This window comes from Magnetococcus marinus MC-1, from assembly GCF_000014865.1.
In the GTDB taxonomy this organism is placed as follows: domain Bacteria; phylum Pseudomonadota; class Magnetococcia; order Magnetococcales; family Magnetococcaceae; genus Magnetococcus; species Magnetococcus marinus.
The window spans coordinates 4,490,073-4,547,743 of sequence record NC_008576.1 but is presented as its reverse complement, the minus strand read 5'-3'; the positions used below and the strand labels follow the sequence as shown (position 1 = coordinate 4,547,743).

The window sequence follows — 57,671 nt, the reverse complement described above, 5'->3', positions numbered from 1 at the left end:
GCATGGCGAGTGGTCATGCGACGGGGGTTGATTTTGCTGATGAGATGCGTCCTGGGGTTGATGCGCGGCATCCTGAGTTTGTGCGCAATCATGCGGGTGGTATTTTGGGTGGTATATCTACGGGGCAGCCGATTGTGATACGTTTTGCGGTTAAGCCGACCAGTTCTATTTTGGTACCGCGTCAGTCGGTGGATGTGCATGGGCAGGCGTGTGAGGTGGTGACCAAGGGGCGGCATGATCCGTGTGTGGGGATACGGGCGGTACCTATTGCGGAGGCGATGGTGGCGATGACGTTAGCGGATCATTGGTTGCGTTGGCGGGCGAGCAAGCCGTTGTGAGGCGATGCCTCTATGCCCAGGGCGTGCCATTATTAAAAGGGATTGGGGGGTCTGGGGGGAAGCTCTGCTTGCCCGCCCAGCGGGTGCAGGGCGGCGCCCTGCCGGGTCTGGGCGGCGCCCAGTGGGGTTCGGGGCGAAGCCCTGAGATCTTTTGACTTTTTTAATCTTTTGTAAAGCCCCGTACCGATGGAGCAAGGGTGCAGGGATTTTTATAAGAGAGCAGGGGTTTTGTAGGGGAGCGGTACGGGGCGTAGGGTAGCGATGTCACGCGCCAGCGTGGCGGGCGGTTGGGCACACGGGCGCTGGGGGGGAAGCCGCTCATGGGCCAATGTGGTAGAGGGCATATTCGAGTGATCTTGGATGCCTTTATGCCCAGGGCGTGCCATTATTAAAAGGGATTGGGGGGTCTGGGGGGAAGCTCTGCTTGCCCGCCCAGCGGGTGCAGGGCGGCGGCCCTGCCGGGTCTGGGCGGCGCCCAGTGGGGTTCGGGGCGAAGCCCTGAGATCTTTTGACTTTTTTAATCTTTTGTAAAGCCCCGTACCGATGGAGCAAGGGTGCAGGGATTTTTATAAGAGAGCAGGGGTTTTGTAGGGGAGCGGTACGGGGCATAGGGTAGCGAAGTCACGTGCCAGCGTGGCGGGGCGGTTGGGCACAGAGTGGCTGGGGTGTAAACCAGGGCACACAGCCGCTGGGGGAGTAAAACCGATACATTCCCCAACCACAGCCCAGACCTAACCCCCGCTGGGGCATTGGGCATCCCCTCTGGGCGATCCCTTGAAAAAAGCCTCAAGGGACCCCCCAGAGGGGATTAAAAGGCTGGCTCGCTGGTCGCTTACAGGCCAAAAAAACGGCCTGTAAGCTCCCCTAGCGAAGGGCGAGCCTAAAAGCAAAAAAGTCAAAAGATCAAAAGCAAAACCCTGGGGAGAGACAGAGAACTTCTCCCCCCAGACCCCCCTCTAACCTTTTTTTGATAATAGAAGCCTTACCATTAGGTGCAAGACCCGAAGTATAAAAATCAAAAGATTACAAAAAAAAACGCCCAGGAAAGGAGAGTCTGTTTCTCTCCCCTCTGGTCTTTTTTTAAGAATAAAAAGCACGCCAGTTAAGTTCAGCAACGGGGATAATAGCCAAAACCCCACGCTCAACCCACCACCCAACCCACAACAAGATCGGCTAAACCACCATGCAAATAACCATTGATAAACTCGCCTCTGGTGGATCCGGCCTCGGCTTCCATGACGGTATGGCCATCTTCGTGCCCAATACCGCCCCCGGTGATCTGGTGGAAATCGAAATAAAAACCAAACGCAAACGACACGCCCACGCCGAGCTGATAAAAATTATTCAAGCCAGCCCCAACCGCTGCGAACCCATCTGCCCCGTCTACCACCAATGCGGCGGCTGCCAACTGCAACATGTTAACCAAACCACCCGCAACACCTTCAAAGCCGCCGTGGTCAAAGAAGCCCTACAACACATCGGCAAATTTGAAAACCCACCCATGCAACCCCTGCAATCCGCCCAACCCGAAACAGGCTACCGCCGCCGCTGCGGCCTGAAAATATACTGGGTCAGAGACCATGCCGTGGTCGGCTTTTACCAAACCGCAAGCAAACGCATCGTCGACCTGCCCAACTGCCCCATCCTCCACCCTAAATTGGATGCCCTCATCCATCCCATCCGTACCCTGGTGTCCGAATTGAGCGTACGCGAGCGGCTCCCCCAAGTGGATCTAAGCTGCGGGGATGAAGGGGTGGGTATGATCCTGCACCTGCTGCGCAAACTCTCCGCAAAAGATAAAGAGATTCTAACCACTTTTGCCCATACCCATAAAATTGATCAATTGTGGATCCAATCTGGCCGTAAAGAGGACCTTACCCCCTTTATCTCACAAGAGCCCCTCCGCTACAGCCCCGACGGCAAAAGCCAGCTAAAATTTATGCCCGGCGACTTTACCCAAGCCCACTTTGAACAAAACCGCCAACTGGTCGAGCAAGTGCTCGCCTGGATTGGCCAAGGGCAACGGGTGCTGGACCTGTTTTCTGGCCTCGGTAATTTTACCCTGCCCCTGGCTCGTCAATTTACCCGTGTAACCGGCTATGAGAGCTACGAACCCGCCGTCAAACGAGGGCGTAGTAATACCACCCTACACCCCTCCGTCACCTTTAAAACCATGGATCTGTTTAGCGAAACCGCGCTAAAAACACTCCCCCTAAACCAAGTGGATGCCATGGTGGTGGATCCACCACGTGATGGGGCCGTCAACCTAGCCAAACAGATCAAAGACGCAGGGGGGCCAGCCACCATCGTCTGGGTCTCCTGCGACCCCGCCACCTTTGCCCGCGATGCCGCCATTCTCTGCGCAGGCGGCTATACCATGGAACAGGTTAAACCCCTGGATATGTTCCCCATGACCAGCCATGTGGAAGTGGTGGCCCTGTTTAAACGGCCATCATAAGGGGTGTGCCATACGGGTCAATACCCTAGTAATCATGCCGATCAAGCTTGTTCTCAAACCAAGCTCGGCTGTCGGTCTGCTGGTTAAAACGCTGCTCCTGCTGGGCCGCTAACGCGATGTGCCGCCAAAAGCGATAGCGCGTCGCCGCATGGGGTATGCGCGCCAACACGGTTTGACGCATAGCCCCAAACAGTTGCGCCAACTCTCCCCAGCCTGGCTCTAACCAAGCCTCAATGCGCTCTTTGAGCAGGCGCGATAACGAGGGACTCAACCCCCCTGTGCTCACCGCCACCGTCACATCCCCACGACGGACCACCGCCGGAACAATAAAACCACTCACCTCCGGTCCATCGGCAGAGTTGCAAAAATAACCCTTCTCGGCGCACAATAGTGCGATTTGTCGATTAAGCGCACCATCGCCAGTGGCGGCAAAGATCAGGCTCCAATGGGGCTCTAACTGCGTGGGGGTAAAAGGTTCAGCCCAATGTTCCAGTTGGCCGGTGGTAACAAGCTGGGCAATCTCATCACTCAAGTGGGGGGCCACAACGGTGATGCAAGCGCCGCTTGGCATAAGGCCGCGTAATTTGCGCTGCGCGACTTGACCTCCGCCAATCACTAAAACCGGGCGACCGGTTAAAATCAATTCAGCCATATAGTGGGCCATGATCTCTCCTGAATAGAGGATGGGTGTGGCGTTAAGGAATCGTTAAAACAATGTCGGAAGAAAAGAAGATCATTATCCGTGGTGCCCGGGAACACAACCTGAAAAATATTCATGTAGAGATCCCCCGCAACGCCCTAACCGTGATCACCGGCGTTTCCGGCTCGGGCAAATCCTCACTGGCCTTTGATACCCTCTCCGCTGAAGGCCAGCGGCGTTATGTCGAGTCCCTTTCTGCCTACGCCCGACAGTTCCTCAGCCTACAGAATAAACCCGATGTGGATGCCATCGAAGGGCTCGCCCCCAGTATCTCCATTGAGCAAAAATCCACCTCAAAAAATCCCCGCTCCACGGTGGGCACCGTCACCGAGATCTACGACTATCTACGCCTACTCTATGCCCGGGTTGGACGCCCCTACTGCTATGGCTGTGGTCGCCCCATCGAAAGCCAAACCATCAGCCAGATGGTGGATGCGGTGATGGAACTGCCAGAACGTACCCGCCTGCTGCTGCTCGCGCCCATCGTGCAAGGGCGCAAAGGTGAGTACAAAAAAGAGCTACTGGAGCTGCAAAAACAGGGGTTCACCCGAGTGGTCATTGACGGCGAAACCTATGACCTTGGCGAAACCCCCACCCTCAATAAAAAGGTTAAACACTCCATTGAGATCCTGGTGGATCGCTTGGTTGTTAAACCAGACATTCAAACCCGTATGGCCGACTCGCTGGAGACCGCCCTACGGTTAAGTGAGGGCATCGCGCGGGTGCAGACCGTGGAAGATACCCCGCAGGAGTGGCTCTTTTCCGAAAAAAATGCCTGCATTCACTGCAACATCTCCTATCCAGAGATTGAACCACGCCTCTTTTCGTTCAACAACCCCTTTGGGGCCTGTCCCAGCTGTGACGGGCTCGGTACCCAGGAGTTTTTTGATCCAGAGCTGATTGTGCCCAACCCCAGCCTCTCCCTGCGTGAAGGGGCCATTGCCCCCTGGGCTAAACCGACCCAACGCATGGCGCAAGAGTCCCTCTATACCTTGGCAGAGCACTTTGAGATCAATGTAAACCTGCCCTGGCAAGCGCTGCCCGAGCCCTTTCGAGAGATTGTGCTGTTCGGCTCAGGAGATGAGAAGGTCAAGTTTCGCTGGAAAGGATTTCGCCGCGCCCGCACCGTACACCGCCCCTGGGAAGGGGTGATCCATACCATGGAGCGGCGCTATCTGGAGACCCAATCCGAAGAGCAACGGGAACAATATCGCCAATACCGCAATGCCACACCCTGTACCGCCTGTCAGGGTAAGCGGCTGCGTAAAGAGGCCCTGCATGTCAAAGTGGGGTCCCGTAATCTGGCGGAGTTTACCGCACTGCCCCTGCGCGAAGCGCAACGCGCTATCGAAGATCTGCAATTAACCCCCCGGGAACACGCCATTGCAGAGCGCATCCTAAAAGAGGTAACCGACCGGCTCAATTTTCTGATCGCCGTGGGGCTCGACTACCTCACTCTGGACCGCACAGCGGGTACCCTCTCCGGGGGGGAGAGCCAACGCATTCGCTTAGCCAATCAGATTGGTTCCGGCTTGGTCGGGGTGCTCTATATCCTGGATGAACCCTCCATCGGCCTGCATCAGCGGGATAACCAACGGCTGCTCGATACCCTGGTGCGCTTGCGGGATCTGGGCAACACGGTGGTGGTGGTGGAGCATGATGAAGATGCCATTCGTACCGCCGACTATGTGGTGGATATGGGCCCCGGTGCCGGAGAACATGGGGGGCAGGTGGTGGCCGCAGGCACACCGGCAGAGATTATGGCCCATCCCGACTCCCTGACCGGGCACTATCTCAATGGTCAGCAAACCATTCCTGTGCCCCAACAACGGCGCCCGGTTGACCCTAAGCGGTTGATTACCCTCAAAGAGGTCTCGACCCACAATCTACAGTGTGTCACCACCCATATTCCGGTGGGGCTGCTTACTTGTATTACGGGGGTCTCCGGTTCGGGTAAATCCTCCTTGGTGTTGGATACCCTCTATCCCGCCCTGGCGCAGCGTCTGCACAATGCACGGGTGACCAGCGGTCAGTTTACCACCATTGAAGGGTTATCGCAGTTGGATAAGGTGATCCACATGGATCAAAGCCCCATTGGCCGCACCCCGCGCTCCAACCCCGCCACCTACACCGGGCTATTTACCCCCATCCGCGAACTGATGGCCGCTACCGAAGAGGCCCGTGCTAGGGGCTATAAATCGGGACGCTTCAGCTTTAATGTCAAAGGGGGACGCTGTGAGGCCTGCGCCGGGGATGGTCTGGTCAAGATTGAGATGCACTTTCTCCCCGATATTTTTGTTCAATGCGATGTCTGCCACGGTGCCCGCTATAACCGGGAGAGTTTAGAGGTCCACTATAAAGGCAAAAACATCGCCGAAATTTTGAACATGACCATTGAGGAGGCTTTAGCGTTTTTCCACGCCCACCACGCCCTGCGCGGTCGCTTGCAAACCTTAATGGATGTGGGGTTAAGCTATATGCGGTTGGGCCAGTCGGCCACCACCCTTTCGGGGGGAGAGGCGCAGCGGGTCAAGATTGCTCGGGAGCTTTCCAAGCGTTCAACCGGCAAAACCCTCTATATCTTGGATGAACCCACCACCGGCCTGCACTTTGATGATATTCGCAAGCTGGTCGAGGTGCTGCAACGTCTGGTGGAGGCGGGCAACACGGTGGTGGTTATTGAGCATAATTTGGACGTCATCAAGACGGCAGATTGGATCATTGATCTCGGTCCCGAAGGGGGCAGCCATGGAGGACAGATTTTAATCGAGGGCCAACCCGAACAGGTGGCGGCCTGCGAGGTCTCCTGGACCGGTCGTTATTTAAAGCCCTTTTTACAGCGTGAATGCGTTGCCTTAGGGGTATGAAACAGGGATGATGGGCCAAGACCACCGGCCTGCTTCCTCTATACCTGTGTGGCCTTTTACCGCTTGCTTTACCCGCAAGCTTGTTGTTGACCCAATCCAGGATGACCTCATGCCCCACACTACGCCCACTTACCATACCAACTTCACCTTCCATGATCGGGTGAGCCGGGCTGAGTATATCTGGCGTAAATATACCCCCCTCTTGCAGGAGTCGGTGTTGGATCTAGGGGCGTGGCAATGCCACCTGCGCCACCATGTGCCCGCTACGGCCCACTATGTTGGGGTGGATCTGGATACGGAACATGGTAATCCCGATGTGGTGGCCAATCTGGACCATGGGCAGGTGCCGTTTGCCGATAACAGCTTTGCCTGTGTGGTCTGCACCGATGTGTTGGAGCATCTGGAAAGCCCCCACGCCATGCTGGATGAGATGTGCCGGGTAAGCCGGGCATATGTGATTCTCTCTCTGCCCAACCCCGTGGGGGATTTTTATCACGCGCTCTGTAGTGGACGCCCGATCACCATGAAATATTACGCCCTTTCCAAAAATCAACACGACCGCCACAAATGGTTTTTCTCCCTGCACGATGCCCAGCAGTTACTCGAACAAAAGGCCCAGCAGCACGGTATGCAGATGGTGCAGATCGACTTTCCCCGCATGACCCCTGAAGAGGGTTATGGTTGGCGCGGTTGGTTGCGACGTCAGGCGCGGAATTATCTGTTTCGCCACAGTCCAGAGATACCCCATCTCTACCATAAAGAGATGTGGGTGGTGATGAAAAAAGAGAGCCCGGCAAGCGGGGCTTAAAATTCAAAGATCAAGCCAGAGCGTCTGGGATTCATGAACGATCGGGCTAGAGTTGATGGATCACCAATTGGCGGTAGGGGATCTGCCAACCGTGGGTGATGGCGCACTCCACCGCCAACCCCTGTAGATCCCGCGAGGTTTCGGTGTAGCGCGCGGCCACCGATCCGGTAAATTGAGCCAAGATGCGATAATCCAAAGAGGAGTCCGCCGCCCGCTCAAACTGCACCGTCAATGCCAGCAAGCCCTCACCATAGCGTTGCAGTAAGCCCGCCTTAATACCCTGCTCCAGTTGTTGAGGGATCTGGGTAAGGGCGTGGTTGAGGTGGTGATAATCGACACCAAAATGTGTCTCCACCGCAAAACCATGGGAGAGATTAACCGGCTGGGTGGCTAAAAAACTGGGCACGTCGTAGGTTTTGATGGCACCCCCCTCCAAACGAATGCGCACCTGCTCATCGGTGATCTGCATCACCTGGGCAGGCTGGCCATCGGGCAGCAAAATATACTCCTGCATGGCACAGGGAAACCACGCTTCATCCGCCGTAAATGGGCGAGAACGTAGCTCTAACAGCACCGACAGGGGTACATGCAGCAACTCACCTTGCACACAGGGGTTACGTAGGGTGGTGTGCAAGTTGAGGCTAACCACCGCCCAAGGCAGATTTTTATAGTGAATACGCTCACCCTCTCGCACCTCGCCGAGGTTGAGCAGCAGGCGCACCTCGCGCACATAACCGGGGACAGAGGTGCGCAGTAACCAAACCATCGCCGCGACAATCAGAATCGCCACCGCTTGCAGGGCACGATCGCCACGCATATTAAAGACATAAAAGAGCGCAATCAGGGCGAACAAGGCCGCAATACTTTGATAACTTAGTGCCATAACCCGTTGGATTTTACGGCGCTGGGCATTGCGTCCCCCCAGGGCGCGTTGCAGGGTAGCGCGCATGAGCCCCATAATAAGATAGACAGCCAGGGCGGCCCCCAGCGCTAAAATCAGGGTTAGGCCCCGACCAAATAGAAATTCATGCAGTTTTTCACGGACACTCTTCTCCTTTTTGGCGGCATCCTGTTCCAGATTTACCAACTGTAGACGATTAACCCCTAACAGATGTTGATGGGTGGCGCGTTGGTTCTGCCAGCCGCGCTGAATCTCTTTAAAACGGGCCAATGCGCCTTCGCTCAAACCCTGGGTGCTGGCCTTTTGCAGATGCTCTAATGCGCCATTGATGGTCGCCAATCGACTTTCATGAAACTCGATGCGTTTGTTTAGGTTATCTCGTTTGCGTTGCTGTTCGGTGAGCTTGCGCAGTTCACTCATGATGGGTTGTACAATCTCCAGCAGCTCATTTTGCCAATCAAACTTCTTTTTTTCGGCCTCATCCTCTGGCCGAATTAAGGTTTCGCCACCGGTCATAATCATTTCAAAGGCGCGTTCTTGCTCGACGAGCTGCTTTTGGCTCTCATCCAATTGGGCTTTTAAAAGCTCTTTGCGCTTGTCGGTTTTCGCCTGTTTAAGGGCCTCTTCAAGAGCAGCCAACATCTGTTGGCGCTGCATAAGGTCCTGGTGAATCTCATTGAGTTTTAACAAACTATCCTGGGCCAAGGTGGTGACAGGGGCATCCTGGGCCAAACAGGGTAAGGGGAGCAGCAACAACCAGCAGAGTAAGAGGAGAGGACGCAGCATCAGAAATTCCTTTTAGGCAAACCACGGGCCATTGGCCAATTTAAACCAGCGGCGCCGCGCGATCGTAAGGTGTGCAATATGGTTGGCATGTTCCATACTGCGCCCGGCATACCACAACTCCACCGTGTGTTCGTCGGGATGCATGCTAAAACTGGAACGATAGAGGGTTTGAGCCGCCCAACTCGGTGCATCCAGTGGTGAGAGCAGCGGACGCCGCCCACAGCGCCACACCAAAGGATCCTTGCTACTTAGTAGAAATAGGCGGTTGGGACCTCCCCCTAGGGGATCAGCCTGGATAAGCATAAAAAAAAGTGCACTAGGTGCATCATACAGCAGATCCAGATGAGAGGGGGTATAACCCGGCAGGGTAAGGGCCACCGGCTGTGGCTGGGACCACTGCACACCGTTGTGACTGCGGCGTAGCTCTAAGATGCGGCCACCGCTCATATTAACCGACAGCATAAGGATCTCGCCCCGATACCAAAGCAGGCCAGGGGAGCGAATGGTTTGATAGGGCAAGCTTAAAATGCGCACTGGGGGGCTCCAGTGTCGGCCATCGGCACTGCACATGCGCAGCAGGTCCTGCTGCTGGTGACGTTGGGTGTGTAAAAAATAGAGCCACAACTGCTGCTGTTGCGGGTTAAAAAACATATCTGGATCGGCGTGAAAACCACTCGTTGGACGCTCTACCAGCGGGTTTCGCAGACCCTCGGGGGGTTGCCAGTTCTCTCCATCATGGCTGACCAGGATAGAGGGATTTTCCACGCTCTCATCCAAAAAAGGGTAGGGGGTAGTCACCATCCAAAATCGGTAGCCCTGCCAGGGCTGGCCAAAATCTAGGACATCCGGATGGGTAACCTGCCCGGAGTGCTCATAGGTTGGGGTTATCATAGGCTGCTGGGCATGGGTCAAGGCCGATGGCCAATGCAGCTTGCGACGAATGCGCTTCCAAAGCTGTTGCAGACGCCAATGCATAAGTGTTAACCCTATCTTCAAATATAGTAGGTCAGGTGTAACCGTGCGGCCATGTGACACGCTGGTAGGCTTATAGGTGGCCGCTCCATACTAAGGTAAAAAACGGAGATTTTGCCATCTTCTTGGCATCAATAAACCAATTTCATGGCTCCCACCCCATTTCATTTGCTATGGTAGCGGGGGTGGTGTTCTCCCCCTTGAATAAGAACGGCTAAATCCAAAGGGTCGACACCTTCTGGTCGTGGTCCATGGGTTCAGGTGCAGCCTGCATACATTGTCAACAGAGTCTAGGCCCCTAGAGGTAAGGAAACGGTCGCGTGAAACTGGAGATCGAGGCACGACGGGACGAACAAAACGCGCTTTGGGTATCAACCTGTGCCCATTTTCCCAAATTGCGGATTACGGGCCGCTCCGACACGGAGCTAAGAAAAAAATGGCATCAGGCCATTATTCCACTTTTGATTAAAAAACAACAACAAAGTCAAGCAACGCCGCCACCCCCCCCCACCCCTGTGGTGGAGGAACCCAAAAAAATTCGCCCCCGTGCCAGCCGCAGTGATCAGCCTCGACCACCTGCGGGATCTGCTGCGGTGAATAAACCCAAATATGAGCTTATTATCCACTATAGCTAGCGTGTGGTTATAAGAGATATGCCCATGAAAAACGCCCACATCATCTATGTGGGCGTTTTTCATGGGACGCTATAGTTAAGCAACCGGATGGGATTCTATTTTTTGCGAGCCTTGTGCAGTTTATCCCCCAGTCCAGAATCAATGGCCAGCTTGCGACGCTTGGCCGAGTAGTCGGGGGAGACCACTGGGTAGCTGGTGGGTAGATCAAACATGGCACGGTACTCATCCAGCTCCAAGTGGTGGGAGCGGGTAAGGTGCCCTTTTAAGGTTTTGCAGGGTTTGCCGCAAATCAGACAGGTTACAAAGGCATCGGAAATACTATCGGCAATGGCCACCGCAGGGGTAGGTTTGCCGCTGGGTTGTCCCACTTCGTTAGCAACCAGCACAGGGGCTAATTCCACCTTAGGGGCCACCACAGAAGGGGCTGCCAAGGGGGGGTCGGCTGGCTGGCTGAGCCCCGTCAGAGATGCGTGAACTTCTTTGATAAATTGGGGTATTTCACGGGCTGTAATGGAATTGTTGCGCACAAAGGCTTCAACAATTTGAGCGGTTTTTTGAACCATATCCGATGACATGTTTAAACACTCCTACAATGGGCAAAATCTTAATTTAACGGTAAAAAGAAAACAGCCAATAGCAGGGCGTGTTAGGAACGTAGACCCAACCATTAACAGGCTTTTAGGGTTTAACCAAAGATTGACAGAGCAACAACTCATGCAACCGTCATAGGCGTACATACAGGTTTATTGAAGGTACGGCTATTAGGGTACAGCATGTGAAAAAAGTGAGCCTCCTTGTCCCAACCAAACGATGCATTGAATCGTATTGCGACAAGGAGAACGCATTAAATCCTATAACAAGCCTTTACGTTTTACCAATATAAAAACGATAAATAACCGAATTTGTACGAATGTTATAGGTATGCAGGGACGGACGAAGATGGCATAGGGAGATATAAATTTACAATAGACTGAATATTTTCAGTAGGATATATCATAACTCAAGTTTCGCAGTTCGTTGACCGATCAATTGGACTGATATTTGCCAACCAAGTCAAGGGCAAAGCTGCCTCGTGTATGCTATAATTCTGGTGTCGAATCAGTCAGATAGCTCAGGGACGAGGCCAGCTTCATGAATCAGCATAACAGGGAACAGGCTACTGTGCCTACCCCCATGATTGACGAGATCAAAACCCAATCCTTTGGAGTATTCGGCGTAGATAACGCTATCGTCGATTTTCTCCAGGAAATTGGCTTCCAGGCGATATTCAATCGGCGCGGATGGAGCAAACGAACGGGGAAGGATCTTCCGACGCTGATCATGTTACTGATCCTGCATCCTCTGTTGAAGGTGCCATCCATTCACCTTTTTTGCCGCGACCACTTTCTGTCGGTCTTCGCGGTAGGCAAGGATACCTTCTACCGGTTGCTCCAACGCCAATTTCCATGGCGGAATGCGCATTGGGCGCTAATCAAAAAGTTACTACCCCAGTGGCGAACGCTGGATCTCGGCCCCGGCTACCTTGTTGCCGATACCACCGTCAAAGAGAAGCGTGGTGATCGTATTGAAGGTGTTTGCTGGCATCATGACCACAATACCGGCCGCTCAGTTGCAGGTTTTGAAGCAGCCCACTTGGTCTGGGTTAACAAGCAGGGAACCTTGCCACTGGATGCCGCTTTGCGTTTTTCAAAGCGGCCTCTGATCAGCAATCTGCTCCACATCCTCAGTTACCGGTTCGATTGTCGCTCACATCTTGGACGGCGTTACCGTGAGGCGGCCAAGATGTCTAAGCTTGATCAGACTGTCGACATGGTTGCCAGAGCCATTCAAGCTGGGATTCCGGCCCAGTATTTTCTCGCCGATGCTTGGTACTCATCGGTTAAGTTCGTCAAGAAAATCCTGGATCTGGGCGTGGTCCCCCTGATCCGATGGAAGCGCAACAACACCAAGTTCCTATTCCAGGGCGAGAGACTGACCAGTGCCGAACTTTACACCCGGTTTGCCAAGGGCAAGATCAGGAAAGCTAAGGGGTCCAAGCGCTTCAAAGGAACCTTCCTAGATGCAGAGCACCCCGAAATCGGCCTTATACGTCTGTTCTTCGTCCGGCTGATCGATCCGAAAACCGGCTCGAAGGAGTGGGCCGTCTTTCTGACCACAGACCGGTCAATGGGGCTGTCAAATATGATCGAGCACTACGCCAACCGCTGGGGAATCGAAGTTTTCTACAAGGAATCCAAACAGCACCTTGGTTTCCTTAATGAATCCGTCCGATCCTTCGAAGCAGTCATCGCCTGCCTACACCTAGCTGCCATGCGCCATGCTGTTCTCTCCAGCATGGTGGCGATCAAAGGCAGCCAGCGGGATCAACTCGCCCACAATCTGGCCGCTTTGACCTATGCCCGAAAGCTCTGGCATACCTTCCGCGCCATCTTCAATGATGCCCTTGGCCGAACATCCATTCTTGAAAATCACCAAAAAAACGAGGTAATTGAACTCTTTGAACAGGAGGTCGAGGCTTGGCTCAGCAAGGCATTGATGCTCGATCCCCTTGGTTCACAACGTCAAATTCTGGCCGAAACGAACTGCGAAACTTGAGATCATAATAAGCACAATACTATAATGAAATACATAGTTGTGGAGATTTCATTAAAAAACCCCGCTTTAGCGGGGTTTTTTTAAAACAGGCTATCTCCAAGGCAGGGTTGTCAATACCACGCCTTTAACAGGTTTCTCAAGTTTCGCAGTTCGTTGACCGATCAATTGGACTGATATTTGCCAACCAAGTCAAGGGCAAAGCTGCCTCGTGTATGCTATAATTCTGGTGTCGAATCAGTCAGATAGCTCAGGGACGAGGCCAGCTTCATGAATCAGCATAACAGGGAACAGGCTACTGTGCCTACCCCCATGATTGACGAGATCAAAACCCAATCCTTTGGAGTATTCGGCGTAGATAACGCTATCGTCGATTTTCTCCAGGAAATTGGCTTCCAGGCGATATTCAATCGGCGCGGATGGAGCAAACGAACGGGGAAGGATCTTCCGACGCTGATCATGTTACTGATCCTGCATCCTCTGTTGAAGGTGCCATCCATTCACCTTTTTTGCCGCGACCACTTTCTGTCGGTCTTCGCGGTAGGCAAGGATACCTTCTACCGGTTGCTCCAACGCCAATTTCCATGGCGGAATGCGCATTGGGCGCTAATCAAAAAGTTACTACCCCAGTGGCGAACGCTGGATCTCGGCCCCGGCTACCTTGTTGCCGATACCACCGTCAAAGAGAAGCGTGGTGATCGTATTGAAGGTGTTTGCTGGCATCATGACCACAATACCGGCCGCTCAGTTGCAGGTTTTGAAGCAGCCCACTTGGTCTGGGTTAACAAGCAGGGAACCTTGCCACTGGATGCCGCTTTGCGTTTTTCAAAGCGGCCTCTGATCAGCAATCTGCTCCACATCCTCAGTTACCGGTTCGATTGTCGCTCACATCTTGGACGGCGTTACCGTGAGGCGGCCAAGATGTCTAAGCTTGATCAGACTGTCGACATGGTTGCCAGAGCCATTCAAGCTGGGATTCCGGCCCAGTATTTTCTCGCCGATGCTTGGTACTCATCGGTTAAGTTCGTCAAGAAAATCCTGGATCTGGGCGTGGTCCCCCTGATCCGATGGAAGCGCAACAACACCAAGTTCCTATTCCAGGGCGAGAGACTGACCAGTGCCGAACTTTACACCCGGTTTGCCAAGGGCAAGATCAGGAAAGCTAAGGGGTCCAAGCGCTTCAAAGGAACCTTCCTAGATGCAGAGCACCCCGAAATCGGCCTTATACGTCTGTTCTTCGTCCGGCTGATCGATCCGAAAACCGGCTCGAAGGAGTGGGCCGTCTTTCTGACCACAGACCGGTCAATGGGGCTGTCAAATATGATCGAGCACTACGCCAACCGCTGGGGAATCGAAGTTTTCTACAAGGAATCCAAACAGCACCTTGGTTTCCTTAATGAATCCGTCCGATCCTTCGAAGCAGTCATCGCCTGCCTACACCTAGCTGCCATGCGCCATGCTGTTCTCTCCAGCATGGTGGCGATCAAAGGCAGCCAGCGGGATCAACTCGCCCACAATCTGGCCGCTTTGACCTATGCCCGAAAGCTCTGGCATACCTTCCGCGCCATCTTCAATGATGCCCTTGGCCGAACATCCATTCTTGAAAATCACCAAAAAAACGAGGTAATTGAACTCTTTGAACAGGAGGTCGAGGCTTGGCTCAGCAAGGCATTGATGCTCGATCCCCTTGGTTCACAACGTCAAATTCTGGCCGAAACGAACTGCGAAACTTGAGCAGGTTTCAAGCCAAGCGGTATACGCTTGGGCGGTAAGCAATGCATCCATTTGTGCAGGATCTTCGGGTTTCAAGCGTAACATCCACCCTTTACCATAGGGATCTTCGTTAACCAACTCTGGGGCTTCTGCGAGGTCTGGATTGGTTGCGATCACCTGCCCGGTGATGGGTGAAAAGAGGTCCGATGCGGCTTTAACCGATTCAACCACACCGAAGGTACCCCCCATTTGCAGGGTATCTTCTACCTGGGGGAGCTCCACAAACACCACATCGCCCAATTGATCGGCGGCAAAGCGGGTAATGCCGATCACCACCTCATCCCCTTCTTTACGTAGCCACTCATGGTCTTTGGTATAGTATAGTTCCTGCGGAATGGACATGGGGATCTCCCTGACAGAAAAGTTGAAATTTTGCAGCCCATAGGGTGGTCAAAAATGGATCTTTTGTAAAGTGCCCACCGCAGCAAAACAGCATAAGTTAGCGTAACCTTTTGAAAGGTTTGGCGAACCTACATTTGTGCGCCACAAAGCTGTAGGGGGTTGTCGCAAGCCAGCGAAATCCCACCAGGAGGCCATTTCTAACGCTCGCTGAGGAAACGCATGGTCGATAGAATGGCTCCAATTAAACCCAACATAATACCAATGGCCAGAATCAAGGCCGATTGGGAAAGGGGGAGTGGAACCAAGATGAGGGTAAATCCAAAACTGCTGCCCAGATCGTGGATCGCATGTGCCGCGAGTTGATGAAACAAAACCAACAGCAGCAGCGCCCCAACAGCACCCAGAATACCCTGAATAATGCCCTCGTAGACAAAGGGTGCCTTAATAAAGCCGTCGGTTGCGCCGATAAAGCGCATTACCTCAATCTCATCTTTACGGGCCACAATGGTTAGTTTAAGGGTGTTGGAGATAATAAAGGCAACCGCCGTCAGAAGTAAAAACGACAATACATTGCCCCCCATGCGTACGGAACGCACAACCAGATCAAGCCGCTCTACCCACTGGCGGTTATAGGTAACGGCATCGACGCCATCCCACCCGGTAGCCTGTTGCGCCAGCTCTTTGGTTTTATGTTCATGACCGGGGGCCAGTTTAAACTCAAGGGAGTAGGGCAGGGGATTTTCATCCAGCCCGTTGAGCAGGCCCGCTTCGGTACCCAACAGCGCCTTCATACGGGTTAGGGCGGTGCTGGGGGAGACAGCGTTCAGTTCGATCACGCCAGGATATTGGGCCAACTGCTGATAGACGTTATCCATTTGATTTTGGTTGGCGTGTACACTTAAAAAGAGAGCGATCATGTTATCCCCACGCCACTGTTCCAGCACCATATTGGCATTGGTAACCAGCAGGGCAAAGGCACCATAAATGGTCAAAGAGAGGGCAATGACCACAATGGTGGTCCAGTGGGCCATAGAGCCACTGCGGAACTGACCAATGGCTTGACGTATGGCCCGATGATGGAACCCCCCACTGAGCTTAGGTGGCTTAGTGGGTTGGGGTATGGTGGGGGTCATAGGCGCGGTTTTGCGCATGCGACGTTGGGGGCGACTGCGGCTGACCGAGCGGGTAGGGCGGTTCATGGGCGTCCCTCCAGCGTGGTGAGGATTTGTCCATCTTCCATAATGATGATGGGGTGCCCCATCTGTTGGGCCATCTCCACATCATGGGTGACCACAATAATGGTGGTACCTTGCTGATGAAGGGATTGAAACAGCCCCATGATACGTTGGCCCATGGCTTTATCCAGGTTGCCGGTGGGTTCATCGGCAATGACCAGAGGGGGTCGGTTAACGATGGCCCGGGCGATGGCGACCCGTTGTTGTTCGCCACCCGAGAGGGCGATGGGGTTGTGGAACATGCGTTCTTTAAGTCCCACATACTCCAGGGTGCGTTCGACCTGAATTTCAATTTTGTCGGTGGGTTGCCCCGCGACCTCCATGGCCAAGGCCACGTTTTCATAAACGGTTCGGTCGTAGAGCAGTTTATAATCCTGAAAAATGACGCCAATGCCCCGCCGTAGCGCGGGCAATTGCTTATGGGGCAGGTGTTCGATATTGCGATTATTAAGTAGAATGGCCCCCTCTGAGGGGGTTTCTGCCTGATAGATCAGTTTCAGGATGGAGGTTTTTCCTGCACCGGAGTGACCGGTTAGAAAGATAAACTGACCGGGTTTGATATGAAAGCTGATGTTGTGCAGCGCTTCAAACCCGGTTGCGTAACGTAGGCTGACATTATGAAAACGTACCATGGTCCCATCCATGTAACCCTGGGGCGGAAAATCGGATGGCGCGGTTAAAACGCCATCACACCATTAACAGACGCTAGGAACAGTCAAAAAATTTACACAACATAATGAAATATATTGACATGCAAAATGATACAGCAGGGAGATAAGGCTCTTTTTTGCACACCCGGAACCATGGTAACGTTCCAAGGGTCAGGACTCAACGGGCGCTGATATAAAGCCATGGGTTGGAACGCGGCACCGCAACCCCTAGAGCACGGTTGCGTGGTTGGTAACAATGGAACAATAATTGCTTTTTATTTTGTTGCGGGTTCCCTGTGGGTAATGTGGCGGGTATCTCGCATAGGATATTGAATTGGTTGAGATATTGCTGCTTCGTAGGGCTGTTTCAGCGCCAGTTGAGGACGGAACCGGAGAACATCGTGATCGTAACCTGTGAAAATTGTGATGCACGTTTTGACGTTGATCCTCAGTTATTGGGGTCCAAAGGGCGCAAATTAAAGTGCTCTCAGTGCCATCATATTTTTTTCCAAGCACCTCCTGAGCCAAAGTCAGCGCAGCCCCCTGCGTCAGAGCAGCCTGGGCTTGAGGATGAAAGCACAGCGCAAGATAACGACACAGAGTCCCGTGACTATGCTGAGTTTGCCTTTGAGGAGTCACCCTTAGAAGAGGTGGATCTGGATGAGATCGAAAAACTGACGGCTCAAGCCACGCTGGACATGGCGCTGGAAGCCACCCGAGATAAGCGTCAGGAGCCCAGTTTTGACGAGGATACGCAGGTTGATGAGGATGCGGTCATTGAGCCCAGCTTGGAGGAGGTGGATGTTGACCAGATGATCCAAGCCGCGACCGCGTTGCCCACGGAGCCTGAAGCAGCTTCCGAAGCTGAGGAAGAGCTTGAGGCTGAGGAAGAGCTTGAGGCTGAGGAAGAGCCCGAAGCCGAGGAAGAGCCCGAAGCCGAGGAAGAGCCCGAAGCCGAGGAAGAGCCTGAGGCTGAGGAAGAGCTTGAGGCTGAGGAAGAGCCCGAAGCGGAGGAAGAGCCCGAAGCCGAGGAAGAGTCCGAAGCGGAGGAAGAGTCCGAAGCGGAGGAAGAGCCCGAAGCGGAGGAAGAGTCCGAAGTTGAGGAAGCGCCCGAAGTTGAGGAAGAACTTGAGCTAGAAGAAGAAGCTGAGGAAGAGCCCGAAGCCGAGGAAGAAGCTGCGCCCGAAGCCGAGGAAGAAGCTGCGCCCGAAGTTGAGGAAGAGCCTGAAGTCGAGGAAGAACTTGAGCTAGAAGAAGAAGCCGAGGAAGAGTCTGAAGCCGAGGAAGAGTCTGAAGCCGAGGAAGAAGCTGCGCCCGAAGCCGAGGAAGAAGCTGCGCCCGAAGCCGAGGAAGAAGCTGCGCCCGAAGCCGAGGAAGAAGCTGCGCCCGAAGCCGAGGAAGAAGCTGCGCCCGAAGTTGAGGAAGAGCCTGAAGTCGAGGAAGAACTTGAGCTAGAAGAAGAAGCTGAGGAAGCGCCTGAAGCCGAGGAAGCGCCCGAAATCGAGGAAGAGCTTGAGGCTGAGGAAGAGCTTGAGGCTGAGGAAGAGCTTGAGGCTGAGGAAGAGCTTGAGGCTGAGGAAGAGCTTGAGGCTGAGGAAGAGCTTGAGGCTGAGGAAGAGCTTGAGGCTGAGGAAGAGCTTGAGGCTGAGGAAGAGCTTGAGGCTGAGGAAGAGCTTGAGGCTGAGGAAGAGCTTGAGGCTGAGGAAGAGCTTGAGGCTGAGGAAGAGCTTGAGGCTGAGGAAGAGCTTGAGGCTGAGGAAGAGCTTGAGGCTGAGGAAGAGCCCGAAGCTGAGGAAGCGCCCGAAATCGAGGAAGAGCTTGAGGCTGAGGAAGAATCAGAAGCTGAGGAAGTGCCCGAAATCGAGGAAGAGCTTGAGGCTGAGGAAGAGCCCGAAGTTGAGGAAGAGCCCGAAGTTGAGGAAGAGCCTGAAGTCGAGGAAGAGCCTGAAGTCGAGGAAGAGCCTGAAGTCGAGGAAGAGCCTGAAGTCGAGGAAGAGCCTGAAGTCGAGGAAGAGCCTGAAGTCGAGGAAGAGCCTGAAGTCGAGGAAGAACTTGAGCTAGAAGAAGAAGCTGAGGAAGCGCCCGAAGTTGAGGAAGAACTTGAGCTAGAAGAAGAAGCCGAGGAAGAAGCTGCGCCCGAAGTTGAGGAAGAGCCTGAAGCTGAGGAAGAGTCCGAAGCCGAGGAAGAAGCTGCGCCCGAAGTTGAGGAAGAACTTGAGCTAGAAGAAGAAGCTGAGGAAGAGCCCGAAGCCGAGGAAGAGCTTGAGGCCGAAGAAGAGCCCGAAGCTGAGGAAGAGCCCGAAGCCGAAGAAGAGCCCGAAGCCGAAGAAGAGCCCGAAGCTGAGGAAGAGCCCGAAGCTGAGGAAGAGCCCGAAGCTGAGGAAGAGCCCGAAGCCGAAGAAGAGCCCGAAGCCGAAGAAGAGCCCGAAGCCGAAGATGCCTTTGCTCTTGATGTGGATGAGCAGGTTCCCGCCGCTGACTTTGCGGATGATGGTGATTTCTTGAGCGAATCGGCTCTACAAGAGGAGCAGGATAAGCTCTTGGATGTAGACGATTTTAATGCCGCCACCATGGTAGAGCCTGCGTCCCTGGTAGAAGAAGATGAATTGGATCTGGCCGAGGTGATGGAAAATGCCGAACGCACAGCGGATGAGGCGTTTAATCCTTCGGCCATGGCGGAGCCGGATCTGTTGGAGTCTGAATTACAGTTAGAAGATGTGGAAGCCGAGGTGGTTGAAGAGGGGGGTGCTGAGCTGACTCTGGAGGGTGAAGAGCAGGCCGCTTTTGCAGACCTGTTAACCGAAGAGGACGACCTCTCCGCGCTGGCCGATGATGCGTTGGATCTGGATGATGACGATGATGTGACGGTGTTGGCTGATCCCCCCGCCATGGATCTGGAGGGGCTGGTCGATGCGGTGGAGAGCGATCACGAAGTCGCCTTTGAAGATGAATCTGTCGAGGCTTTTGCGCCCCTGGGCGATGACCTGCCCAATGATCTGGATGACTTGACGGAACTGGTGAATGAGCCCGGTGGGGAGCTGATGCTGGATGATGATCTTGCCGCCCTAGCGCCATCCCCGGTAATGCAGGAGCGTTTGGTTCCGGCAGATGGTATGGATGAGCTCTCTGCGCTGGCCTCCGATGATCAGGATGAGATCAACCTAGATCTGCCAGAATCCAATGATCTAAGCCTAGGGGATCTGGGTGAGGCCGAATCGTGGTCGCCGGATGATGAGCTGCTCGAACCAGAAGATGAGACCATTTTGGCGGTGCCCGACTCCGATGAGACCATTGAGGAGCTGGATTTTCCTGAGCCGGATATTCCGCAGCCCAAGGAGGAGATCATTGAGCTGGATTATGGCCAACAAGAAGAGGAGCCCTTTGATCTAAGCAGCAGCCCCGATGATGAGGATGAGGATCTGGAGTGGGCCAACACGGCGACTCCAGCCAAGGAAAAGGGGGGGCTTGGAGGGTTGCTAGGTTGGGGGGTGGCGGCCATGATGCTGTTGGCGGTCATCGGTGCTTGGTTTGGCAAAGATTATCTCAGCCGTGGTGGGGCCACCAACCGTGTGGATGACTTCACCCTAGATGGTGTCGAGGTAAAATGGCGGGAATCTGACCATGGTGTGCTGCTGATTGTTGAAGGCAGCATGACCAACCAGATGAATCGCCGTTCAGCCCGTCGCCCTATGATGGCCCGCGTAACCTTGTTGGATGAAAACAACCGCAATCTCAACTCGGTAAGCGTGATCCCAGAGCGGATTATTCCCGAACGGGCGATGAATTTAAACCCAAACAATATGGCGCGGATTATTACCAAACAGGGGGACATTGAAACACGCTTCAATAAGATGAACCCCAAGCAACCGGTCAAGTTCCAAGCGATCTTTATGGATCCACCCATGGAGGCGGTGCGTTACCGGATTGATTTTGATGCCACCCCCGAGGCCGAGTGGGAAAAACAGAAAAAGGCTCGATCTCAAGCCATTAAAAATCGTGAGGGTACAACCACCTTTATGGGCAATTTTTAAAGCGACCACACCCCCGCAGTGAGGCTTGCAGCCACCCCTTAGGGTGGTTATCCGCCAAGGGAAGCGTGTGTGGGGGTTCAGGGGAAAAGGCTCTACCCATTGCTACCGTACAAGCAGGTTGATCGCTCAGGGGGCCGTGTTATCGAGCCAAGAGAGAAAATTTTTCTCCGTCCGTTCGGGTAGTGCCTCGATGCGCGGCACCGGTTGCAACGCCTTGTTTTCGTGCAGGCAAGAGAACCACGCAGGGGAGCGTTGCCCATAGAGTTGACTCATACTTAGGCCGGGGTTGTGTTGTTCCATGACCGGCAGCGGTAAGAGCGCCACAGAGGCGGGTCCCAACACATTGGCCCCATAGTGGGAGAAGGTGGACATGGGGGTGGTGATCACCACCGGGCTGCACGCCAGGGCAAACAGATCCAACACCGGATTGGTGGCCGAGAGATGGCCACCTCCTGGATTAAACCTGCCGCTGGCCAGGGAGGGCAGCAGATTAAACTGGGTGCGGAGTTGGTGTTCCTCGGTTGCGCTAAGGTTGTTGTGGCTCAGGTAGAAAACCACGTGGCCATAGCGTTTTTGTACTTGGTCCATGGCATATTGGTACCACCACAAAGGTACCTGTGGATGGCGCGCAGCATGAATGTCATAACGGCTGGGATCCCCCGCTTGAAAATCCCCCCGACGGATGTGTACACCAACCACCAAGGCCTCTTTGGCCTGCTCAAACAGGGCCCGTAGTTGCGCCCGTCCGGCAGCGGCCAGACCAATACGCCCCATGGTGGGCATAAACAGCCGGTCTAAAATCTCAGCATCGCCGCCAACCGTACCCCGTTGAATTAAGACACGCTGTTTACCCAACTGGTGAAACGCCGCGGGCGAGGGATCACGCAGCTTAACCCCCATCCATTTATCAATGGGGTTATAGTGCCACCGTTTGGCCCCTTTAATGTGGAGCAGATCCAACTCGGGCCAATCCACGCAGACGGTATGACCAAACTGCTCTTGATAGGCAAAACAGAGCACCAGACCTTCTAGCCGGTTGCACAATCCCGTGTAGTTGCTGCTCACAATCCGTTTAAACCACATCTGCTGTTTAGCCTCGTTTTAAATTTAACCCATGGTATCTGCAAAATTCCATAACCTGCGGACAAGCCCCATGTTTTATAGGTTGGCACTGGTTTACACGGCTCATCATGCCATGTATTGCACACAATAACCATGGTATGCTCCTGGGCAAGCCACGGGGCGGCGTTGTGTCATGTTGGTCGTATCCCAGACGGGTCCGTCCATTTTATCCGTCTACGTGCAGATGGTCTTGCCGCTCTTTGGTCTTAAAATATCGCCTTAAACCGAGGTGTCCTACGCCCCATTCGCGGTGCCTAGACGTGATACTCGGACGAGATGTTCATGGGCACCCATCAAGACCAAATTATCTCCCAGGTGTAACACGGTGTCCGCCGGCGGGTTGACCAGCGTTGCTCCGCTCTCCTGCCGGTCCGCCGCCGCACGCTGTACAGCTAGAACGCTGATACCCCATTTGCGCCGCAGATCCAGGGCACGCAGGTCTCGCCCGGCGAACTCCCCGGGGCAGGACCACTCCACCACCGCGATATTCTTGTCCAAGGGCAGCATCTCCACCAGGTTGCCGTGCAACAGCCGGTTGGCGGTACGGATGGCGATGTCGCGGTGGGGAATGATCACCTCTGTGGCTCCCACGGCCAAAATGGCATCGCCTTGTCGCTCCGAATCCACCTGCACCAGGATCTTTGGAATCCTCCGCATTTGCAAAGAATGGGTCGTCAGCACCGCGATATCAAAGGCACGTCGGATGGCGATGACCGCCACATCCACGTCGTAGGCCCCCACGGCCTCCATGGCATGTTCGTCGGTGGCATCGCAGCAGATGGCCCGGGCGACGTGGTCCTTCACCGCATCCACCGCGCGGTCATCGATGTCAACCGCTAGAACCACGCCGCCGCCGTTGGCCAACGCCAACGCCGCCTGCCGCCCGAAAGCACCCAACCCAGCGACTAGAAACCGCTCGTTCATGTGTTATCCTTTTCCTATCCACTATCCAACGTTGACGGACTCGTCAGGCAGTTTGTAGCGCTCCCGGGGCCGTCGTCCCATCAGCGTTAGCCCCAATACCAGAGGACCCAGGCGACCCACAAACATCAACACAATGATGATTACTTTGCCGATGGCAGAGAGCCCCGCTGTCACCCCGGTGGACAATCCCACGGTCGCCAAGGCGGAGACCGTCTCGAACAGCAACGCCAGACTTCGGTCGTGGGCGGGGTCGTAAGCCTGCAACCCCGTTTCGCTGATCAACAGGGCAAGAAATCCAGCCACCGCCAGTACCGCGAAAGCCGCGAAGGTCAGCATGGCGGTGAGTACCGCCTGAGCGGGGATTGTTCGGTCTAGAAATTCAACCCCCTCACGGTTGCGCAGCCGCGACATCAGCATGGCCGCCATAATTCCCACCGTGGTGGTTTTCATACCCCCCGCCGTGGAGCCCGGCGAGCCGCCCACCGCCATGAACAGGATCACCAGGTAGAGGGTAGGCGCGGTCAAGCGGGCGGTGTCGATGGTATTGAAACCAGCGGTGCGGGAGGTGATCGAGAGGAACAGCGCCGACAACGCCGACGAGACCCCGTTCTCCCCGGCCGCTGTGCCACCCTGCTCCAGCAGGAAGAACAGCACCGTGCCAAGCGGAACCAGAATACCGGTCATGATCAGGACCATCCGGCTGTGTAGGGAGAGCCGCCCCGGTTGTCCCCGCCGCCAGAGCACCAGACGATGAGAGAGGTCGGTGAAGACAACAAATCCCAATCCGCCGGTGACGATCAATCCCATAATGGTCAGGTTGACCAGCGGATCGTCCCGGTAGGGCATCAGGCTGTCCGAGAGCAGGCCAAAACCCGCGTTGCAGAAGGCGGAGATGGAGTAGAAAATTCCCATCCAGAGCGCCTCGGTAAAGGGCATCTCCAAGGCGAAACGCCCGGTCAGTAGCACCGCGCCAACGCCCTCCAGGGCAAAAGTGAAGAGCACGATGTGCCGCAGCAGGGCACCGGGATGGACCTCCCCAGGGAGTGTACCGTGGGTGGTGGCCAACATGGCCCTGCGCATGAAATCGAGCCGTCCCCCCTGAATGGCGATAAAAAAGTTGGTAAAGGTCAGGAAACCCAATCCACCGACCTGGATCAGCGCCAGAATGACAGCTTGACCCAGAAAGGAAAAATCCTGCCCGGTATCCAGAGTGACCAGCCCGGTCACGCAGACGGCAGAAGTGGAGGTAAACAGGGCATCCAGCCAGGAAACCGGATGGCCAGCGGGATCGGCTGCCGACCAGGGGGTAAACAGCAGCAGCGCACCGATGATGATGACCATCGCAAAGGATTGGACCACCAAGCGGACGCCGTCCACTTCGTTACGTATCAACACAGCCACGGTTCACCTCTTGTTCCGCGTCGAAGAGCACAGGACGACCACCCTCTACGCGTCCGGTGGTTGCAAAAGTCGATGGGCCAAGGTAGCCGTTCCCCCTGACGAGGGCTGCTCATGGGCAGGCTCCTAGCGTGGTGTCTGGCCGTGCTGGCGGACGCTCCACTGCGGGCAGGGTAAAGGTGAAGACGGCTCCGCCGCCTGGAGCGCCTGCTACGCCGACCTCGCCATTATGAGCACGGACAATCTCCCGCACGATGGTCAGGCCTAGGCCTACTCCGCTGTCGGGGCACTGGCCCGTGCCACGCCAGAAGGGTTCAAAGACCTGCGTCCGATCCTCCACGGCGACGCCGCAACCGCTGTCTGTCACCAAGAACCGGACCATGCCTACTTCGGAAATGGCGGAGACCGTCACCGCGCCTCTGGGTGGGGTATGGCGCAGCGCGTTGGCCAATAGGTTGTCGAAGACATGCGCCAGGCGCGGGGAATCCGCCAACACCTCTGGAAGATCGGCAGGAACCCGAACATTCAGCGCGATTCCGCGCCGGTTGGCGTCCTCTTGATGGATGCGCGTGGCCTCTTCCGCCAACCACTGGGGACGGACCGCCTCTCGGTTGAGCCTTCTGAATCCGGCCTCGGCTCGGTGAATGTCCAGCAGGTCATCGAGGATCTTCACCATGCGTTCACTTTCGTCCCGGGCTGTTTGCAGTAGATCCTCCTGACGCGCCGTCAGTGGTTCCGACGCCTCCTGTAGCAGCAGATGCAAGGACATACGCAAGGCCGTTAGCGGCGTCTTTAACTGATGGGAGACCGTGCCTACCACACTACGCTTCAGCTCCCGCTGTTCTCTGACTTGGGTGAAGTCCTTGAGGATGATGGCCACACCAACAGGTTCGGTGGCGGTGCCGGTCTGGTTCTCTGTCAGGGAGTGGATGGGAGTGGCCAGTGGACGAAAAAACCGTTCCTCGCCATCCACGAATCGCTGGATCAGGTCGTCTGGATTAGGGGGTTCTTGGGGCGTGGCCTCCAACAGCGCTTTTTCAGCCAATTCCTGGATCATCTCCAAGCCAGATTCACGCAGTGGCAATCCAGATTTCAATCCGAACCAATGCTCTGCTAAAGTGGAGGCCTCTTCTATGCGGCCCTCTGCATCCACGATTGCCACCGTCACCGGCAGTGCCTGGAACACCTCGCCCATAGCTTGCCGGTTGCGTGCCACGTCCCGTTGGTCGCGGCGGCGCAGTTCGCGGATCGTGGCAGCCATGGCATTAAACCCGCTGGCCAAACGGGCAAACTCATCGCGCCCGCCAACGGAGAGCACCAGATCGAAGTTGCCGCCCCGAATCTCCTCCACCGAACGGGTCAAATGGCGTATTGGGTGCAGAATCCAGAGCTGGATCAGATGACCAAAGAGTATGGTTGTCAAGCCGCAAGCGAGCAGTGACCACAGGATCACCCGAGCGGTCAGAGCTGCCTTGGCGCGGGCACGATCATTGGCCTCGGACATGTTACTCTGGTTCATCTCCAACAGCGCATTGGCCAGGGATTTGATCTCCTGAAAACGCGGCAACAGGCGGGCAAAATAGTCGGTCCGGCGGGACGCCTCCTCCCGAGCGGGATCAACCACGGTGGGAATGGTTTCAATAAACGCGTCGAACGCTCGGGAGAGCCGTTCGGCTGTCTCCTGTTCACCTGGCAGGGTGATGTTGCCCATCTCCACATCCAGGGCCTTGCGGAAGTCGGCAATGCCTGCGTCGAGGATAGCGGCACCTTCATGCCCACGTCCGGCAAAATGGAACAGCACGCCGCTGTCCATACGTTCCAGCGCCTCCTTCATCTCTTGGCTGGCGATGACACTGCGGTAGTTCTCCCGCAGAATGACATCCACCGCCTCGCCGAGTTCGGTGAGATGGGCCAGGATCACCAGCCCAGACCCCGCCACGGTGGCCAGCATGACCACCCACACGGCCAGAATTTTTGACCGGATTCCGTACATTTGGCTCTCCCGATACCATGATCAAGGACACGATTCTGCTGCCACTCCCTAAGCAAGACGAGGGCCATGGATATGATCTTTAAATATCAATATGTTATGCATATAATAAGGAGAAATCACCTTGCAAACCTCAAGGATTTCAGAGCATGGTCTTGCATTTTGCAAGGTTGTGGGAAAAGCAGTCGCGCAGGTGAGCGCCGCGCGGTCAGGGTCAGATGCTGTACTGACGTCGTTTGCGCCACAGGGTGGCTTGGTCCACCCCCAGGATCTCCGCCGCATCTTGAAAGGTACGGGTATTGCCGAGCACCAGCCGGATGTGGCGCTCCTCTACGGCCTCCAGGGAGACGGGATCGCCCAACATGACCGGGTTGTTTTGGGGGGTGAGGGAGGGTGGTAAGTCGGGCAGGTCAATGCGGTCGCTGGTGCAAAGGATGGCTGCCCGCTCCAGAGCGTTGCGCAATTCCCGGACGTTGCCAGGCCAAGCGTGTTCCCGCAGCGCACGCAGTGCGGCGTCAGTGAATCCCTGCAAGTTTTTGTGACACTGGGCGGCGAAGAAGGGCAGCAGAGCGGCCGCCAACGCCTCCACATCATCTGGACGCTCCGCCAGGGAAGGCATGCGGATTTCGAACACCGCTAGGCGGAAGTACAGATCTTCGCGGAACCGACCCTCCCGCACCGCCCGCTCTAGATCAGCGTTGGTGGCGGCGATGATGCGTACATCGGCATGGCGGGTGTGGGATTCCCCCACCCGTTCATATTCCCGGTCCTGGAGAAAGCGCAACAGTTTGGGCTGTACCGCAAGGGGCAGGTCGGCGATTTCGTCCAGAAATAGGGTACCTCCTTCGCAGGCGGCAATACGCCCTGGCGCGTCCCGCACGGCATGGGTGAAGGCCCCCCGAATATGGCCGAACAGTTCACTTTCCAACAGATCATGGGAGAGAGAGGGGCAGGAGACAACGCCGAAGGGTTTGTCCCAGCGGTCGCCCCAGTTGTGAATGGAACGGGCCAATACCCCCTTGCCGGTTCCGCTCGCCCCCAGCAACAGGACGGTGGAGGGGGTGGGTGCCACCTGCCGCGCTAAATGGATGGCCCGCACCATCTCTGGATGTCGGGAGTGCAGATGCGCTGCGGGTTCGGTACGGGCCAGATCGGCGCGTAATCCTTCTACCTGCCGTTGCAGTCGGCAGACCGTTTCCGCTCGTTGCACCATGAGTAGGATCTGTTCGGGGGTGAACGGCTTTGGCAGATAATCCACCGCACCCCGGCGCATGGCCTCTACGGCGGTGGAGATGGTGGCGTAGGCGGTGATGACCGCCACTTGGATACCTGGCGCGTTGTTCAGCAATTCGGGAATCAGATCCAGGCCATCGTCGGTGCCCAGGCGCAGATCCAGGAACGCCAAGTCGAACCCTTGCCGCTGAGTAACGTCCCGGGCATCTCGAGCGTTGCCGACGGCCGCCACCCGATGTCCGGCCCCTTCCAGGCAGTAGGCGATGGTCTTGCGGATGTTGAGTTCGTCGTCGATGACCAAAATGTTCATGGTAGGTGGTTGTGGAGCATGCGGATCGGAAGATAAGGTTTGCCTGTGGCTCGCATGATGATCTTTTCACGTTGAAGGGTGTTCCGCCACGCTACTGGAAGAGGGGAAGAACCAATCTCGAGAACCCGTCTGAACTTCATGGTGGCCTATGCAAAGGATCATAGCTTCGATTGCCACCCAAATCCAGGGAAGCCATAGGGTCAAGGTTCTCAAGGGCAAGCAGGTTCTTGTCAAACGTCGCTTCGAGGCGACCTTCGCTTTGTCAGGGCCTGTGCGCCCCTTACTGCCCGATTAAACGCCCCAGACGTTCCTCCACATGGAGCTGTCGCACATCGTCCCAATCTTCATGGTGAGCGACGACCAACCCCTTAAAGTTAAGGGCCTTGAGCAGTGGTTGAGCCGCACTATCCTGCGCCATGTTGAGCATGGCCTGTTGGAGTTTTTGCACCATGACGGAATCTAACCCCGGTCTGGCGGCAAAGGCATGGGGGGTATAACCTTCGGTGGTCCAGAGCACTTTAAGCTGGGCGCGTATTTGGGGATCCACATTACCCAGGGTGCGTTGTATCCCCCCGCCTGCGGTAAAGAGTCCTTTAGCCACCGAGCGATAAACCGAATCATGGGACGACACATAGTGGGCGTCGAAGCGGATACCCTGTTGAGCCAGCTGGCTACGGGGTAACACACTGGCGGCAAAAGCGGCGGGTGCGGGAAAGGCCAGTGCCTTGCCAGAGAGCTCTTGTAAAGCGGTGATGGGGCTATCCTTACGCACCACCATAAGCCCTTTAATCCGCTTATCCTGTTGTTTGGCAAAGGCTCGGTAACCGGGCGTTTGGCCAAATACGGTGTAGTGATAGGGGTTCATGTAGGCGATATCATAGCGCGCTTCGCCCACCCGTTTTTCAAACTCGGGTATGTTGGGGGCGGTGCGAAAGCGTAAGGTATAACCGGTTTTTTCGCTTAAATAGTGCAGCATCGGAATCCAATTTTGCGCCAATTTAAGGGCGGATTGCTGGGGGACAATGCCAAATTGCAAGGTGGTGTCAGGTTCGTGTTGGGCCCAAGCGCTGGTGGCTGTCACCATGGCCAAGGCAAATAGGCTCAGTGAGGTTTTGATTTGCATGACAAACTCCCTTGCGTTGTTTGGGGTCGGAGTCTGCACCATGCCCGGCTCCTTGCTTTATCTATCTCAAGGGCCATGCCATGCTATATATATATGAAAATGAAATGATTTTGTTTATTGATAAAGGTAGGGTCATGCGCTTTTCATTGCAAAATGCAAAGCCGCTCTTGAAATTTGCAAAGGGGGGGGATAAGCGTTTGGTCGTAGGGGCAGAGGCAAAAGCGTATTGCTTAATCGGTGGGATAGCATGAAGGCGCATCCATCACCCGGCGGGCACACCGCGAGGCGAGGGATGCCTTAATCTTGGTTGAGGGGTTGGTGAATAATCTCCACCGGTTGCAGCAGCACCAGACAGCCTTCGAGCAGGGGTTGTAGATCCAGGGCCAGTTGACGTAGCTGGCTTTCATCATGGATCGCTTCGAGCATGAGGGGTAGATGCTCGGAGAGACGCAGCAGGGAGGTGGCATGCATCTGCTGATGGCTGCCATAGCCCATGACCCCACGATAGAGGGTTGCTCCAGGCACACCAGCCTCTTTGAGGCGCTCCATCAGCACACCAGAGAGGGATGGACCACCTAGGCCGGTGTGGTCATCCTCGTTTAGGTAGATGCGCAGCAGTGCCAGATGTTGCGATGCGCCCATGGTGGGGTCTCCGTGGTGCATTAAAAGGCAATCAACAGGTAGAAGAACAGGATAACACTGATGGCGAGTTGCACGATCATGCCCAGTTCCCAGCCGTCGGTACTGCGGCGGCGGCGCTTGGTTTTGAGGGTCAGACCGGTCGCGGCGCTAAGGATGACAAAAGGAGCCAGCATGGTGGCATAACCCATCATGGTGGTATCATACTTGGGGGTGTTGGATATATTGTAAGCCTGGGTAAAAAAGGTGGCAAAATTGGGCAGCCCCAGGTGGATAAAGATCAACATAGCGACAAACAGCAGCCAGCCGATCACATACAGCGCGACAATGCTTTTTAGGATAACATCCATGCCCTTACGGCGGTTTTTATCCCCCACATAGAGGGTGCTGGTTTTTTTACGGCGCGCCTCATGGTAGGCATGGGCTTTGGCCAGAGCGGGATCTTTGGCCACCTGTTCCTGCACGGCGGTAAGGGGTGCTGTGGGTGCCCCTGCGGGTGGAACGGGTGCCCCGGTGGCGGCTGTGGCAGCGGGGACCGCCGGTTGAGGCGCCACAGGTTGGCTTGGGGCTGTGGGGCTTGGTGCAGGGGTTTCAGCCATGAAAAAGTCTCCAGCAGGGGTGTTTTTTTTAAACGGGCATGCCACCGGATTTAGATCCATGGCCACACAGTTATGATACGACTAAAAAGCCAAGGGCAACAAGCGGCTTTGGCGAATAGGGGTTGTGGTCAACCTCGCTAAAAGCGAGAATAGTAGGGCGTAGACCGGGTTGGTCACGGCGCGATCCCTTTAAATAACCCTTTTAACGGGAGCTGACCTATGTCAGGCCGTTTTGTTAAGTTACAGGCTCAACACGGTTTTACCATGATTGAGCTCTCGATGGTATTGGTGGTTGTGGGGCTGTTGATTGCAGCCAGCATCAGTCTGCTGCCCGGCACCCAGCAATCCCTGGAATTAAAAGAGACCAAGAGCATCCTCAAAGAGATGAAGGCCGCCTTAGTGGGCTACGCGGCAGCGAATGGTCATTTACCCTGCCCAGATATGAATGCCACACCAGATGGCACGGAAGATCGAACGGGTGCTGTGTGTGATGGTGCCGTGGGTTTTTTCCCCTATCGAACCTTGGGCTTAGGTAATGGGGTAGATGCCTGGGGTGGGCATGTGGTCTACGGCATTCACGATGCCAATGCACAAGGGGATTTAACGGACAACAGTGTGAATATGTGCTTGGATACTTCAGAGCTGGTGAAGCTTTCAAAATTAGATCTGATTAACGATCTCAATAGTGGTGTGCGCATCAGTAAAATGATTACCCAGGATCTTGGTGCCAACCCCAGCATCAATTTTAGCTGTGTGGATGCTGACAGTATGGCCGTGGCGTTGATCTTGATCAGCAAGGGTCCAACGGATGCCAACGCCAACGGGGATGGGGCCACCACCTACACCAAACGCTTTGACGGCAACAATGAAGATGTGTTGGCAGATAGCTGTTTCGACACTCCAGAGCGTGTGTGGTTTTTGCCGAATGTGGATACCACCACGGCGGTTCCCGCCACCAGTTATGATGACGTGGTGGAGGTGATGGGTTTTACCTCGCTCTACGCCAAAGCCTGTTTGACACCGTAGGGGAGGGCGAATCATGGCTTGCCATTCCCGCAGCGGGATAAGCCGGTGGCGCAGTGAAGAGGGGGGTTTTATCTTCTATTTTGCCATTATCTTGCTCTTCACCAGCCTGACCACCAGCGTGATTATCCGCTGGGTGAGCCGCACCCAGATGGAGGGGCGCACCAACACGGTGCGTGAGCACGGCCAATATCTGCTACTGGCCCGCGACACGGTCGAAGGCTTTGCCGCCATCAACTACCGCTTGCCCTGTCCGGCCTCAGACCTGCTGGGTGTGGAAGATTGCAAGGATGACGCTGCGAATACGGTCATGACGGGTTATCTGCCGTGGCGAACTTTAGGTTTGTTGTCAAGTTCTGGGTTCTACGGGAAAAATGTACCGAAATATGCGGTTCATTCAAATGGAGCCACCGTTGATTCAGCGACCAGTCCAGACCAGACCGATTTAACATCGGGGGATGGTGCGACGACAAAGCCACCCAATCTTAAGAATTTATGCGATTCACTGACTTTATTGATCGGTGATAATAGCAATGCATATATATATACAGACAACGGCGTAGGAACAACGGTGGGGATTCCCTTCATTATTGTACATAGTGGTATCTATGACCGAGATGGCGACGGGGATCTCTATGATGGCCTAAATGGAGATAATCCCAGTGTGCTTGATTTTGAGACATCCGAACAGGCACGGGAAGGTGAGCAGGGCCAGTATGACGACTGGGTGGTTCACAGTGGCACGGGCCGTTCTAATTCCCCCTTTTTAGATATGTATAACATGCTCAAAAAGGTTGATTCGGTAAACTGTCCATAAGGTTGTCTTTTGTGAGCAAAGATTCAAAACAAAGGCCAATGCAGCGCAGCACCGGCCTTTGTTTTCAGCAATCCCATGACCGGTTCAGGCCACCTTCATAATCTCATCAATGGCGGTCATCAACAGAGCCATCTCCTCTTCGGTGCCGATGGTGATGCGCAAAAATTCTGACAGTTGCGGAATGCTGCCAAAGTAGCGAATTAAGATCCCGCGTTTTTTTAAGGACTCCAGCCACTGCAAGCCATCCAGCCCCCCCTGGGGAACGCGGGCCAAGACAAAGTTGCCGTAGCTATCCTTAACTTCAAACCCACGCTTGCGTAACTGGGTGGTGGTCCATTGGCGTTGCTGCTTGATACGCGCTATCAGCGGGGCATAATCCGACCAGTTTTCATAGGCCGCCAACAGCGCCGCCTGGGCCACCCGGTCCACGTTGTAGGAGTCGCGCACCTTGTGCATCTGCAACGCCACATCGGCATGCATAAAACCGATGCCAATCCGCATGCCCGCCAATGACAGAGATTTGGAGGCACTGCGGGTGATGATTAAATTGGGGTGGGCGGCCAACAGCGGCAAACCATGATCCTCGGCAAAATCCCCATAGGCTTCATCCAGCACCACCACCGCGCTCTGTGCAACCGCTTGGCAAAGGGCCGCTACCTGCTCCAGGGGTACCACATGGCCAGTGGGGGCATTGGGCCGGGTAACAAAAATAAGCTTGGGTTGCAGGGCCACCAGCCCCTCTAGGGGTAGCCCCCCATCCGGTTGCCAGGGCACACTCCGATAGCAGCCACCCTGTATGGTCACTAACGCCTCATAGAGGGTGTAAGTGGGCTCCATGCTGGCAACCACCTGACCTGGGTCGATAAAGGTACGTAGCAGCATGGTTAACAGATCGTCCGAACCATTGCCCAAAATAATCTGCTCGGGGGTGAGTCCATGCCCCAACACCCGCGCGGCGGCTTCACGCACCCCATAGCCATCGGGACTGGGGTAGCGACGCAGGTTATCATGAATGGCGGCATGCATGGCCTGCTTGACGGCTTCGGGGGGGCCATAGGGGTTTTCATTGGTATTGAGCTTAATGACCTGCTCACCGGGTTTGGGTTGTTCACCCGGTGTATAGCCCGCCATAGCCAAAATTTCAGGACGCACCCACTGCTGTACGCTCATATCATGATCCATTTCTTTGCCTGATTGGCTATATCCTGTCGTGTACCGTTGGAAAACAGTAGTCCAGGGGTTAAAATAGGTAAGTTTAGGGTCTGTCGACCCCGATGACAAGTGAGAGGTTTATGCTCATGAGGCCGTTGGTGGTGGGTTAAGCCCTGCTACGGCCCGGTTTCATTGAGTTACTGGAGTGGTACCATGGAATTTACCTTAGCGATTGCACAGATCAACGCCCATGTGGGCGCATTGGAAAAAAATCGACTGGCCATGGTGTCAGCCGCCAAACATGCACGCCGCATGGGGGCCAAACTGGTGCTTTTTCCAGAGCTGGCCCTAACGGGCTATCCACCGGAAGATCTGCTGCATAAACCTTCGTTTCTACGCCGGGTCGAGCAAGAAGAGCTGGAGCTGCGGGATGCGCTAAGAGAGATTGGTGTGGATGCCATCTACGGCGTGCCACGGCGCAATGCAGCGGGCACCCTATGGAACGCCGCAGCCTTGATCGAACAAGGTATCGAGAGCCAGCTCTGCATCAAACAGGCACTGCCCAACTATGGGGTGTTTGACGAGCGCCGCTATTTTGAGCCCGGTGGCGAGACCCACAGCTTTAACTATCAAGAGATCCCCATGGGGATCAATATTTGTGAAGATATTTGGCAAGCCAAGGGGGCCGCCGCCCAACTGGCTAGGCAAGGGGCCAAACTGATTATTAACCTGAACGCCTCACCCTATCGGGTGGGTAAGTGGCAGGATCGCGAAGAGATTATCCGCGCCCGGGTGCAGGAGACCGGCCTGCCGGTGATCTACGTAAACTTGGTGGGGGGGCAGGATGAACTGGTGTTTGATGGCGGCTCATTTGCCATGGACCACACCGGTAAACTGGTGGAACGTTGCCGCTTTTTCAGTGAAGAGCTGCGGCTGATGCGGGTTAAATGGGATGGTCAAAACCCCGTGGTGTGGGTGCCGGTACACGGTATTGACAATGGCCCGGTGCGGCTGGTGGCCCCCATGGAGGGCGGCGATTGGCGCGCCCCCCGTGCCCATGGTGAGGATGTCGAACCCCCCATGGAGCCTTTGCATGAGATCTATACCGCCATGAAAATCGGCCTGCACGATTATGTGCGTAAAAATGGATTTCAGGGTGTGGTATTGGGTCTATCGGGTGGGGTGGATTCGGCCTTAACGGCAGCGGTGGCGGTGGATGCCCTAGGGGCCGATAAGGTGGAAAGTGTGATGATGCCCTCTGCATTCACCAGTGGGGAGTCCCTGAGTGATGCCGAGCTTTGCGCAGCCAATTTAGGGATTAAGTTGGGTAATCTGACCATCGGCCCGCTGTTTGAGCTGTTTAAACAGACCCTGGCCGAGGAGTTTGCCGGACTGCCCGAGGATGTGACCGAAGAGAATCTTCAGCCCCGCATTCGGGGGACCCTGCTCATGGCGCTTTCCAATAAAAAGGGCACCCTACTGCTCACCACAGGTAATAAGAGTGAGATGAGCGTGGGTTATGCGACCCTGTATGGCGATATGGCGGGGGGCTATTCGGTATTGAAGGATCTGCTCAAAACCACGGTATTTGAGCTATGCGAATGGCGCAATGAACAGGCGCGTAAAGAGGGCAAGCCGCTGCCGATTCCGCAAAACATTATCGACAAACCCCCCACGGCGGAGCTGCGTCACGACCAGAAAGATACCGATTCACTCCCCCCCTACGATATTTTGGACACAATCCTGCATCATTATGTGGAGCTGGAAGAGGGGCTCGATGAGATTGTGGCCGCAGGGATAGAGCGGGCCGAGGCGGTGCGGGTGATCGCCATGGTGGACCGCAACGAGTATAAACGCCGCCAAGCGCCGCCTGGAGTGCGCATTGTTGATCGTAATTTTGGCAAAGCGCGGCGCTATCCTTTGACCAACGGTTTTAAGGTTCGCTAAGTAAAGGGGTATTAAGGGGTTACAAGGGAGGTACAAGATTCGGGTACCTTTTAGGGTGAGCTCTTAGGTAATAGCGTTGCAGCGGTTTAAGCATCATCAAAAGAGTGTTAAGTGGAGTACGTTAGATGGAGCAGGAAACCAAGTCCAAGGATGGTGCGGGAGAGAGCGGTCATACGGCGAGTCATCCTCTGCAACAGTTGGGGGCGGAGTTAAAACAGGCCCGTGAGGCCCGTGGATTAACCATTGAGCAGGTGCATCGAGCCACCCGAATTCGGGAAGGCCATTTGCAAGCCTTGGAGCAGGGCACGGCAGAGTTGCTGCCAGGACAGACCTTTGCCGTTGGTTTTATGCGCATCTACATTCGCTTTTTGGGGTTGGATGAGGCCCGCTTGATTGACCGTTTTAGCGCCGCGATGAGCTACCGACGGGTCAGTTTGGATACCGAATTTTTTGCACCCCCCACCGAAACCAGCCGAACCCGGCCCGGTGGCTGGTTGATCGTTATCAGCGTGGTGGTGTTGGCCATACTGTTTGGGGGTTATGAGTGGATCAATCGTCCCCCTCAAGATCCTCCGGTGGCGGTACCGGCGCCAGTCTCATCGCGCCTGTCAGAGCAAGAGAGTGATGAAGCCCAGTTGGATCGTACCGAAGCCTTGGATCAAAGTGAGGTACAACCCATCAATGGAGAAGGTGACATCAGCCCAGGTGCCCCCCCCCTAGATGGCACGGAGAGCACCCAGGAGCGTAACGATCCAGATGTGCAAAATGGCCTAGGGGAACCAGAAGAGCTCGCAGGTGGCACTGCTGAAGCGAGCAAGGATGAGGTAAAATCAATACCTCCCCCCATTTTGGTGGGGGAGCGCTCGGTTATGGTAACACCTCCCGTGACCGAGAATCTGTTGCGTCCGGCCCCGGTGGTTACCAAAGATCGGCCCAAGCCGGTGCCTGCGGTGCGGCGTACCCTCGCCGATACCCTCGATGAAGCCCGCCGTGTGGATGAAGCCCGCCGTGTGGAGCAAAACCTCGCAGAAGAGGCTCGCCGTAGCACTGAACAGGCTCGCGCTGAACAAGCCCGTACCGAACAGGCCCGCGCCGAACAGGCCCGTACCGCGGCCCAGGCCCGCGCGGCTGAGCAAGCCCGTGTGGCTGAAGCCCGTGCCGAACAGGCCCGTGCCGCGGCCCAGGCCCGCGCGGCTGAGCAAGCCCGTGTGGCCGAAGCTCGCGCCGAACAGGCCCGTGCCGCGGCCCAGGCCCGTGTGGCTGAGCAAGCCCGTGTGGCCGAAGCCCGCGCCGAACAGGCCCGTGCCGCGGCCCAGGCCCGCGCGGCTGAGCAAGCCTTACCCAACGATCTCATTTTCAAGCCCAAGGGGAGCAGTGGCACAGCAGTGGCCGGTTTAACCGATCTGTTCCAACAGGAAGCCTACAATCCGTTGGATGGTGTGTTTACCCCCAACAAACCCAGCAGACAGCTTGTGCAAGCGGTGGAGCCGGAGCCAGAACAGGCCCCCAAACGGGTGAGCACCACGTTAAGCACAGAGCGCAGTGATTATGATGTGATTATCCATGCGGCCAACCGGGTATGGGTACGCATCTATAATGACCATGGCTTTAAGCGTGAACTGTTTATCAATGCCGGTAGTCAATATGAGATTCCCAATGAGGGCGGACCCTATTATGTGCGTATTGGCGACGCAGGTAGTATCAGCTTTACCGTTAAGGGTAAGCATATTCCCCCGTTAGGGCGTCGTGGTACGCTGATCCGTAAACTTGAACTCCAGCCCGATGTGCTCATGGCCCGCTACGCCCAAGCGCAACAGGGCTTATAAACGATAAGGTTGGTAGAGCATATGGCCCATACCGTCTCCTTGGTGGCCCCTCGTCGTCAAACTCGGCCTGTGCAGGTGGGTTCGGTACAGGTGGGTGGGGATGCCCCCATCTCTGTGCAATCCATGACCAATACCGACACCCGAGATCTGCCGGCGACCCTGGCACAGATCCATGCCATTGCCCAAGCTGGGGCCGATTTGGTGCGGGTTTCCTGCCCCGATATGGCCTCGGCAGAAGCGGTAAAGGCGTTGGTGGCGCAGGCACCGGTGCCCCTGATTGCGGATATCCATTTTGATCATCGGTTGGCATTAAAGGCGTTGGCGTGTGGCATTCATTGTCTACGTATTAACCCCGGTAATATTGGCAGTACCGCACGGGTGCAAGAGGTGGTGGCCGCCGCGCGAGAACGTTGTGTGCCCATTCGTATTGGGGTCAATGCGGGCTCTTTAGAAAAGCAACTGCTGGAAAAATATGGCGAGCCCTGTGCCGAAGCCATGGTGGAGTCGGCTCTGCACCATATTCATATTTTAGAAGATCTAAATTACCCCGAAATCAAGGTTAGCCTAAAGGCCAGCGATGTGGGTATGACGGTAATGGCCTATCGCCAACTGGCGAGCAAGGTTAACTACCCACTGCACCTGGGGATAACCGAGGCCGGGGGCATGCGCAGTGGCTCGGTAAAATCGGCCATTGGTCTTGGGCTGTTGCTTGCGGAGGGAATCGGCGATACCCTGCGGGTCTCCCTGTCAGCAGATCCGGTGGAGGAGATTAAGGTTGGCTTCGATATCCTTAAATCCTTGGGGTTGCGCAGTTTGGGTGTCAATATTATCGCCTGCCCCACCTGTGCCCGACAAGAATTTAAGGTTATTGATGTGGTGGCCGAATTGGAGCGCCGTCTGGCCCATATTCGTGAACCGGTGACATTGTCAATCATCGGCTGTGTGGTCAATGGCCCCGGTGAGGCCAAAGAGACCATGGTGGGTGTGGTGGGGGGACAGGGCGAAAACCTGCTCTACCAACACGGCCAAACCATCGGTAAGCGTGGTGATGCCGAGCTGGTGGAAACGGTGGTGGAGCAGGTAGAAGCCATCGCCCAACAGATGCGGGCAGCCAAAGAGAAAGCAGAAGCGGAATAGAATATGATGATCCAACCCGTTCGCGGCGTCCGGGATATTATGCCCGATGAGAGTGTCCGCTGGCAGTTTATTGAATCGACCCTGCGCCGCGTGTTTGGCCAATATGGCTTTGGTGAGATACGCATCCCCCTGTTTGAAAAGACCGAACTGTTTGCCCGCGCGGTGGGCGAAACCACGGATATTGTAGAAAAAGAGATGTACACCTTTGAAGATCGGGGGGGGGAGTCCCTGGCCTTGCGTCCAGAGGGTACCGCTTCGGTGGTGCGGAGCTTTATCAACAATGGGTTAGACCGGCAACTGCCGTGGAAAGCGTACTATATCGGCCCCATGTTTCGTTATGAACGTCCTCAAAAGGGACGCTATCGGCAATTTCATCAGGCGGGGGCTGAGCTGTTTGGTGCCGAGGGACCCCTGGCCGATGCCGAGATCATGGCGATGGTGCTGCGTTCCCTGCAAGAGATTGGCATCGCGGGGCAACTGCAACTGGAGATCAACTCGCTGGGGTGTCCCGCGTGCCGCCCCGCCTATCGGGCGCAGTTGACCGACTATCTGCAAAGCCACCACGGGGCGCTCTGCGGCAACTGTCAAAACCGTTTGGAACGTAATCCCCTGCGGGTGCTGGACTGCAAAGTGGAGAGCTGTAAGGCCATTGCCAAAGAGGCCCCGAAAATGCGGGATCATCTGTGTGCAGGGTGTGACCACCACTTTGCCGGATTAACAGCCCATCTGGATGCCCTGCAACTGCCCTATGTGATCAATCCCATGATGGTGCGGGGACTGGACTATTATACCCGCACCGCCTTTGAGGTGACCACCAACGCGCTGGGCGCGCAAAACGCCGTGGCGGCGGGTGGTCGCTATGATGGTTTGGTCACCGAAATGGGGGGCAAGGCTACCCCGGCCATCGGTTTTGCCATGGGTCTGGAGCGGTTGGCGCTGTTGATGGATGAGAGCGCCATTGCCCCACCACTGCCTGCGCTGTATGTGGTTTCGCTGGAGGCCGACACAGCCGCCTTTGGTTTTGCCGAACAGGTGCGTGGGGCGGGTTTGGCGGTGGAGGTCAATCTGCAAGGTGGCTCCATGAAGAGCCAAATGAAAAAGGCTGGCCGCTCCAATGCCCGCTGGTGCGCCATCATCGGCCAGACCGAGGCACAAAATCAGCAGGTGGTGTTAAAAGATATGCAGGAGGGGGCGCAAGCCACCCTAAGCTGGGATGAGGCGCTGCACCGCATCCGTGCTTAAAGCCTGTGTGGGTAGGTCCGGCGTGTGGGCCTGTGGCGGCACCGCCCTAGGGCTTTACCACCGCTTGTATGGGACCGTTGGATTTTATTAGCGCCACTTTTGGTACAGGAGCAAACACGTGGCCCACCTTGACCATAACCAGGATCTGGTTTTTCAGGAAGTTGACGAACAGTTGGCGCAGGATCGCCTGCACAAGCTGTGGGAAAATTATAAAATATGGATTATAGGCAGTTTTATCGGCCTATTTGCCGGTTTGGCCATCTTTGTGGGGGTAAGGGACTACTACCGCGCCCAGGATCAGGATGCCTCGGATCGCTACATCCAAGCCTTGGAAGCGTTGGATAAAGATCAGCTCAAAGTGGCTGCGGAAGCCCTTAAAGGCTTGCAGACCAAACATGGCGAGCACGGTTATGGGCTGCTGAGCCATCTTAGCGAAGCGCAAATGCTGGCCAAGCAGGGGGATTTTGATGGGGCGGTGGCCAGTCTGGATCGGTTGATTACCCTTGCTAAGGCAGGTCAACCGGCAATGGCCGATCTGGCCCGCATCAATGCGGCCTATCTGTTAAGCAAACAACCGCAGCGGGCGATGGTTTATCTGGATGCCATGCGTGATCCCTCTGCCTATTCGGCCCATGCCTATGAATTACGCGGCGTGCTGGCGCAGGCGGCTGGGGATAATAAGCTGGCGCTGTCGCACTATCAAAAGGCCATGCAGTTCAACCCGCCCAACACCCTCTCGCAGCGTTTGATGGAACATATGGTGCGTATGGGTGGGATGGATGCGGTGAGAAAAGCACAACTGGTGGAACCCGCCAAAGCCGAATAAACAAAGGACATGAGCATGAGCGGAGTAGGGATGCGACAGGGTGCGGTGATCGCACTGGCTGTCTGCTTGGGTGGTTGTTCCACCATGGACAGCATGACCAACTGGTTTGGGGACGAGGGTGAGGTGGTCGCTGAACAACGTGCCTCCCTCTACACAGAGCCGGCACCGGGGGTGGGTAGCGGCCTGCATAAACAGTGGGACCGTTCCATAACTGGTTCACCAGAGACCCACCTATTGCAGCCACGGCACATCGCCTTTGATGGGGATAGTCTCTATGCGGCGGGCTATAGGGGAGATCTTGCACGCATTCAGCGTGACAGAGGCAACGTGGTCTGGAAACAGGATTTGGATGTCGAGCTGCGTGGTGGTCCTGCGGTAGATGGGGTTCACGTCTACGTAGGCACCGCAGAGGGTGAACTGGTTGCCATCTATCAAACCGACGGAAAGGTCGCGTGGCGGGCTGCCCTCTCGAGTTCAGCGGTTTCTGCCCCCTTGGTCCACAACGGGTTGGTGATGGTCACGACCCTGGATAACCGTACCTATGCGTTTGATGTCACCAGCGGGGAGCGGCGTTGGACCCACAGCTCGGTGCCGGAGGCCTTGACCCTTTTAGGGGCCTCGACCCCCACGGTGTTGGATGCCGACACCATCCTGGTTGGTTACTCTTCCGGTGAGGTGATGGCGGTCAATGCCATGACCGGGTTGACCAAGTGGAGCGATAATTTGGTGCAGATCTCAACCCAGCGTACCGAGTTGAGTAATTTACAGGATGTGGATGCTGATCCGGTGGTCGCCAATGGACAGCTCTATGTGGTCAACCATCGGGGTCAGTTGCGTGCGCTGTTGCCGTCCAATGGCTCCCATATTTGGCACCATAATGTCTCTGCCATTCGCCCTCCCTTGGTGATGGCTGGGCGTCTGGTGGTTGCGGATCTGGAGGGCTATCTCCGTGCCCTAAACCCACAGGATGGCACGCTGATCTGGAAAACCCAGGTCAGTGATGGGGTGTTGACCAAACCGGTTCAATTGGGCGATGGTCTCTATGTTGGGGATGATGCAGGACGCCTATTTCGTCTGGATCCTCTGACGGGCCGGGTGGTGGGACTGGATCAACTGGGGCAGCCGATCCTCTCCATGACCGTGGTGGGGGAGGGTGTGGCGCTCTGGAGCAACGAGGGTGATCTGTTCTGGATGAAGTAACCCCCCTTGAGGGTGGCACGCAGCAATCGAGCAAAGGGGAGAACCTAATATAGGTTCTCCTTTTTTTGTACACCATCTGCTTGGCCGAGGGGTTTGGGTTGATGGTCCATATAGGGTTTGGTACTCGGTCCGAGAGGGTACAAGCCATGGCATGACATAAGATAGCGCTGTTTTTGCGTTATCCACAGACAAAACCCCCTGTTTGTTAAAAACTCTGCTATATTAACAGCCCAATGAAACCTTTGCCCCAAAGCTGGAAAAACCAAACCATGAGCAAACTCCCCTTGGTCGCCCTGGTCGGTCGGCCCAATGTCGGTAAATCCACCCTTTTTAACCGACTGACACGCACCCGCGATGCCCTGGTGGATGACACCCCCGGACTGACCCGTGATCGTCAATATGGTATTATGAAACGGGGGGATACCCCTTTTCCCATGGTGGATACTGGCGGCTTCGAAGCCGATCCCGGTGAAACCATGGTTAGTTTGATTCGCGGCCAAACCATACTTGCCATTGAAGAGGCGGATATTATTGTCTTTGTGGTGGATGGTTCCACCGGTCCGCTTACGGATGATTACGCCATTGCTAGCCATCTACGCAGCAGTGGCAAACCGGTTATTATTGCGGCGAACAAATCGGAAAAAAAGGCGGCCACAGCCTCCATTGAGTTTCATGAATTGGGCATGGAGCCTATTATTCCCATTTCATCGGCCCATGGTTTGGGTATTGGTGATCTGCTGGAAACCTTGGAAGAGATGACCGATGCAATGGAGGGTTTCTGCCGCCAACCAGAAGAGCAGTTGCTGCCGCTTGAGGTGGAGCAGGAAAATCCCGAGGTTGCAAGAGAGCCCCGTTTTAAGGGTCCTTTACGGTTGGCGGTGGTGGGTTGTCCGAATGCGGGTAAAAGCTCGCTGGTTAACCGTTTGGTGGGGGAAGAGCGTCTGTTGGCTTCTGAGATAGCGGGCACCACGCGGGACAGTATTGATGTACCCATTACGGATGCCAACGGTGAGACGGTTATCTTGGTGGATACGGCGGGTATTCGGCGCAAGAGTCGGGTTTCGCTGCGTGTTGAAAAATTTGCGGTGATTGCGGCCTTAAAAAGCATGGAGCGGGCGGAGGTTGCCATTTTGGTGTTGGATGCCCAACGGGGTGTGACAGACCAGGATAAGCGCATTGGTAGTTATGCATTGGATGCGGGTTGCGGTCTTATTTTTGCGGTGAATAAATGGGACACCATGCCCCCTGGGCAACAGACCATTCGTTCGTTTCAAGAGGGTTTGGCGATCCATTTTCCCCGGCTTACCCATTGTCCGGTGATCTTTCTGTCGGCTAAGAGCGGGAAGCGGGTGGAAAAACTGCTGCCGACGGCGCGCAAGGTGCGTCAAGCCACACAAATGCGTGTTTCCACCTCTAACTTGAACCGTTGGTTGGAACAGGCGATTGAGAAGAAGGCGCCACCTCGTGCGGCTGGGCGACCGGTTAAAATTCGCTACTGTTCCCAGGTATCCAGTTCGCCGCCGACCTTTGTCTTTTTCTGCAATCGTCCAGAAAAGATGGAAGAGAGTTATAAGCGCTATTTAGAAAATCAGCTTAGAGAGGCTTTTGCGCTGGATGGCACGCCGATTCGCATCATGTTTAAGGGTGGTGAGAACCCGTTTGCGGAAAAGGCCCAAAAAAAGAGGGTACGCAGCAGGATACCGCCCAAGCGAAAGGCGTGAGGTTGCGAGCTGGGTGATGCGGGTCCAGGGGCCGCTGCCTCTGGTGGGGTCGAGGGGCGAAGCCCCCGTGGGGTCTGGGGCGAAGCCCTAGTAAGCCCAAAAGATCACAAAAGAGCGGATTAGGTGGAGAGAAGGTAGTGCATGCGGGTCCAGGGGCCGCTGCCTCTGGTGGGGTCGAGGGGCGAAGCCCCCGTGGGGTCTGGGGCGAAGCCCTAGTAAGCCCATTTTCCATTAAAAAAGGCCGTTCCAAGCAGGGACGGCCTTTTTTTTTTTGATGGAAAGTCGTTTTACATTTGCCGTTTACGGCGGAAAAAGTCCAGCAGGCTATGGGTGGTCACAAAACCGCGTAAGACACCTTGGCGGCTGAGCACAGGCAAAGCCCGTAAGCGGTACTTGGTGACCAGATCGGCTGCTTCAGCGACAGAGCCATCAATGGAGATGGCCACCATATCCTGCTTGGTGTTGAGTTTGCCCAGGGGTACGGTATAGATAACCTTGTCGCGCTTGGTCAAAGATTTGGTGCCAAAAAACGGGCCCATCAAATGGCGAATATCCCCGGTGGAGAGCACCCGGATTAATTTGCCTTCGCGGTTATCAATACCGATAAATTTATAGCCATCACGGCGCATGGCATTAATGGCCTTGATAACCCGGTCGGTCTCTTTCAGGGTAAAGGGTGCCTCACTCATGACCTGCTGCACAGATCCAGGAATTGTGGGGTTGGGCAGGCCATCATTTTCACTATAGCCATGCTTGGGCATGGGTTCGCGCATGAAGTCGGGCAGAGATTCGGAACCCTCTGCGCCCTCTGCGCGGGCAGAAGCGTAACCCTGAGCATCACCGGCGGCACCAGAGACTTGAGCACTCGAACGACCGGAAGAGCCTCCGGTGAGCATGGCAAAGGTATCATCGCCAGCATCGGGGCTAAAATTGGCACTTTCAGCACCGAGCTCAAAGCCATCGTTTAGATGATCATCGAATGACAGGCTCTCATCGCCACCGCCCAGGCCTAAATCATCCGCACCCGCACTCAAACCATCCGCACTCAAACCATCCGCAGTAGAGGCTGGTGGTTCTGGTGGTGCCGCGTTTTCAGCCGCTACGCTGGGGGCGGCCGCATCTGACCCAGCCGCAGCAGCGCCGCTGGATTGTTGGGCATCAGCCAATTTTTCTTCGTCAGTGGCATCCATCGTAACGCCAACCAATAATTTGGTAAGGTCACGTGAAAAGAGCCATTTGGAGGGGACAGGTTCGAAGTCGCCAACTTGGATATTGGCGGTGAAGACAGCGTAGGAGCGTCCATCCTCCATACCCTTAGGGTGCTGTCCATAGGAGATGCGTTCGGTAGGAAGTTTGAGCAGCATATGCGCGCCAGCTGCTTTTTCTTCGACCAAATCATTGAAAGCCCCAACCAGCTGGTTGGCGACCTCTTGGAATCCTTCTTGGATCTCTTCGGTATAGATGCGTTTTTTGACCTGCTCTTTGATGACCCCTTCGCCCATCATCATCATGTACCCGGCGAGGGCAATGGATGTAGCAAGGTCGAAGCAGATATAGGCGTCTCCCGCCCCGGTACCATCTTCTACAGATCGAGCAACACTTTTATCGAGCTCAAAGACTTCATCAATTTCTTCAAGGCCTCGCAAAATTTGCGAGTCAACCAGATTACAGCTTACAGAAGCACCTGTAAGCATGTTCATGTCGTTGGTTAGCCGATTGAAAAAAGAGAGGACAAAAGGTCTCAGCTTCTTTAAGGCTTTATCGTCGCTCATCCCGTTATCACCATCCGAATTGGTTCGGGAACGCGGTTCTTCGCGCCCGTGCTGACCAGTTAGCTCCGCTAGCTGGCCCTAATGATCAGGTGGTATGAGCCACCCGATCATTAGAAGACGGAACTATTTGAAGAACTGACCCAAGGTCTCTTTAAGAGTTTCTGGGGTGAAGGGCTTTTTGATGTGACCATTGGCTCCACTGGCCACGGCCTCATTGACTTTGCCTTCACCACCCTCAGTGGTCACCATAACGATGGGGGTCTGACCTATTTTGCGGAACTCTTTTACAAAAGTCAGCCCATCCATGTTCGGCATGTTCCAGTCAGAGAGGATCAAATCAACTTTGTTATCCTTCAGGACTTGTAAGGCTGCCATGCCATCACCAGCCTCAAGAATCTCATCGATCGCAAATCCGGCTTGACGCAAACCGCGAGTTACGATTTTACGCATGACGCTGGAGTCATCGACGATCAAAACACGCATGGAACTTCTCCCAGGTTTAATAGGTAGCTTAACCTGACCATAGATACAGGAATCTAAGAGAAAATTCGAGGCATAAAATCTCAAATTTTCCCACGAAACGCCACTTAGGCCACGATACTAAAGGGAAAGATGCACATGAAAATTTTCCCCTTCTAACAAAAAGGTCAAGACTTCTGACCCGTTCAAAGTTTTCCATTGAGCAATATAGCTGCCCCCAATAATGGCTACGGGGGGGGAAAGGTCAAGGTGCTTCATCTCAGCCTTGGTTTTCATGCCACCGCAGATCATATTGGTAAGCTCCGCCACGCCATCAATCAGATCTTCTGCTAAAAGCTCATCAACAGAGAGACCAACAATGCGTGATACCAGCTCAGACGCGATACGCTTATTACATGAAATGCCTACCAAGCCCTCTTCGTTTTCTCCCAGTAGACGGATTAACCCCCCTACCTCTTGATCCAACGTCAGAGTATCATGGTGCTCTTCACCCGCATACCCAACCTCAGCCCAAGCCATGGTTCCCATCACTTCAGGAACCGTCGCTTTGAGTGCATTGATGAGGGCATCCTTATCCATGATCGCATCCTTTCGGAGTGAACCAACCCTCAAAAAGGGTCAAAAACCAGACGCCTTTTCTGGGTAATTAACATAAAGCACACAACGTGCCAGATTACATGCCGCCCATGCCGATTGCTTCCATAATACGCCCGGCCATCTCTTCTTGAGAGAAAGGCTTGGTCATATAGTGACAGGCTCCCGCTTGAATGGCGCGAATGATATTATCCTTCTCGCCCTCGGTGGTTACCATCATCACGGGAATATGCATAAAGCGTTCGTCTGCTTTGACCTTTTTAAGCACTTCCAAGCCATTCAATCCAGGCATGTTCCAGTCGAGTAAAATCAAGCCAACCTCATGGCTAGACTCTTCCAAAACTTTTAAACCCACCATACCATTTTCTGCCTCAAGGACCTCAAAGCCTAACATGGCTCCTACGCCACTGATAACGCGTCGAATGGTTCTGGAATCATCGATCGAGAGGAGTTTCATTCGTGACCCCTAACGTTGCTGAAGACTAGATGGCATAGGACGTACCGCCGCAGTACGTGCCCCAGGCAACGGCCGAGCCGCACCCCCTGCCGATGGCTTAAACAAGGCGGCCCCCCCCACCATCACCTGCTCAAAGGCATTGGTATAACCCCTTGGTGATTCTGAGGCGCCAATAGCAAGGTAGGCTGTGGGGGACATAACACCGTGAATTTTGCCGTAAATATCCCGCTTCAACTCGTCAGAAAAATAGATAAGAACGTTGCGGCAAAGCACAAAATCAAACTGTCCAAGTGAGGTGTAGCTGTCTTTTAGATTGTACTGCTTAAACTCAATGAGCTTACGCAATTCGGGTTTGATTTCATAGGCCATCCCTTTTTTCTCGAAATAGGTTTCGAGAAATTCCGGTTTCATGCCCCGTGAAATCGCCAACTGGCTGTAACGACCCGCCTTGGCAATGAAGATCGAAGAGGGCGAAATATCTGTACCAACCACCTGGAATTTATCCAGGGAAGGTGCCCCAATTCCCATCTTTTTTAAGCCTTGGTCGATGAGCATTGTCACCGAGTAGGCCTCCTGCCCCGTAGAGGCCGCCGCAGACCAGATGCGTACCTTGGGCTGTGTTTTCGCTTTTTTGATCAGTTCCGGAACGACAAAGTCCGAGAGTGCTGTGAAAAACGAGGTGTCGCGAAACCAAAGTGTCTCATTGGTGGTCATGGCATCAATGACCTTGGTGCGCAACATGCCCGTATCCTTTAGCAGTTTGTCGTGCAACTGCATAAAGTTTTCACACCCGTTTTGAACCATCAAAACAGTGAGACGATTTTCCACCAGATACTCCTTACCGGCACCAATGAGAATCCCACTGTGCTCGTGGATGAACTGGCAGATTTTTGTAAACTCTTCGGGAGTGATAGCCATATGTCGACCGTTTTAAAATTACGGATCCAAGTTTTATTAGATCCTACACAAACACGAAATCATACACCACATATTTCCTGTATACGCTTACCGATTTGCTCTAAAGGAAGTGCTTCATCCGAAAGCCCTTTCTCTTCTACCGAACGGGGCATACCGTAGACCACACATGAATCGCGGTCTTGGGTGATACAGTAGGTTTTGGAACTACGTTTTAGGGCATCCACACCGTTGGTGCCATCACGACCCATACCGGTAAGAATGACAGAGAGTGTCTGCCCACTAAAACTCGCGGCTATAGACATAAATAACACATCTATAGCCGGTCGACACTCGTTAACCTTGGGTCCCTGATTTAAATCGACCGATAGTTGCCGACCAAGCATTTTTAGGGTCATGTGCATGCCCCCTTGGGCGATGATAATGCCCCCCGGTGTTACCAGCATGCCCGCTTCTGCCTCAACCACCTCAACCCCAGACGATCGGCTTAACTGGGAGGCCAAAGAGGCCGTAAAAACCGGCGGCATATGTTGCACGATGAGCGTGGGAATGGGTAATTTTTTCCCAGCCAAAACGCTCAATACACGGGTTAATGCCGCAGGTCCCCCCGTTGAAGATCCAATTAATAGCAGATCCGGGCGCTGCACCCGAGGCCCCGCTGTGGGACGCGCCGCTGGTGTAACCATAGGCCGACGCGCTACCGCAGGGATACCTGCCCGTTGTCCAGGTCGTATGGCAGCAGGCAAACCCGGTCTAACAGGAAGCGGAGCCTGACCCCGAGCCGCCAATCCCGGTCGCGGTGATGGCATAGGCCGGGCACCAGGTACCGCCCCAGCACGGTTAGGTATACCGAACGGGGCCCTTGCCGGTGGGGGCTCCGCTGGGTTACTCACCTCATCGACCACAGCGGCCGCTTCGCGGCCCGCAGGCTTACGTTTGGAGACAATGACAGATAAAATGGGCTCCAGATCCAAGCGCAATGCTTGCATCGCCGCATTGGCATTGCTTTCCAATGGCTTGGTCACAAAGTCCAGCGCGCCTGCGTTTAAGCACTCCATAATGATGTTTGCATTGGAGCGGGACAGGCCACTGACCATCACCACGGTCACTTCAGGAAAACGCTGACCGATCTCCTTGAGCGTGGCCAGACCATCCATGACGGGCATTTCAACATCGCACAGAACCACTTCAGGCTGGACACCAGGAATTTTCTCAAGTGCCACCTTGCCATTGGGGGCCGATGCCACCACCTCAACACCAGGGATGGATTCGGCCACCTTTTTCATGATCATGCGGTAGGTAATGGTGTCATCGACGACCATTGCCTTCAACTTTTCCGCCATGGATGCCTATCCGTCTTGCTAAGTATTATTCCATGTATAAACAGCCTCGGCAATATTGCCGCGACCAGAGTATTCCAACGACTGACACAATGACCTCACTAAGGCAATACCACGACTGCCGTGGCCAAAGTTGGACTGTATAAACGAGGTTACATTGGCCGCATCAAACCCGCTACCACTATCCTCAACCCGTATCGTAAATGAACCACCACCATTCTCTAAAGATTGATGCGTCACGTCGACCTGGATATACCCCTCAGGATGAGCGGCTAGACGCTCTTCACGGTTGAGATAGTAGTTTGTAAACCCTTCTGGCGTTGCCTTGGTCGCCGTGAGCATGCCCAAAATGCCATGGTCCAACGCATTGGTAAAAAGCTCAGAAAGAATAATGTACAGTCGCTCCCGATGCCCCGTCGGTGCCTGAATATTCATCAGCGCATTGACCATGGTTGGTAAAGGGTCCTGCTGTTTGAGCATCTCAATCTCAAACCTAAACCTTGTGCTCCAGCGGCCAGGCTTAAACTGCTTATGGTGCTGGTAAAGCTGCTCCGAGGTCGCTGGTAACGCCGCGCGGTTGCAGTCAATCTCTAACAGGCTTATATCGTCATTCTGGGGTGCCGCCGCACGAAACCGCTTCACATCCTCTAAAATGGTTTGAAACCGTGCCTCACCGCTGACAGTCGGCTTAAAAAGCGACTCAAGGTGATCCGTGCCATACATCTGACCTTGGGGATTAATGGCCTCTGTCAAACCATCGGAATAGAGATATACACGATAGTCGGGTAATATCTCTACCATCTCTACCGAACGATCTTCCGCTGTAAAGTGTGTAACACCCAACGGTAAATGGGTAGAGCGTACACGCCTAACGATGGAACCGCTGGCATCGGCAATTAAAATATCCGGTAAACCCCCATTCCAAATCAGCAAACTCTGCTGGCGTGGATCAATCTCAATCAGACAGGCGGCACAAAACATACGAGCGGGCAGAACCTCGGTCAACTTAGCATTCATCTCATCCACCAAATCACTGATGGAAAAACCCTGCGCCGTTAGACCATAAAATATTTCAGAAATGGGCAATGCCCCCACCGCCGCCGATAGCCCATGCCCCGTAAAATCCCCCAACATAATGTGTAAGCCGCCGGCGGGGTTATAACTGGCCATGAGCAGGTCGCCATTAAAAAGCGACATAGGGGCTGTCCAATGTTGCAAACAAGGTGCATCCAGCAGATTGCCTGCCTGCACAATCTTGCTAAAAAGGTGCTTACCAACCTCTAACTCTTGGCGTATGGTCTGTTGATGGCGCTCCAGCAACTCTTTTTGTTCCCGTAGCACGCCATGCAACTGCCCAATGCGCTCCATGGCGCCAATCTTTGCCTGTAAAATGGTACGGTTAAAGGGCTTGGTTAAAAAATCATCCCCACCCGCATCAATACACTTGGCCAACCCTTCATCGTCTGTTACCGCAGTCAAAAAGATAATGGGTACAAAACGATTGGGGGATAACGATTTTATGCGACGGGCAGCCTCATAACCGTTCATTAACGGCATACGAATATCCATCAACACCAAATCGGGTCGTTCATCGCTAAACAACTCAACCCCCCGTTGACCATTGGGGGCCGTGAATACCTTATGCCCATCCTTTTCTAAAAGGCGGGTGAGAATCGTACTATTGATACGATCATCGTCAACGATAAGGATTTTCATACGGTAAAATTACCGATCAACCAATTTTAAACAAACGTTGAAAATTGGCGGTTTCAAGAATTTTGCGTATCTCTGGTCGGGCATTAACAATTTGAATATTCGCATCGTTAGATCCGGCCTCTTCTCTAAGCAAAAGCAGCATGCCCAAAGCCGACGAGTCAATATACTCTGTACCCGCCAAATCGATCACAAAGCGAATTTTACCCACTTTACAATTTTCAATCTCACCTTGATAGGCCGTACGAAATTGAGAGTGCATCTCAAAATTAAACCGCCCTTTAATCGCGATGATATGTTCGCCGTTGCCACGATTAACGTTAATGGTTCCCGACATAGTGTGTCCCCATAGTTATCAAGAATTATCCATCTGCATCTGGTAGACGCAGCTACCAAAATCCTACATCAACCCTGTGCGAAATCAGAAAAGTTCGATATCCCCTTCGTCCATAGATTCCTGTTCAACCGGGTTGTGCCCTAACGTATCATAGATCTGTTGATGACGCTCTAAAACCTTGCGTATTTCTGATTGACGGGTCGTTTGGTCGGCACTGCTGATCGACACGCTCAGCGTGTCAGTCATAAAGTTTTCCATCATATTCAGCTTTTTTTCAAGACTTTGTGATAGTTGTGTCACCATATCTTCAAACTGTAGCGACATCACAGCGATGCCGACGCTATGGGAAATTTGCTCTGAAAGTTGACTGACCCGTTCCAGAGTTTGCGTCGTTTGCTTATCCAGATTAGCAATCTCTTTCATCATGCCATCAACCCGATTTTTCGACTCGATGGCAAAGCTCATATCCTTAGAGGCCATCGTTTCAATAATCTGTTTGGCCTTGTTGATATTGCGGTGTGACTCCGATACCACCGAGTCAATCTGCCCACTAAATTGAGAAGAGTCACGGGATAGGGTTCGTACTTGGTCAGCCACCACCGCAAAGGCACGGCCCGCTTCCCCGGCTCGTGCAGCGACAATTCGGGCATTGAGTGCTAATACGTTGGTCTGCTCAGAAATCCCATTGATATCACCGAGTATTTTGCCAATTTTGTGCATTTGATCGGCCAGATCATCCACGCGGTGTACCATCTCCATACTCTGCCGGCTTACCAACAAAATATGGTCGACAAAGGCGTGCAAAATGGTGTCTGTCTCACCAACAAATTCAATGATATTAACGTGGTGTGGCTCGTCTTTAGATTGCTTGGACGCCTCATCCTTTGAGCCCGCATGAACAAAATCATGCAACAATTGGGTCTGAATTTCCGTCTGCGTGCGTAGGTCGTTAAAGCTGGAACCCAGCTTGACGATGGCATCTTGAACCAAATCCCGAACGCGATAAACCTCCGTACGCATGGCATCCATCTCATGCTTAAGAATCTGTTTAACTTCGCGATATAGTTGCTGTTCAACCATCTAACCAACCTTAATTTACCAACGGCCAAGAAGCGACAAGAGGTGGGCAAAAACCACGCTTAAAACCAACGTGCAGGCCCCTTTGTACCGGCTACGTCACTTCGTTTCACGCACAATTCCTGACATCATGGCATTAACCCATACGCTAGGTATAGACAAAAAACAGCAACCCTGGCAAAGCGCATAGAATAAATCAATCACCTTAGCGGGTAAATATTGTTGCAAGCCACACGAACAAAGAACAACTGTAAGAACTTACCCAGCTTCTGCCAAACAGGCATAAAAAAACGCACAATGGACCTTAAGGGGGCCAGGAATGGCCGATTGAGACCCCTTCCTCTCCACTGCACAGGTGCCATGCGCGCCATTCTTAGGAAACCAACCGATCCACCGCCTAACCACGATGGCTCGTCGACTGCGACGCTCACTCTTTTATGTTAGCGTAACCCCCCACTGCACTGATATGGAAAGCAACCGTGAAAACAGACCACTAAGCGGCGTTCTGTTCAAATCCCAAAACTTGAGCAACATCAAGAATAACCAGAAGGTTTCGTTCAAACTCTACCACACCATGCACAAAATCGGCAGATATCCCACGCAGGTTGGCCGGAGAGGGCAAAATGGTATCATCTACAATATCTCGCACATCACCTAACTGGTCAACAACCAACCCCACCGGATCCGACCAAGGGCAGCGGCTCATGGCAATATCGCGGTCAATCTGTGCTACTTCACTACGCGTTTTTAAGATGACATTGTACTGCTTGGCTGGCTTCCCATCATTCCCGATCTCCGCATTAAAAACACCACTGCGGGGATCGTCGGACCAGCTTAAACGATTTTTAAGATCAAACAACGTGATTACCCGACCGCGTATATTGAGCATCCCGCGTATATAATTAGGGGCTCCCGGTACCGGTGTACACTCCATAGAACGGTTAATCTCCCTAACCAGGATAATATCAATACCCAGATAGAGATCACCTAGTGTAAACGTGCTGACCAGCATGGCTCTTCTTTCTCATCACGAAAGGGGCGCACCCCAACTAACCGGAGTGAGAACGCCCCCGACCCGCTGAGGGCCGGGGGGTTTCGTGTCAATAAAGCTCTTCCGTCTGCAACGTCGCAACCACGGAGAGGAGACGATTCTTATCAATAGTTGGCACACAACTGACAAAACCAGCTCGGGCGCAACGTTGCTCCAGATCAGAAGAGATGGACGATGTGGTCGCAATGATCGGAATCTCCGACATGGGGGTTCCCGCAACCTCAATAGCCAGTTCAAAGCCATCCATAAGCGGCATATTTAAATCGGTGACAAGCAGATCAAAAACCTCTTCTTTAAGGCGTTTTAGCGCGGATGTACCATCCTCAGCCTGGTCGACATAGAAACCCGCACCGGTCAGATAACTGGCCGTTAAAGCCCGCAAGAAGGGGGTATCATCCACCACCAATGCCCGCAGCCCGGTGCCATTGACTTGGGGCGGCGGATGGGGCGAAGAGATACCCGCAATATCAAATACCAAGTTAACATCTGGGAACAGCACCACACGATCATCAATCTGCGCAGAACCAAATAGCCCTTCGGCACGAATGGCGCGGCAATCCAGATCAATAGCCGTTTCGCGGGTATCGATGATGCGTTTAAAGATCAATCCTGCCTGCATGTCTGGGATGTTAGGCACCACCATACAGAGATTGTCATCCTCTTCGCCGCCTACGGAGTCAGAGGCATAACCCATAGACATACTCATTCCTTCCAACCCCAGTACTTGGTCAGGGTAAACCGCTCGGAAGGTTTTACCGTCATAACGTACGTAGGGCAGGCCACCAATATTATCCAGCAAATTGGGCGGAATTTTTTCAACCCGTCGCACCATGCTGTGCACAATGCCCATCAAGAGACCGGTCTCCGTCTCAAGCAGAATAATATTCTGTTTTTCACGCAGTGCGGCACGGCGCTCATCATCAAGGTCCATGCGGCTGGCACGCTCAACATTGCTAAAGTTGATGTTGGCCTGCTCCATCACCCCAGCATAGTCAATAATCAACGATACCGTACCATCACCAAGGATGGTGGTGGCCGAGAAACAGGGGTTGTCTTTGAAGAAGGAGGGCAGTGGCTTCACCACAATCTCTTCACTATCCAACACCTCATCCACCACCATACCAAACTCGTTACCGCCCACATTCAACACCATAATGTAGGCCACCAAACCACCAGGTGCACGACGATCACTGCTATCCCGACGGGCAGCACTCTTCTTGGTCTCAGCCGCCGGTTCACTCTTCCCGTCTGTCCGCACAGAACGACGCTCATGAAGATTTTGGCGACGCTCTGGTGACTCAGACTCCGGTGGCCATACACGTTGAATACCCAGTACATCTGCTAAATCCACCAGCGGCAAGAGCATATTGCGTAAACGCAATACCGGGGCATTACCCACAACCTCAATTTGGTTGGCGCGGTCAGATTCCGCCACCCGCACAATCTCAACCAAGCCGATCTCAGGAATTGCAAACCGCTGTTTGCCCGCCGAGACAATCATGGCAGGAATGATCGCCAAGGTGAGCGGTAGCTTTAAGATAATGCGGGTGCCCTTACCAACCTTGGACTCAATGTGTACCGTACCCCCCAACTTTTCAATGTTGGTACGCACCACGTCCATGCCCACGCCACGACCCGACACATCAGAGATCTTTTTAGCCATGGAAAAGCCCGGAGCAAAGATCAGCCCCAGCGCCTCCTCCTCTGGCATGGTGTCCGCTTGGCGTTCGGTAATCAGACCCTTCTCCATCGCCTTGGCCTTGATGCGTACCGCATCAATACCGGCCCCATCATCGGAGAGAGAGATATTCACCATACCGTTTTCATGGTACGCCGCCAGCTCAACCTGACCCGCATCGGGTTTACCCACGGCCACGCGCGCATCGGGTTCCTCGATACCGTGGTCGGCCACGTTACGAATCATGTGGGTCAAAGGATCGGAGAGGTGTTCAATGACCGACTTATCCAGATCAACCTCACCACCGCGAATTTCCAGATCGATTTTTTTGTTCAGCTTACGGGCCAAATCCCGAATAATACGTGGGAACTTGTTAAACACAACGCTCACAGGCTGCATACGCGCCTGCATGACCCGTTCTTGAATACGGCTGGTAATAGAATCAAGATTCTGCACCAACGAGGTAAAGTTGGGAAACTGAGTCGCCACATCCGCACTGGCACGGACCAACTGGTTACGTGCCAGCACCAATTCACCGGCGTTGTTAATCAGTTCATCCAGCAGAGAGACACTAACCCGCAGGGTCTCTTCGACAGAGGGAACACCCCCACTGGCACTTTGTGCTTTAGCACTCTCGCTCCCTTTACCTTTGGCATTGCCTTGTTGCGGCTTACGCAGGGCAGGCTTACCACGGTTAGAGCCCATATCTGCCATACCCATGTCCATATCAAGATCCATCGGGTTAGCCATGGGCGGTGGCGGCGGAGGGGGCGCAGCAGGGTGCTCATCGTGATGGGGCTCAGCCGCTGGCGCGGAGGCCTTTTGTGACTTGGCGCTTTTCGCCAAATGATCGGGAATCGGCGTATTGGTTATCTTTTCCATGGGGATCTGGATTAAGGACTGGAGCAGATCCTTTTCCAGCACCGTGGCAATAAAAATATCCAGGTAGTGACCCACGGCTGAAAAATCACCACTGCTCACTTTGGGTGAGGTGTCAACCACCTTACCCACAGAGGCGAGCAACGATTGCAGATTGTCAAAAGCGGTCTTTTTATCCTTGGCCGTGCCTTCGGTTTCTAGCTGTAGGGTGAAAAACTTCTGCCCATGCTGGATCGCATGGCCCACATCCTCGGCATAGGATGCCAAATCAAAACGCGCAGCAACATGGCCCGCCGGGTCTGTGGAGGCTTCTTCAGCGGCGGGCGCATCTTCGTGCACGGGCTCCGGCGCAGGGGCCGCTTCTGCTGGGGCGGCTACTGGGGTGGGCGGAGGACCGGATGCCCCACTCTCATGATGATCCAGGATGGACTGGATCGCATTGATCTGCTCGGTGGCATCCACCTTTTCACTATTGGAGACGTCATTAATCATGGTCTGGAGTTTATCCAGGCCAGACAGCAGACTGTCAGAGACCGCTGGCGAGGCGACAATGGCGCGTTCACGCACCTTACCAAGCAAGTTCTCCATGATATGTGAGAGCTTGGAAATCGCGGTCAAGCCAAAGAAACCGGCAGAGCCCTTAATTGAGTGGACGCTACGGAACAGGCGATTGATAACCTCGGTGTCCGTATCGGCGCCTTGCTCCTCCAGCGTCAAAAGGTCGGGCTCGATGGTTTCGATGTGTTCCACGGCCTCTTGGACAAACATGCCCAATAGTTCATCATTTTCATCGGTTTCCATGTTCATGAGCTGAACTCTACTCGCTGAAGGTAAGCGTTTGTTAAAAGCGCTTTATTGACACGTAGGGAATCTTATAGATTGTTGAGGATTTATTTTTCCTCGTCAATCCCAAATAGGCACTTATGCAGTCTTAACGCAACTTTATCTCCTGGTAGCCGTGGTGACAAGCAGGGTTATGGCTTTTGCATCAGGTTTTGGTTTAGAATCGAACAGATTCTATACAGGATATTAACCATATGTAAAAAAAGATACAAATAAAAATATGCTGCATACAATTTCTGGGCCTAACAGATCATTTTCAGCAGCTTACGTATAGTGGGCAGAAGTGGATCCGTCAGGTTAAATCTCCACGGATCTTACACCCCGGCGATTTGCCTTAACGGAGTCTAAGATCCCGTGGCAAGATAACCGCTGCTTTTCGTCAAATCTGCACCGCTACAACCCAAATTACCCCAGCCTCTAAACTGGAACCCTGTTTCCGCTGGTAGGCGCCGCTACGGAAACAGGTTGGCAAGAGGCATTCCACATCCTCTGGAGCGTGGTGCGTGGTGTCACCAAAAATAGGCGATCATGTCAGGCTACAGGGATAATGATCGGCTACCCAAAAAAAAACTTCACCATATTGTTTGCTCCGTGTGGGGTCGCTGGGCCGGCAGGGCATGAGGTATTAGTAAATAGCGTGGGTAATTAACCTTAGGTAAAAATGATTTAGGTATATAACACGCAAGGTATACAACAAAACATGGCAAGGCATGGTTGTGTATGTTCCGTAAGAGCAAGATGCTTGAAATGTGTATATATATTTGATAAATCATGATAAAAATAGCAAAAACGCAGATAACCGACCCAACGCATTCAAACTAAAAATGGGGTTTTTTCAAAAAGGCTTAGTATGTAAAACCATATGAAATATATAGAGAAAAATAATTTATGCGGGGCAAATGGAAAGTTGATTTTCCTCCTTGTGTTCTTATAAAAATTACGTAGCATATGGTTTTTAAAGGGTAATTTACTACTAATGCGGCTATTGCAGTAGGCAAGGTAGATTTTTGTACCAATTTTCAGAAATTGTCGTTAGGATAACAACGCCTGTAACACATTCTATAAAACCGTTCCTTCCGCAACCTAAAAAATAAAATAGCGGGTCCGGCGTCACCGGATAAAACAGGGATCGGAATAATAAGGCTGTCTATTTGATGGCCGCGTCGCGCTATAGAACAAGGGAGTAAGCACCATGCGTACAGCTATGATTTCGGAAGT

45 protein-coding genes (2 of these 45 cut by a window edge) are annotated in these 57,671 nt (G+C 54.1%); 18 read left to right on the top strand and 27 right to left on the bottom strand.

All coding sequences use genetic code 11. From position 1 onward, the window contains the following. Both aroC and rlmD read left to right on the top strand, forming a co-directional pair. Window positions 1-338: the 3' end of a chorismate synthase gene (gene aroC / locus MMC1_RS18575; protein ID WP_011715158.1), read on the top strand. It extends 748 nt beyond the left edge of the window; 338 of the gene's 1,086 nt are visible here — the last part of the coding sequence; its start codon lies off the left edge, out of view; the stop codon is at window positions 336-338. A 1,183-nt stretch (window positions 339-1,521) separates the two neighbouring features. Next, window positions 1,522-2,796, top strand: a complete 1,275-nt coding sequence (gene rlmD, locus MMC1_RS20745) for a 23S rRNA (uracil(1939)-C(5))-methyltransferase RlmD (protein WP_011715157.1) — start codon at window positions 1,522-1,524, stop codon at window positions 2,794-2,796. 25 nt (window positions 2,797-2,821) lie between these two features. Here the strand turns inward: rlmD and MMC1_RS18565 are convergent, their stop codons facing one another. Then, window positions 2,822-3,460 (bottom strand): precorrin-2 dehydrogenase/sirohydrochlorin ferrochelatase family protein, encoded by a 639-nt coding sequence (locus MMC1_RS18565; RefSeq protein WP_011715156.1) that lies wholly within the window; start codon window positions 3,458-3,460, stop codon window positions 2,822-2,824. Between the two features lie 50 nt (window positions 3,461-3,510). Here MMC1_RS18565 and uvrA point away from each other — a divergent pair, with 50 nt between their 5' ends. Both uvrA and MMC1_RS18555 read left to right on the top strand, forming a co-directional pair. Then, window positions 3,511-6,363: an excinuclease ABC subunit UvrA gene (gene uvrA / locus MMC1_RS18560; RefSeq protein ID WP_011715155.1), complete on the top strand. Its 2,853-nt coding sequence runs from the start codon at window positions 3,511-3,513 to the stop codon at window positions 6,361-6,363. Window positions 6,364-6,472: 109 nt separating this feature from the next. Then, entirely contained in the window at window positions 6,473-7,171 is a 699-nt protein-coding gene (locus MMC1_RS18555; protein ID WP_160162738.1) for a class I SAM-dependent methyltransferase, read from the top strand. Window positions 7,172-7,217: 46 nt separating this feature from the next. Here the strand turns inward: MMC1_RS18555 and MMC1_RS18550 are convergent, their stop codons facing one another. Continuing rightward, window positions 7,218-8,858: a hypothetical protein gene (locus MMC1_RS18550; RefSeq protein ID WP_011715153.1), complete on the bottom strand. Its 1,641-nt coding sequence runs from the start codon at window positions 8,856-8,858 to the stop codon at window positions 7,218-7,220. A 12-nt stretch (window positions 8,859-8,870) separates the two neighbouring features. Further along, window positions 8,871-9,833 carry a hypothetical protein gene (locus MMC1_RS18545; protein ID WP_011715152.1) on the bottom strand — a complete coding sequence of 321 codons (963 nt, stop codon included), beginning with the start codon at window positions 9,831-9,833 and terminating at the stop codon, window positions 8,871-8,873. Between the two features lie 317 nt (window positions 9,834-10,150). Here MMC1_RS18545 and MMC1_RS18540 point away from each other — a divergent pair, with 317 nt between their 5' ends. Next, on the top strand, window positions 10,151-10,465 hold the full coding sequence (locus tag MMC1_RS18540) for a hypothetical protein (RefSeq protein ID WP_011715151.1): 315 nt from the start codon (window positions 10,151-10,153) through the stop codon (window positions 10,463-10,465). A gap of 95 nt (window positions 10,466-10,560) precedes the next feature. On the opposite strand, the gene MMC1_RS18535 is transcribed toward MMC1_RS18540, so the two are convergent. Beyond that, the gene (locus MMC1_RS18535) at window positions 10,561-11,040 is read right to left on the bottom strand and encodes a Ros/MucR family transcriptional regulator (protein ID WP_011715150.1); all 480 of its coding nucleotides are present in this window, start codon (window positions 11,038-11,040) and stop codon (window positions 10,561-10,563) included. A gap of 556 nt (window positions 11,041-11,596) precedes the next feature. On the opposite strand from MMC1_RS18535, the gene MMC1_RS18530 reads away from it, so the two are divergent. After that, on the top strand, window positions 11,597-13,060 hold the full coding sequence (locus MMC1_RS18530; RefSeq protein WP_011711719.1) for an IS4-like element ISMasp2 family transposase: 1,464 nt from the start codon (window positions 11,597-11,599) through the stop codon (window positions 13,058-13,060). 267 nt (window positions 13,061-13,327) lie between these two features. Further along, window positions 13,328-14,791, top strand: coding sequence for an IS4-like element ISMasp2 family transposase (locus MMC1_RS18525; RefSeq protein WP_011711719.1), 1,464 nt, complete (start codon window positions 13,328-13,330; stop codon window positions 14,789-14,791). Here MMC1_RS18525 and gcvH read toward each other — a convergent pair. The 3 genes from gcvH to ftsE form a co-directional block, all read right to left on the bottom strand. Further along, a complete protein-coding gene (gene gcvH / locus MMC1_RS18520; protein ID WP_011715149.1) occupies window positions 14,750-15,172 on the bottom strand; it encodes a glycine cleavage system protein GcvH in 423 nt (140 codons plus the stop codon). The two genes, MMC1_RS18525 and gcvH, sit on opposite strands and share 42 nt — an antisense overlap. A 197-nt stretch (window positions 15,173-15,369) precedes the next feature. Then, entirely contained in the window at window positions 15,370-16,371 is a 1,002-nt protein-coding gene (gene ftsX, locus MMC1_RS18515; RefSeq protein ID WP_011715148.1) for a permease-like cell division protein FtsX, read from the bottom strand. Then, window positions 16,368-17,039 (bottom strand): cell division ATP-binding protein FtsE, encoded by a 672-nt coding sequence (gene ftsE, locus MMC1_RS18510; RefSeq protein WP_041641457.1) that lies wholly within the window; start codon window positions 17,037-17,039, stop codon window positions 16,368-16,370. The genes ftsX and ftsE overlap by 4 nt, the downstream gene beginning before the upstream one ends. 419 nt (window positions 17,040-17,458) lie before the next feature. Here ftsE and MMC1_RS20740 point away from each other — a divergent pair, with 419 nt between their 5' ends. After that, on the top strand, window positions 17,459-21,088 hold the full coding sequence (locus MMC1_RS20740; protein WP_049757760.1) for a zinc-ribbon domain-containing protein: 3,630 nt from the start codon (window positions 17,459-17,461) through the stop codon (window positions 21,086-21,088). A 126-nt stretch (window positions 21,089-21,214) separates the two neighbouring features. On the opposite strand, the gene MMC1_RS18495 is transcribed toward MMC1_RS20740, so the two are convergent. From MMC1_RS18495 to MMC1_RS18460, 8 genes are all read right to left on the bottom strand, one after another. Further along, window positions 21,215-22,171: an O-fucosyltransferase family protein gene (locus MMC1_RS18495; RefSeq protein WP_011715145.1), complete on the bottom strand. Its 957-nt coding sequence runs from the start codon at window positions 22,169-22,171 to the stop codon at window positions 21,215-21,217. 273 nt (window positions 22,172-22,444) lie between these two features. Next, window positions 22,445-23,134, bottom strand: coding sequence for a potassium channel family protein (locus MMC1_RS18490; protein WP_011715144.1), 690 nt, complete (start codon window positions 23,132-23,134; stop codon window positions 22,445-22,447). Window positions 23,135-23,155: 21 nt separating this feature from the next. Then, window positions 23,156-24,535, bottom strand: coding sequence for a TrkH family potassium uptake protein (locus tag MMC1_RS18485; protein WP_049757759.1), 1,380 nt, complete (start codon window positions 24,533-24,535; stop codon window positions 23,156-23,158). Between the two features lie 109 nt (window positions 24,536-24,644). Beyond that, a complete protein-coding gene (locus MMC1_RS18480; protein WP_011715142.1) occupies window positions 24,645-26,525 on the bottom strand; it encodes a sensor histidine kinase in 1,881 nt (626 codons plus the stop codon). Window positions 26,526-26,736: 211 nt separating this feature from the next. Beyond that, entirely contained in the window at window positions 26,737-28,065 is a 1,329-nt protein-coding gene (locus tag MMC1_RS18475; protein ID WP_011715141.1) for a sigma-54-dependent transcriptional regulator, read from the bottom strand. Between the two features lie 280 nt (window positions 28,066-28,345). Then, window positions 28,346-29,188, bottom strand: a complete 843-nt coding sequence (locus MMC1_RS18470) for a phosphate/phosphite/phosphonate ABC transporter substrate-binding protein (protein WP_143711465.1) — start codon at window positions 29,186-29,188, stop codon at window positions 28,346-28,348. Window positions 29,189-29,485: 297 nt separating this feature from the next. Next, window positions 29,486-29,830, bottom strand: a complete 345-nt coding sequence (locus tag MMC1_RS18465) for a DUF190 domain-containing protein (protein WP_011715139.1) — start codon at window positions 29,828-29,830, stop codon at window positions 29,486-29,488. A gap of 20 nt (window positions 29,831-29,850) precedes the next feature. Beyond that, the gene (locus MMC1_RS18460; protein ID WP_011715138.1) at window positions 29,851-30,426 is read right to left on the bottom strand and encodes a hypothetical protein; all 576 of its coding nucleotides are present in this window, start codon (window positions 30,424-30,426) and stop codon (window positions 29,851-29,853) included. Between the two features lie 219 nt (window positions 30,427-30,645). On the opposite strand from MMC1_RS18460, the gene MMC1_RS20735 reads away from it, so the two are divergent. Then, window positions 30,646-31,452, top strand: a complete 807-nt coding sequence (locus MMC1_RS20735; protein ID WP_011715137.1) for a type II secretion system protein — start codon at window positions 30,646-30,648, stop codon at window positions 31,450-31,452. A 13-nt stretch (window positions 31,453-31,465) separates the two neighbouring features. Then, window positions 31,466-32,266 carry a hypothetical protein gene (locus tag MMC1_RS18450; RefSeq protein WP_011715136.1) on the top strand — a complete coding sequence of 267 codons (801 nt, stop codon included), beginning with the start codon at window positions 31,466-31,468 and terminating at the stop codon, window positions 32,264-32,266. An 84-nt stretch (window positions 32,267-32,350) separates the two neighbouring features. On the opposite strand, the gene hisC is transcribed toward MMC1_RS18450, so the two are convergent. Further along, window positions 32,351-33,436 (bottom strand): histidinol-phosphate transaminase, encoded by a 1,086-nt coding sequence (gene hisC, locus MMC1_RS18445; RefSeq protein ID WP_041641455.1) that lies wholly within the window; start codon window positions 33,434-33,436, stop codon window positions 32,351-32,353. A gap of 195 nt (window positions 33,437-33,631) precedes the next feature. Here hisC and MMC1_RS18440 point away from each other — a divergent pair, with 195 nt between their 5' ends. The 7 genes from MMC1_RS18440 (at window position 33,632) to der (ending at window position 43,317) form a co-directional block, all read left to right on the top strand. Next, a complete protein-coding gene (locus MMC1_RS18440) occupies window positions 33,632-35,365 on the top strand; it encodes an NAD+ synthase (RefSeq protein ID WP_011715134.1) in 1,734 nt (577 codons plus the stop codon). Window positions 35,366-35,490: 125 nt separating this feature from the next. Beyond that, complete coding sequence (locus MMC1_RS18435) at window positions 35,491-37,191, top strand: helix-turn-helix domain-containing protein (protein WP_011715133.1); 1,701 nt, start codon at window positions 35,491-35,493, stop codon at window positions 37,189-37,191. Between the two features lie 21 nt (window positions 37,192-37,212). After that, the gene (ispG, locus tag MMC1_RS18430; RefSeq protein WP_011715132.1) at window positions 37,213-38,328 is read left to right on the top strand and encodes a flavodoxin-dependent (E)-4-hydroxy-3-methylbut-2-enyl-diphosphate synthase; all 1,116 of its coding nucleotides are present in this window, start codon (window positions 37,213-37,215) and stop codon (window positions 38,326-38,328) included. Between the two features lie 6 nt (window positions 38,329-38,334). Further along, entirely contained in the window at window positions 38,335-39,570 is a 1,236-nt protein-coding gene (hisS, locus tag MMC1_RS18425; protein ID WP_041643293.1) for a histidine--tRNA ligase, read from the top strand. A gap of 118 nt (window positions 39,571-39,688) precedes the next feature. Then, a complete protein-coding gene (locus tag MMC1_RS18420) occupies window positions 39,689-40,396 on the top strand; it encodes a tetratricopeptide repeat protein (RefSeq protein ID WP_011715130.1) in 708 nt (235 codons plus the stop codon). A 15-nt stretch (window positions 40,397-40,411) separates the two neighbouring features. Beyond that, window positions 40,412-41,596, top strand: a complete 1,185-nt coding sequence (bamB, locus tag MMC1_RS18415; RefSeq protein WP_160162737.1) for an outer membrane protein assembly factor BamB — start codon at window positions 40,412-40,414, stop codon at window positions 41,594-41,596. 269 nt (window positions 41,597-41,865) lie between these two features. After that, complete coding sequence (gene der / locus MMC1_RS18410; protein ID WP_081436395.1) at window positions 41,866-43,317, top strand: ribosome biogenesis GTPase Der; 1,452 nt, start codon at window positions 41,866-41,868, stop codon at window positions 43,315-43,317. Window positions 43,318-43,604: 287 nt separating this feature from the next. On the opposite strand, the gene MMC1_RS18405 is transcribed toward der, so the two are convergent. The 11 genes from MMC1_RS18405 to MMC1_RS18355 all read right to left on the bottom strand — a co-directional run bounded on the left by MMC1_RS18405 (window position 43,605) and on the right by MMC1_RS18355 (window position 56,417). Beyond that, on the bottom strand, window positions 43,605-45,089 hold the full coding sequence (locus MMC1_RS18405) for a CBS domain-containing protein (protein WP_011715127.1): 1,485 nt from the start codon (window positions 45,087-45,089) through the stop codon (window positions 43,605-43,607). Between the two features lie 123 nt (window positions 45,090-45,212). Continuing rightward, on the bottom strand, window positions 45,213-45,572 hold the full coding sequence (locus MMC1_RS18400; protein ID WP_011715126.1) for a response regulator: 360 nt from the start codon (window positions 45,570-45,572) through the stop codon (window positions 45,213-45,215). Between the two features lie 117 nt (window positions 45,573-45,689). Next, window positions 45,690-46,148, bottom strand: a complete 459-nt coding sequence (locus tag MMC1_RS18395; RefSeq protein ID WP_011715125.1) for a chemotaxis protein CheX — start codon at window positions 46,146-46,148, stop codon at window positions 45,690-45,692. A 94-nt stretch (window positions 46,149-46,242) separates the two neighbouring features. Then, complete coding sequence (locus MMC1_RS18390; RefSeq protein ID WP_011715124.1) at window positions 46,243-46,620, bottom strand: response regulator; 378 nt, start codon at window positions 46,618-46,620, stop codon at window positions 46,243-46,245. Between the two features lie 9 nt (window positions 46,621-46,629). Continuing rightward, a complete protein-coding gene (locus MMC1_RS18385; protein ID WP_011715123.1) occupies window positions 46,630-47,538 on the bottom strand; it encodes a CheR family methyltransferase in 909 nt (302 codons plus the stop codon). A gap of 59 nt (window positions 47,539-47,597) precedes the next feature. Beyond that, entirely contained in the window at window positions 47,598-48,878 is a 1,281-nt protein-coding gene (gene cheB / locus MMC1_RS18380; RefSeq protein ID WP_011715122.1) for a chemotaxis-specific protein-glutamate methyltransferase CheB, read from the bottom strand. Window positions 48,879-48,896: 18 nt separating this feature from the next. Further along, window positions 48,897-50,591, bottom strand: a complete 1,695-nt coding sequence (locus MMC1_RS18375; protein WP_011715121.1) for an ATP-binding SpoIIE family protein phosphatase — start codon at window positions 50,589-50,591, stop codon at window positions 48,897-48,899. Between the two features lie 16 nt (window positions 50,592-50,607). Continuing rightward, entirely contained in the window at window positions 50,608-50,925 is a 318-nt protein-coding gene (locus MMC1_RS18370; RefSeq protein ID WP_011715120.1) for an STAS domain-containing protein, read from the bottom strand. Window positions 50,926-51,009: 84 nt separating this feature from the next. Further along, window positions 51,010-52,005: a methyl-accepting chemotaxis protein gene (locus MMC1_RS18365; RefSeq protein WP_011715119.1), complete on the bottom strand. Its 996-nt coding sequence runs from the start codon at window positions 52,003-52,005 to the stop codon at window positions 51,010-51,012. 490 nt (window positions 52,006-52,495) lie between these two features. Next, the gene (locus MMC1_RS20730; RefSeq protein WP_011715118.1) at window positions 52,496-53,014 is read right to left on the bottom strand and encodes a chemotaxis protein CheW; all 519 of its coding nucleotides are present in this window, start codon (window positions 53,012-53,014) and stop codon (window positions 52,496-52,498) included. Window positions 53,015-53,102: 88 nt separating this feature from the next. Continuing rightward, window positions 53,103-56,417 carry a hybrid sensor histidine kinase/response regulator gene (locus MMC1_RS18355; RefSeq protein ID WP_011715117.1) on the bottom strand — a complete coding sequence of 1,105 codons (3,315 nt, stop codon included), beginning with the start codon at window positions 56,415-56,417 and terminating at the stop codon, window positions 53,103-53,105. 1,228 nt (window positions 56,418-57,645) lie between these two features. On the opposite strand from MMC1_RS18355, the gene MMC1_RS18350 reads away from it, so the two are divergent. Continuing rightward, window positions 57,646-57,671 carry the start of a hypothetical protein gene (locus MMC1_RS18350; protein WP_011715116.1) on the top strand. The gene runs 334 nt beyond the window's last position, so only the first 26 of its 360 coding nucleotides appear in the window; the start codon lies at window positions 57,646-57,648; its stop codon lies beyond the right edge, outside the window.

Bases quoted from the DNA above. Each gene is read 5' to 3' on its own strand.
- cheB (WP_011715122.1), bottom strand. From the start codon at position 48,878: ATGGCGGAAAAGTTGAAGGCAATGGTCGTCGATGACACCATTACCTAC.
- gcvH (WP_011715149.1), bottom strand. From the start codon at position 15,172: ATGTCCATTCCGCAGGAACTATACTATACCAAAGACCATGAGTGGCTA.
- MMC1_RS18440 (WP_011715134.1), top strand. From the start codon at position 33,632: ATGGAATTTACCTTAGCGATTGCACAGATCAACGCCCATGTGGGCGCA.
- MMC1_RS18525 (WP_011711719.1), top strand. From the start codon at position 13,328: ATGAATCAGCATAACAGGGAACAGGCTACTGTGCCTACCCCCATGATT.
- MMC1_RS20730 (WP_011715118.1), bottom strand. From the start codon at position 53,014: ATGCTGGTCAGCACGTTTACACTAGGTGATCTCTATCTGGGTATTGAT.
- MMC1_RS18460 (WP_011715138.1), bottom strand. From the start codon at position 30,426: ATGGCTGAAACCCCTGCACCAAGCCCCACAGCCCCAAGCCAACCTGTG.
- rlmD (WP_011715157.1), top strand. From the start codon at position 1,522: ATGCAAATAACCATTGATAAACTCGCCTCTGGTGGATCCGGCCTCGGC.
- MMC1_RS18355 (WP_011715117.1), bottom strand. From the start codon at position 56,417: ATGAACATGGAAACCGATGAAAATGATGAACTATTGGGCATGTTTGTC.
- hisS (WP_041643293.1), top strand. From the start codon at position 38,335: ATGATCCAACCCGTTCGCGGCGTCCGGGATATTATGCCCGATGAGAGT.
- MMC1_RS18480 (WP_011715142.1), bottom strand. From the start codon at position 26,525: ATGTACGGAATCCGGTCAAAAATTCTGGCCGTGTGGGTGGTCATGCTG.
- ftsX (WP_011715148.1), bottom strand. From the start codon at position 16,371: ATGAACCGCCCTACCCGCTCGGTCAGCCGCAGTCGCCCCCAACGTCGC.
- MMC1_RS18470 (WP_143711465.1), bottom strand. From the start codon at position 29,188: ATGCAAATCAAAACCTCACTGAGCCTATTTGCCTTGGCCATGGTGACA.
- MMC1_RS18435 (WP_011715133.1), top strand. From the start codon at position 35,491: ATGGAGCAGGAAACCAAGTCCAAGGATGGTGCGGGAGAGAGCGGTCAT.
- MMC1_RS18465 (WP_011715139.1), bottom strand. From the start codon at position 29,830: ATGGGCGCATCGCAACATCTGGCACTGCTGCGCATCTACCTAAACGAG.
- MMC1_RS18490 (WP_011715144.1), bottom strand. From the start codon at position 23,134: ATGAACGAGCGGTTTCTAGTCGCTGGGTTGGGTGCTTTCGGGCGGCAG.
- MMC1_RS20735 (WP_011715137.1), top strand. From the start codon at position 30,646: ATGTCAGGCCGTTTTGTTAAGTTACAGGCTCAACACGGTTTTACCATG.
- MMC1_RS18395 (WP_011715125.1), bottom strand. From the start codon at position 46,148: ATGGATAAGGATGCCCTCATCAATGCACTCAAAGCGACGGTTCCTGAA.
- MMC1_RS18400 (WP_011715126.1), bottom strand. From the start codon at position 45,572: ATGCGTGTTTTGATCGTCGATGACTCCAGCGTCATGCGTAAAATCGTA.
- MMC1_RS18365 (WP_011715119.1), bottom strand. From the start codon at position 52,005: ATGGTTGAACAGCAACTATATCGCGAAGTTAAACAGATTCTTAAGCAT.
- ftsE (WP_041641457.1), bottom strand. From the start codon at position 17,039: ATGGTACGTTTTCATAATGTCAGCCTACGTTACGCAACCGGGTTTGAA.
- MMC1_RS18375 (WP_011715121.1), bottom strand. From the start codon at position 50,591: ATGAAAATCCTTATCGTTGACGATGATCGTATCAATAGTACGATTCTC.
- MMC1_RS18385 (WP_011715123.1), bottom strand. From the start codon at position 47,538: ATGGCTATCACTCCCGAAGAGTTTACAAAAATCTGCCAGTTCATCCAC.
- MMC1_RS18390 (WP_011715124.1), bottom strand. From the start codon at position 46,620: ATGAAACTCCTCTCGATCGATGATTCCAGAACCATTCGACGCGTTATC.
- MMC1_RS18545 (WP_011715152.1), bottom strand. From the start codon at position 9,833: ATGCATTGGCGTCTGCAACAGCTTTGGAAGCGCATTCGTCGCAAGCTG.
- uvrA (WP_011715155.1), top strand. From the start codon at position 3,511: ATGTCGGAAGAAAAGAAGATCATTATCCGTGGTGCCCGGGAACACAAC.
- bamB (WP_160162737.1), top strand. From the start codon at position 40,412: ATGAGCGGAGTAGGGATGCGACAGGGTGCGGTGATCGCACTGGCTGTC.
- MMC1_RS18495 (WP_011715145.1), bottom strand. From the start codon at position 22,171: ATGTGGTTTAAACGGATTGTGAGCAGCAACTACACGGGATTGTGCAAC.
- hisC (WP_041641455.1), bottom strand. From the start codon at position 33,436: ATGAGCGTACAGCAGTGGGTGCGTCCTGAAATTTTGGCTATGGCGGGC.
- MMC1_RS18550 (WP_011715153.1), bottom strand. From the start codon at position 8,858: ATGCTGCGTCCTCTCCTCTTACTCTGCTGGTTGTTGCTGCTCCCCTTA.
- MMC1_RS18475 (WP_011715141.1), bottom strand. From the start codon at position 28,065: ATGAACATTTTGGTCATCGACGACGAACTCAACATCCGCAAGACCATC.
- MMC1_RS18405 (WP_011715127.1), bottom strand. From the start codon at position 45,089: ATGAGCGACGATAAAGCCTTAAAGAAGCTGAGACCTTTTGTCCTCTCT.
- MMC1_RS18555 (WP_160162738.1), top strand. From the start codon at position 6,473: ATGCCCCACACTACGCCCACTTACCATACCAACTTCACCTTCCATGAT.
- MMC1_RS18450 (WP_011715136.1), top strand. From the start codon at position 31,466: ATGGCTTGCCATTCCCGCAGCGGGATAAGCCGGTGGCGCAGTGAAGAG.
- ispG (WP_011715132.1), top strand. From the start codon at position 37,213: ATGGCCCATACCGTCTCCTTGGTGGCCCCTCGTCGTCAAACTCGGCCT.
- MMC1_RS18530 (WP_011711719.1), top strand. From the start codon at position 11,597: ATGAATCAGCATAACAGGGAACAGGCTACTGTGCCTACCCCCATGATT.
- der (WP_081436395.1), top strand. From the start codon at position 41,866: ATGAGCAAACTCCCCTTGGTCGCCCTGGTCGGTCGGCCCAATGTCGGT.
- MMC1_RS18535 (WP_011715150.1), bottom strand. From the start codon at position 11,040: ATGTCATCGGATATGGTTCAAAAAACCGCTCAAATTGTTGAAGCCTTT.
- MMC1_RS18565 (WP_011715156.1), bottom strand. From the start codon at position 3,460: ATGGCCCACTATATGGCTGAATTGATTTTAACCGGTCGCCCGGTTTTA.
- MMC1_RS18370 (WP_011715120.1), bottom strand. From the start codon at position 50,925: ATGTCGGGAACCATTAACGTTAATCGTGGCAACGGCGAACATATCATC.